Source organism: Mesorhizobium sp. IMUNJ 23033 (assembly GCF_044778005.1).
Lineage (GTDB): Bacteria > Pseudomonadota > Alphaproteobacteria > Rhizobiales > Rhizobiaceae > Mesorhizobium > Mesorhizobium amorphae_A.
The window spans coordinates 109,492-164,990 of the sequence record NZ_JBJACT010000005.1 but is presented as its reverse complement, the minus strand read 5'-3'; the positions used below and the strand labels follow the sequence as shown (position 1 = coordinate 164,990).

The following is a 55,499-nucleotide window of genomic DNA, read 5'->3' as shown; positions in this document are numbered from 1 at the left end:
ACATTATGCGTGCCATCGACGCTTCGCTGAAGCGGCTCGGAACCGACTATATCGACCTTTATCTGCTGCATATCTGGGACAGGCTGACGCCGGCCGAGGAGGTCATGCGCACGCTGGATGACCTCGTGCGCGCCGGCAAGGTGCGTCATATCGGCCTTTCCGACGTGCCGGCGTGGTATGCGGGCCGGGCACAGGCGATCGCCGAATTGCGCGGCTACGACCCGGTTTCGGCCCTGCAGCTCGAATACTCGCTCGCCGAGCGCACCATCGAGCACGAATTCGTACCCTTCGGCACGCGTCACGGCGCCGGCATCATGGTCTGGAGTCCGCTGGCCGGCGGCCTGCTAAGCGGCAAGTACCGACCGACCCGGGCCGGAAATGCCGGGCGGCTCGATGGTTTCCGCAACACCACCCATCCGGGGTTCCAGAAATTCACGGAGCGCAACTGGAAGATCGTGACCGAACTCGAAAAGGTCGCTGCCGAACTCGGCCGCAGCATGCCCCAGGTTGCACTCAACTGGGTGGCGACGCAGCCGGGCGTCGCCTCCGTCATTCTCGGGGCTACGAAGCTCGGCCAGTTGCAGGACAATCTCGGTGCGCTGGACTTCTCGATCCCCGCCGACCTTCGCCAGAGGCTGGATTCGGTCAGCAGATCGCCGGCACCATTTCCCTACTCGTATTTCGGTTCCGAGATACAGGCGCGGGTTACCGGCGGTGCCGCGACCGGCGACAAGCCTGCCGGCTATGCGTCACAGGTGCTTATCGAAGGTGAGGCCGTCAGCGTCACCAGCAGCTGACCGGCCGCGACCAAACAGCCGGGAAATTGCCAAAGGGCGCCGCGTGACATCGCGGCGCCCTTCGTGTATCGGAACTCGGCATTGCGCCGGTGTTAGGAGCGCGGCGCCTGCGCGGCCTGCCACCCCAGGCGCTTCACACGCAAAATGACGAGGACCAGATGACGGCGAAGCCCCTCTACCGACGTGTCTTGTTGAAAGCGTCGGGCGAAGCGCTGATGGGCGAACAGCATTTTGGCATCGACGTCTCGGTTGTCGACCGCATCGCCGCCGACATCGCGGAAGCCCGTGCGCTGGGCATCGAAGTGGGTGTGGTCATCGGCGGCGGCAACATCTTTCGCGGCGTCGCGGTTGCATCGAAAGGCGGCGACCGCGTCACCGGCGACCACATGGGCATGCTCGCCACCGTCATCAACTCGCTGGCGCTGCGCACCTCACTGATCAAGATTGGCGTCGACGCGGTGGTGCTGTCGGCCATCGCCATGCCCGAACTCTGTGAGAGCTTCTCGCAACGCCAGGCGACCGCCTACATGAACCAGGGCAAGGTGGTGATCTTTGCCGGCGGCACCGGCAACCCGTTCTTCACCACCGATTCGGCCGCTGCCCTTCGCGCCGCCGAAATCGGCGCAGATGCGCTGTTCAAGGGCACCCAGGTTGACGGCGTCTACTCGGCCGATCCCAAGAAAGACCCGAATGCGACGCGCTTCGAGCGCATCAGCCATGCCGAAGTCATCAACAAAGGCCTTTCCATCATGGATACGGCCGCGATTGCACTTGCGCGGGAAAACAACATTCCGATAATCGTCTATTCGATCCACGAGAAGGGTGGTTTTGGCGATATTCTGAGGGGCGGCGGCCGTTGTACAGTCGTTGCGGACGATTGATCCGGAGCGGTTTCGAAAACCTGGGCACCGGTTTTTTTCGAAACAAGGCTCGAACACAAGCAGTGAACCCGGCTAACGGGTCGAGGAGATGAAGATGAGTGGTGAGTTCGACGACCTCAAGCGGCGCATGGATGGGGCGATTGCCGCATTCCGGCATGATCTCGCTTCGTTGCGCACCGGCCGCGCCTCCAGCAACCTGCTAGATGCCATCCAGGTCCAGGCCTATGGCACCGCCATGCCGATCAACCAGGTGGCGAACGTGTCCGTGCCGGAGCCGCGCATGATTTCGGTTTCTGTCTGGGACAAGGCCATGGTCGGCGCTGTCGATCGCGCCATCCGCGAATCCAATCTCGGCTTCAACCCGATCGTCGACGGCACCAATCTGAGGATACCGCTGCCTGAGCTCAACGAGCAGCGCCGCAAGGAGTTGGTCAAGATCTCGCATGGCTATGCCGAGAACGCCCGTGTCGCCGTGCGCCATGTCCGCCGCGACGGGATGGATTTCTTGAAGAAGGCCGAAAAGGACGGCGACATCAGCGAGGACGATCATCGCAAGCGCTCCGATCAGGTCCAGAAGCTGACCGACGAGATGATCAGCACTATCGACCACCTGCTTTCCGATAAGGAAGCTGAAATCATGCAGGTTTAGGGTCGGTCTTTCACCGGCCCGAAAGCGAGACTATGGCAACGCCCGCGCATGTCGCGATCATCATGGACGGAAACGGACGCTGGGCCAAGGCGCGCGGCATGCCGCGGCTTGCCGGCCATCGCGCCGGTGTCGAGGCGCTGCGCAAGACGGTGCGCGCCGCTCCCGGCCTCGGCATCTCCTTCCTGACCGTCTACGCCTTCTCGTCGGAAAACTGGTCGCGGCCGAAATCCGAAGTCAGCGACCTGATGGGCCTTTTGAAGCTGTTCATCCGCCGCGACCTCGCCGAACTGCACCAGAACGGCGTGCGGGTGCGAATCGTCGGCGACAGGGCAGGGCTGCAGCCCGATATCAGGGGTCTGCTCCAGGAAGCCGAATCGCTGACCGCGGGCAATGAAGCGCTGACCCTGGTCATCGCCTTCAACTACGGCGGACGCGACGAGATCGTGCGCGCGGCACGCAAGCTCGCCGCAGCAGCCGCGCGCGGCGAAATCGACAGCGAGGCGATCACCGCCGACATGTTTGCCGGTTCTCTCGATACCGAAGGCATCCCCGATCCGGAGCTGGTCATCCGCACCAGCGGCGAACTCAGGCTGTCGAACTTCCTTCTTTGGCAGGCGGCCTATAGCGAACTGGTCTTCCTGCCCTGCTACTGGCCAGACTTCAGCCGCGAGCACCTGGCCGACGCGCTGCGCGATTTTGCCAGCCGCGAACGCCGTTTTGGCGGCCTTGCCGCCCAAGACGTGGCTTCGTGACCGGCGCTCATATGAGCAACCTCCAGCTGCGGGTCGTCTCGGCCTTGGTGCTGGCAGTCATCACCCTTGGCCTGACCTGGTTCGGCGGATTACCCTTCCGTTTGCTCTGTGCGGCGATCGCGGCCGCCATCTTCTATGAATGGTCGCGCATTGCGCGGCCATCCGCCGGCGCGGGCCTCGGCTTCCTGCCCGAAGCGCTGCTTCTGGTTTTCGTCGGCGCGCTGATTGCCGGCCTGCCGGCCTCCTGGCTGCTTGCCCTTGTCGCCGCACTGGTTGTGGCCGCGGCGCTCAGTGCACAAATGCGCGGAGCCGCGCAATGGGATGCGGCCGGCATTGCCTATGCGGCGCTTTCCGGCCTGTCGCTGGCACTGCTCCGCGATGGCGACCGTTCCGGCCTGGTCGCGATCCTGTTCCTGTTCGCGGTGGTCTGGGCAACCGACATCTTTGCCTACTTCGTTGGCCGCGCCGTCGGTGGGCCGAAACTGGCGCCGTCGATTTCGCCGGGCAAGACGCAGAGCGGAGCACTGGGAGGCGCCATCGGCGGCGTGGTCGCCGGCCTGCTTCTTGCGACCGTCGCAGGTGCCGGCAACCTCGGTATCTTGGGCGTTGTTGCGCTTGCTTTGTCGGTCATCTCCCAGGCCGGCGATCTTTTCGAATCCTGGGTCAAGCGCCGCCACGGTGCTAAGGATTCCGGTGCGCTGATCCCAGGCCATGGCGGTGTCATGGACAGGGTGGACGGGCTTGTCGCGGCGGCTTTCGCCCTGTACGTCATCGGCTGGATTTCGGCGAGCGCCGACCATCCGGCACAGTGGCTGTTTCCGGCCTAAATGACACGACTGCATGGCGAAGAACGGGCCTGCATGCCAAAGAACCGGCTGCGCCACGGATTCGCCTGGATTGATGTCACAGTCACGGTGCGACCTGCGCCGCGGGCGAATTTGAGGGCATGACTTGAACGAGATATTTCACGCGGTCTTCAGCACGGAAGGCTTTGTCCTCGGCACGCTGGTGCCTTTCCTGTTCGTACTGACCGTAGTCGTCTTCGTCCATGAAATGGGCCATTACCTGATCGGTCGTTGGTGCGGAATCGGCGTGAAAGCCTTTTCGATCGGCTTCGGACCCGAACTCTTCGGCTTCAACGACAGCCATGGCACGCGCTGGAAACTCAGCGCCATACCGCTGGGCGGCTATGTCAAATTCGTCGGCGACATGAATGCCACATCGAGCCAACCCAGCGCCGAGGACATGGAAACGCTGACCGATGCCGAACGCGAGGTTGCTTTCCATACCCAGCCGATCTGGAAACGCGCGGCGACGGTGGTGGCCGGGCCGCTGTTCAACTTCCTGCTGACGATTGCCGTCTTTGCGGTGCTGTTTTCGGTCTATGGCCGGCCCGTGCTCGAGCCGACAGCGGCCGAAGTCAGGGCCGACAGTCCGGCGGCCAAGGCCGGCATCCAGCCCGGCGACCGATTCGTCAGCGTCGACGGCAGCAAGATCGAGACCTTCGCCGACGTCCAGCGCCTGGTCTCCGGACGTGCCGGCGACGCCATCACCTTCACCATGCTGCGCGATGGCAAGGAGGTGACCGTCACCGCGACACCGGAGCTGATGGAGCAGGAGGACGCGCTGGGCAACAAGGTCAAGGTGGCCGTGATCGGCGTCGCCAACAACACCGAACTCGGCCAGCCGCGGCTGATCACGTACAGCCCTGTCGGCGCGGTGGGAGCGGCCGTCGAGGAGACCGGCCACGTCATTCAGCGCACCGGCCAGTTCCTGCAACGCTTCGTTGCTGGCCGCGAGGACAAATGCCAGCTGGGCGGCCCGATCAAGATCGCCAAAATGTCCGGCCAGGCGGCAAAACTTGGCTTCGAGTGGCTGGTGCAGCTTGTGGCATTCCTGTCAGTCGGGATAGGAATTCTGAACCTTCTGCCGATTCCCCCCCTCGACGGCGGCCATCTCTTGTTCTACGGCGTGGAGGCCGTCATCCGGCGGCCGGTCTCGGAACGGATGATGGAGATGGCCTACCGGGCCGGGCTGATTCTGGTCCTGGGCTTTATGGGTTTCGTATTCTGGAATGATCTGTTTGGGTGCTGAAATCATGAAGGAATTTGACTTCGGCACCGTCAATGTTGAGACGCCGTTTACCATGCACGGGGATATGCGTGACGCGAAAGCCACGCATCAGGGTTAAGTAAATACAAATTAACCAGAAGCCTTGCGTGTAGGGAAAATCCGGTTATTACGGTATGGGAAATTTACCGCACGTCCGGTTTTCTCGCCGTGGGGACTTCGAGAAAAGGTACAAAAGCCCGATGAAGGCAGCATCCAAGTTTCTGAGCGCCGCGTCCGCGGTGGCCTTGTCCGCCGCTCTGGTTGTGCCAGGCGCGCTCGCAGTGCAGTTCGTTGCCACATCGGCTGCCGAGGCGGCCGTTGTCTCGAGAATCGAGGTTTCGGGCAATCAGCGTGTCGACGCCGACACCATCCGCAATTACATCCAGATCAAGCCAGGCAAGGCCTTTTCCAGCTCCGATATCGACGATGCGGTGAAGGCGCTGTTCGGCACCGGACTGTTCTCGGACGTCCAGATCAATCAGGTCGGCTCCTCCCTGGTCGTCAAGGTTTCCGAATATCAGGTCGTGAACCAGGTTCTGTTCCAGGGCAACAAGAAGCTCAAGGACAACGCCCTTGCGATCGCGGTCCAGTTGAAGCCGCGCGGAACGTTCTCGCAGGCCACGCTTGATTCCGATGTCGAGGCGGTGAAGGCCGCCTATCGCCGGATCGGCCGCGACGATGCCGCCGTGACCACGCAGATCATGAATCTCGGCGACAACCGCGTGAACGTGGTCTTCAACATCAACGAAGGCGGCCGCACGCAGATCGCGTCGATCAATTTCGTCGGCAACAGCGCCTATTCGAGCCGCCGGCTTTCGGACGTCATCGCCACGAAGCGCTCGTCCTGGCTCTCGTTCGTGTTGCGTGACGACGTCTATGACGAGGACAAGCTGCGCGCCGATCAGGAGCTGCTGCGCCGCTTCTACTACAATCACGGCTATGCCGACTTCCAGGTCGTCTCCGCGGTCGGCGAGCTCGACGACACCACCAACAAGTACACGGTCACCATCACCGTGCAGGAAGGCGACCGCTACACGTTCGGCGACGTCAGCGTCGAGAGCACGATCCCCGAGGTCGACAGCAAGTCGCTGGAATCAGTGGTCCAGACCCACAAGGGCGACGTCTACAACGCCAAGGACGTGGAAGACACGATCATCGCGCTGACCGAGAAGGTCGCCGGTTCCGGCTATGCCTTCGCCCAGGTGACGCCGCGTGGCGACCGCAATTTCGAGAACCACACCATTTCGGTCGTCTACACGATCGACCAGGGCACCAAAGCCTATATCGAGCGCATCGAGATCCGCGGCAACGATCGCACGCGCGACTATGTTATTCGTCGCGAATTCGACGTCAGCGAAGGCGACGCCTTCAACCAGGTTCTGATCCAGCGCGCGAAGAAGCGCCTGGAAGCGTTGGATTATTTTGAGAAAGTCGACATCTCGACCGTGCCCGGCTCGCAGCCTGATCAGGTTGTGCTGGTGGTCGACGTGGTCGAGAAGTCGACCGGCGAGTTCTCGGTCGGCGCCGGCTACTCGACCGGCGGCGAGACGGCAGGCCCCTCTGTCGAAGGCTCGATCACCGAGCGCAACTTCCTCGGCCGCGGCCAGTTCATCAAGCTTTCGGCAGGTGGCGGCAAGAATTCGCGCGACTACAGCCTCTCCTTCACCGAGCCCTATTTCCTCGGGCGCCGTATCGCTGCCGGCTTCGATATCTACCAGCAGACGCGCAACTACGACAAATATGATAGCGAGACGCTGGGGGCGACCGTTCGTTTCGGCCTGCCGATCACCGACGACATCTCGACGCAGCTGGCGTACAATATCGCGCAGGAAAAATATAAGTTTGACGACGACTGCGATGACAATGGCGACGGCGTGCTGGGCGATTGCGACGTCTCGCAAGCCATTAAGGACGGCATTGCGGAAAGTCCCTGGATCAAGTCGTCGGTCAGTGTCGGACTAGTCTACAACACCATCGACGACATGAAGAACCCGCATGAGGGCATCTACGCCAACGTCACCACGGAAGTGGCTGGCCTCGGCGGTGACGCCAAATTCGTCAAAGTGACGGGCCGTGGCAGTGTCTACCAGACCCTGTCGGAGCAGCTCGATCTGGTCGGGCTTGTGTCCGCGGGCGCCGGCCATGTCGAAAGCTACGGCTCTGACGGCCTGCGCATCTTCGACCATTTCCAGAGCAGCGAACGCATGATCCGCGGCTTTGCCTATGGTGGCATCGGTCCGGTCGCCGAGGATAACAATACTGACCATCTCGGCGGCACCACCTACTTCAACGCCTCGGCCGAAGCCCAGTTCCCGCTGCCGGTCATTCCGGAAAGCTTCGGCCTGCGCGGCGCGGTCTTTGCCGATGCGGCGACGCTTTACGGCAACAAGATCGCCAACCAAGCTCTGGTCAATCAGGCGTCAGCTGACTTGCAATTGCGCGCTTCGGTCGGTGTCGGCCTGATGTGGGCATCGCCTTTCGGTCCGATCCGCATCGACTATGCGATCCCGGTCAAGAAGCAAGCCACCGACGACGTGCAGGAATTCAACTTCGGCATAGCGACCCGTTTCTGATCCGCGGGTGACGTTGCTTCCGGGCCGGTTGCGGTCCGGAAGAGAGTGATCCGACCTAGCTGGATATTGCTTCTGGAATGACCGATCCGGTGTTCTTCGCGCCCTCACGCCGGTATACGGCTGGCGAAGTCGCGAATCTGACCGGCGCGCAGCTTGTCGATTCCGGCCAATCCCTTATTTCGATCGAGGCATTGGCGCCGGCCAATGAAGGCGGCCAGGACGCGCTCGTCTTTGTCGACGGCAAGCGCAATTTCGCCCTGATGCAGTCGTTGAAGGCCGCGGCTGTTCTTTGTCCGGCCGAATTCGCTGGCAAGGCTCCCGCAGGCATCGCCGTTCTGGTTCACCCGCGCCCGCAGCAGGCTTTTGCGCTGGTCGGGCGTCTTCTATTTCCGCAGGCTGCGACCCCGGGACCGATGACCGGCGAAACCGGTATCTCGCCACATGCCCACATCGACCCATCGGCGCATGTCGAGACCGGCGCCATCATCGAGGCCGGCGCGGTCATTGGCCCCCGTGTATCCGTCGGCGGTGGTACCGTCATCGCCCCGCATGCGGTCATCGGCCACTCCTGCCAGATCGGCCGCGACGGCTATATCGGCCCGGGCACCAGCGTTCAGTATGCGCTGATCGGCAACCGTGTCATCATCCATGGCGGCGCCAGGATCGGTCAGGATGGCTTCGGTTTCGTAGGCGGCGCCAAGGGCCCCGAGCGCGTGCCGCAGATCGGTCGCGTCATCATCCAGGACGATGTCGAGATCGGCTCGAACACCACGGTCGATCGCGGCGCCATGTCCGACACCATCATCGGCCAGGGCACCAAGATCGACAATCTGGTTCAGATCGCCCATAACGTCCGCATCGGCCGCAATTGCATTATTGCCGGTCTTTCGGGTATTTCCGGTTCCGTCGTGGTGGGCGACAACGTCACCATGGGCGGCGGCGTTGGGCTTGCCGATCATTTGACCATAGGGACAGGGGCCAAGCTTGCGGCGAGAAGTGGATTCATGAGCAACGTCCCGGCAGGCGAGATCTGGGGAGGCTACCCGGCGCAGCCGATGGCGGAGGCCATGCGCGAGATCGCCATGCTGCGCAAGCTCGCCAGGACACGCAAACAGGGCGACGGGAATGGCTGACATGGTGGCGACGCTCGAGGCGGTCGACATATTGGGTCTGATGAAGCTCCTGCCGCATCGCTATCCGTTCCTTATGATCGACCGCATCGTCGATATCGACGGCGACGAGTCCGCCGTCGGCATCAAGAACGTGACCATAAACGAGCCGCATTTCCAGGGTCATTTCCCGGACCAACCGGTGATGCCGGGGGTGCTGATCGTCGAGGCCATGGCGCAAACCGCTGGCGCCATCTGCATCCGCAGCCTCGCCACCGAGAAACCGTCGCTGGTCTATTTCCTGACCATCGACAACGCCAAATTCCGCAAACCGGTCGTCCCGGGCGACCAGTTGCGGATCCACGTCAAGAAAATCAAGAAACGCGGCAACCTGCTCAAATTCGCCTGTGAGGCTCTGGTGGACGGCGCAAAGGCCGCTGAAGCCGAGATCTCGGCGATGATGGTCACCAGCGTCTGACAATCGAATGCTCATGAAAATCCAGACTTCAATCCATCCTTCCTCCGTCGTCGAAGAGGGCGCTCAAATCGGCGAAGGTGTCCGTGTCGGCCCCTTCTGCCATATCGGCGCCGACGCGGTGATCGGCGACCGCGTCGAGCTTGTCAGCCACGTTTCGGTAATGGGCGCGACCACCATCGGTGCCGCGACCAAGGTCTATCCGATGGCGATATTGGGCGCGCCGCCGCAGAACACCAAGCACAAGGGTGGCCGCACCACCCTTGTCATCGGTGAGAACTGCACGATCCGCGAAGGCGTCACCATGCATCTCGGCACCGATTCCAGCCGCGGCGAGACGACGGTCGGCGACAACGGCAATTTCCTTGCCTATGCCCACATCGCCCATGACTGCGTCGTCGGCAAGAACGCCACCTTCGCCAACGGGGCGACGCTGGGCGGCCACTGCGAGATCGGCGACAATGTCTATATCGGTGGTCTGACCGCCGTTCACCAATTTGTTCGCGTCGGCGACAACGCTTTTCTCGGCGGCTGCTCAGCCGTCGTCGGCGATGTCATTCCCTACGCCATTGCCGTCGGCAATCGCGCCAGCCTTCGCGGCCTCAACATCATCGGCCTGAAGCGCTCCGGCCTGCCGCGCGCCGAAATCCATGTGCTGCGCAAGGCTTACAGGACGATCTTCGACCGCTCCCGGACCGTTGGCGAGAACATCGAATTTGCCAAGGCGGAATTCGCCTCGTCGCCGACGGCCATGAAAATCATCGATTTCATCGCCAGTCGCGGCAAGCGGCACTATGCCGTCCCGTCGCTCAAAGGTGGCGACGGCGACGACGCCGATGACGAAGGCTGAGACCGCCGGGACGAGACTTGATCTTCCGCCGGGCGCCAGGGTCGGCATCGTTGCCGGCGGCGGCAGCCTGCCGGTCGAGGTAGCGGCCGGCCTGGCCGGGCGAGGCTATCCGCCCTTCATCATACTGATGGAAGGCGAAGTCGACCGTAAGCCGGATCTCGCCGGTTACGAGCAAGAGACACTTGCCCTGGAAGATATCGGTTCGCTCGTACCGTTGCTGAAACGGCGCCGGATTACCCATCTGGTGCTTGCGGGCGAGATCAGGCGTCGGCCAAGGCTGACCGGCCTGCGTCCGAGCCTCAGTCTGATCGCCGTGCTTCCCGTGGTCGTCATGGCGCTGGCCCGCGGCGACGACGGCTTGTTGAAGGTCGTGGCACGCGCTCTGGAAGCGCGGGGGATCAAGATCGTCGGCGCCCATGAGATCGTGCCTGAATTGGCCGCGGCCGAAGGATCGTTGACCAGGGCGGAGCCGCGAAAATCCGACTGGCGCGACATCAATGCTGCCCATGCAGCGGCAAAGGCCATCGGTGCGCTCGACATTGGCCAGGCCGCAGTCGCGATCGGCGGCCGGGTGATTGCGCTGGAAGGCATCGAGGGCACCAATGGGCTGCTCGAGCGGACAAGGCAACTGCGCGACCATGGCCGGATCGCCGGCAAGACGCGCGGCGTGCTGGTCAAATGCGCCAAGCCCGGTCAGGAGTTGCGCGCCGATCTGCCTTCCATCGGTCCGCTGACGGTCGAGGCAGCGCATGAAGCGGGACTTGCCGGCATCGCCATCGAAGCCGGCCGTTCGCTCATTCTGGAAGGCCCAGCCACCATCGCGCGCGCCAACGCGCTTGGTCTGTTTGTCGTCGGTCTGGCAGCGGCGGAGCCGGCTAATGGTCACTGAGAAGCCGCTCAAGATCGCCATCGTCGCCGGCGAGGAATCCGGCGATCTGCTTGGCGCCGACATTATTGCCGCACTCAAGCGGACGACCGGCCGCGAAATCAGGCTTGTCGGCATAGGCGGCCGCCATATGCAGGCGCTCGGGCTGAAATCCCTGTTCGACGGCAGCGAGATCGCGCTGATGGGGTTCAGTGCTATCCTGCGTGACCTGCCGCGCCTGATCAGGCGCATCGGCCAGACTGCAGGCGCGATCGCCGCCGAAAAACCCGACTGCCTCATCACCATCGACAGCCCGGATTTTTCGCTGCGTGTGGCCCGCAAGGTCCGCGCCGCCGATCCGGCCATTCCGATCGTCCACTATGTCTGCCCAAGCGTCTGGGCGTGGCGGCCGGGCAGGGCGGTGGCGATGAAGCCCTATGTCGACCACATCCTGTGCATCCTGCCGTTCGAGGTGAAGGCGTTGGCCCGTCTCGGCGGGCCACCCGGCACCTATGTCGGCCACCGCCTGACACAGGATCCGGGCGTGCTTGCTGCAGCCAGGGCGCAAGGCCAAGCGCGCGACCTCTCGGAAGATCGCGTGAAGACACTGCTCGTGCTGCCCGGCTCCCGCCGTGGCGAAGTACGGCGCCTGATCGACGCGTTCGGTAAGACGGTGTCGGTGCTGCACCAGCGCGGTCATCGCCTGCGCCTTCTGTTGCCCACCGTGCCGCATGTTGCCGACCTGGTCAGGACTTCGGTCGCAAGCTGGGACGAAAAGCCGGAAATCATCCTCGAGCCCGAGCGCAAATGGCAGGCCTTCGGCAAGGCCGACGCGGCGCTGATCGCCTCGGGAACGGTGTCGCTCGAACTTGCGCTGTCAGGTGTCCCGATGGTGTCCTGCTACAAGCTCGATCCCGTGGCGCGGCTCGTCATGCCGCATCTGATTTCCGTCTGGTCGGCGCTGCTGCCCAATCTGATTTCCGACCGCGCGCTCGTGCCGGAGTTCTACGACCAGTATGTCTTGCCGGAAAACCTCGCCCGGCAACTGCAAGCATTGTTCGCCGACACCGGCATGCGCGCCTGGCAGAAAGACGGTTTCGCCGAGATCGCCAAGCGTATGGCCACGAACCGGCCCTCCGGCGATATCGCGGCGGAAGTCGTCCTCCGGCACATCAAATAAAAAGCGCCCTTACGGGCGCTTTTTCGCGTTTTGGTTCGGCCCCGATCAGCGCTTCGCGATCGGCACGTAGTCGCGTTCCGGCGCACCGGTGTAGAGCTGGCGCGGGCGGCCGATCTTCTGGTGCGGATCCTCGATCATCTCTTTCCACTGCGCGATCCAGCCGACGGTGCGGGCGACCGCGAACAGCACGGTGAACATGGTGGTGGGGAAGCCCAGCGCCTTCAGCGTGATGCCGGAATAGAAGTCGACATTCGGGTAAAGCTTCTTCTCGATGAAATAGGCGTCCGTCAGGGCGATCTTTTCCAGTTCCATGGCGATGTCGAGCAGCGGATCGTCCTTGATGCCGAGCTCGCCTAGCACCTCATGCGCGGTCTTCTGCATGATCTTGGCGCGCGGATCGTAGTTCTTGTAGACGCGGTGGCCGAAACCCATCAGCCGGAACGGATCGTTCTTGTCCTTGGCGCGGGCAATGAATTCCGGGATGTGGTCGACATGGCCGATCTCGCCCAGCATGTTGAGTGCCGCCTCGTTGGCGCCGCCATGCGCCGGGCCCCACAGGCAGGCGATGCCGGCGGCGATGCAGGCAAACGGGTTGGCGCCCGACGAGCCGGCAAGCCGCACCGTCGAGGTCGAGGCGTTCTGCTCATGGTCGGCATGCAGGATGAAGATGCGCTCCATGGCGCGCGCCAGCACCGGATTGATCTTGTATTCCTCGCACGGCACCGCAAAGCACATATGCAGGAAGTTGGCGGCGAAGTTCAACTCGTTCTTCGGGTAAATGAAGGGCTGGCCGATATGGTATTTGTAGGCCATCGCCGCGATGGTCGGCATCTTGGCGATCAGCCGCATCGAGGCGACCATGCGCTGGTACGGGTCCGAGATATCGGTGGAGTCGTGGTAGAAGGCCGACAGCGCACCGACCACGCCGCACATCACCGCCATCGGGTGTGCGTCGCGGCGGAAGCCGGTGAAGAAGCGCGACATCTGCTCGTGCACCATCGTGTGGCGCGTCACCCGGTAGTCGAAGTCGTCCTTCTGCGCCTTGGTCGGCAGTTCACCGTAGAGCAGAAGATAGCAGACCTCCAGGAAGTCGCCATGCTCGGCCAACTGGTCGATCGGATAGCCGCGGTGCAGGAGGATGCCGGCATCGCCGTCGATGAAGGTGATCCCCGACTCGCAGCTTGCCGTCGAGGTGAAGCCGGGATCGTAGGTGAAAGCCCCGGTCGTGTTGTAGAGCGAACCGATATCGATGACATCCGGCCCGACGGAACCGCTTCGCACCTTGAGTTCATGCGTCTTGCCGGCGAGCTCGAGCTTTGCGGTCGACTCGTGCGGTTTGCCGCCAAATTCCAGTTTTGTCGCAGCTTCGGTCATTGCAAACTCCTTTCGTTCCATGCCGGCAAAGGCAAATCCTGCAAATCACCGGAATGCGCGTACTCGCCACCGCATTTTAGGAGGTGCGTGCCAGATTGGGCCAAGGCCTAATGTTGCACTGCGAAACGCGCCTTTCAATGCCAATCTTCTTGGGCCAGTTTTCCTAATCGATTTGATCCGCGATACGCGCCAGGCTTTCGTCCCGGCCGAGCACGGCAAGCACGTCGAACACGCCCGGCGAGGTGCTTTTGCCGGTGAGGGCGGCCCTGAGCGGTTGGGCCACGGCGCCGAGCTTGTGGCCTTCGGCCAGCGCGAACTCGCGGATCGCCGCCTCCGCCGCAGCGGCAGTCCACTCCCCGGAAACCGCCTTCAAAACAGTGTGAGCGCCAGCCAGGATCGCGCGCGCGTCACCGCCGAGCAATGAAGCCGCCTTGTCGTCGACCGGCAGCGGCCGCTCGGCGAACAGGAAACCTGCCCCATCGACGAGCTCGACCAAGGTCTTCGCCCGCTCCTTCAGGCCGGGCAGGGCGGCGAGCAGCTGTGCCTTCTTGTCGTCGTCGAGGCGCGCCGCGATTGCCGGCCCGCCTTCAAGATAGGGCAGCGTGGCGACGAAGATGTCGAACAGCTCGGCATTGTCCATGCGCCGCATATGCACGCCGTTCAGCGCCTCGAGCTTGGCGAAATCGAAGCGGGCAGCACCCTTGTTGACGTCGCCGATGTCGAACCAGGCGATCATGTCCTTGATCGACATCACCTCGTCGTCGCCATGGCTCCAGCCGAGCCGTGCCAGATAGTTGAGCAGCGCCTCGGGCAGATACCCCATCGCGCGATAGGCCTCGACGCCGAGCGCGCCATGCCGCTTCGATAGCTTGGCGCCGTCGGCGCCATGGATCAGCGGGATGTGCGACATCGACGGCACCTCCCAGCCCATGGCGTTGTAGATCACCGTCTGGCGCGCGGCGTTGGTCAGGTGGTCGTCGCCGCGGATGATGTGGGTGACGCCCATGTCATGGTCGTCGACGACGACGGCATGCATATAGGTCGGGTTGCCGTCCGAACGCAGGATGATGAAATCATCGAGATCCTTGTTGGGGAAGCGCACCTCGCCCTGCACGCGGTCGTGCACCACCGTCTCACCCTCGGTCGGCGCCTTGATGCGGATCGCGCCCTTGACGCCTGCAGGCGCCTCCGACGGATCGCGGTCGCGCCAGCGGCCGTCATAGCGGGGCGGCAGGCCCTTGGCACGTGCGGCCTCGCGCATCGCCTCCAGCTCGGCCGGCGTCGCGTAGCAGTAATAGGCCTTGCCGATGCGCACCAGCTCCTCAGCCACCTCGCGATGGCGCGGCGCGCGCTCGAACTGCGATACCGGCTCGCCATCCCAGCTGAGGCCAAGCCAGGACAGCCCGTCGAGGATGGCCGTGGTGGCGGCGGCGGTGGAGCGTTCGCGGTCCGTATCCTCGATGCGCAGCAGCATCGTGCCGGCGGTGTGTTTTGCATAGAGCCAGTTGAACAGCGCCGTGCGCGCGCCTCCAATGTGCAAATAGCCTGTCGGCGAGGGGGCAAAGCGGGTGACGACCTTGTCGGACATGGAACTCTCGGAAAGCGCAGAAAGCGGATGTGATTGCGCGGACTTTCGCGCGTTGCGCGTTCATGTAGCATAGGAGGTCTGGGGCGCAAGGGGCAGACCCGATGGCTGGACGAGGCCGGGGTGCGGAGGAGGGCGAGGGCGCGACGAGCAGCGTCAGCGAGCGGGCCCTGTTTGCCGATGTTCCGTACGCCGAGCCGGCGCTGGTTCTGTCGCCAGCGCCGCAATCCGGCATTGAGCTTTTGCAGCCCGGCAATCGCGTACCGGCGCCTATCCCCACGAAAGCACCGGTCAGGCGGATCCACGCATCACTCCGCCGCCTTTCTGGTCCCGCAATCCGCCGAAGCATCGCTGCGGCAGCCGGCACGGAGCTTGACCGCGGCATAGGCTTCCTGCTGGTGCCGGTGTTTCTGGCATGCGGGGTGATCCTTTATTTCTCGCTGGCGACGGAACCCGATTTCTACAGGCCCGTCGCCGTGGTCACCTTGATGGCGGCCTGCGCGGTGGTCTCGCGGTCATGGCAGAAGACGCATTTGTGCTTCATGGCGGCGCTGCTCTGCGCACTCGGCCTGCTCGCCGCCAAGGTCGAAACCTGGCGTGCCGGAACGCAAATGCTCGGCTCCGAGATCCAGACGCGGCTGACCGGGCGGCTCGCCAGTCTGGAGGAAATGGAAAACGGCCGCGTCAGGCTGACCATCGACGTGATTTCGACCGCCCACCCAAAGCTGCGCTACGCGCCGGAGCGGGTCAGGCTTTCGGCGCGGAAAGTTCCTCCGGATATGACGGCCGGTTCCCTGATCACCGGCTATGCCCGGCTGCTTCCGCCGACCGGACCGGTGCGGCCGGACAGCTACGACTTTTCCTTCGACAGCTATTTTTCTGGCATCGGAGCTAGCGGCTTTTTCCTCGGCAATCCGAAGACTGTTGCCTCCAAAACTGGCGCCGGCGAAGACGCGCCATCCACGACGCGCCTGGCGTCCGCGATCGAGAACGCCCGGGAGAACATCGCAGACCACATTCGCGGTCAGATTGGCGGCCCCAAAGGTGAGATTGCCGCGGCACTGATGGTCGGCGTACGCGCCGGCATCCCGGATGAGATCAACGAAGCGATGCGGCGCACCGGCATCTACCACATCATCTCGATTTCCGGCCTGCACATGGCGCTTGTCGCCGGCACCATCATGGGGCTGCTGCGCGGCGCCTTCGCCCTGTTTCCCGATTTCGCTTCGCGCCGGCCGGTGAAGAAATATGCGGCCGCCGCAGCGCTCTTTTCCATCGCCGCCTACCTCGTCTTTTCCGGCATCGTCGTCGCCGCCGAACGCAGCTTCATCATGCTGGCGGTGATGCTGGTCGCCGTGCTGTTCGACCGCGCGGCGCTGACCATGCGTAACCTGGCGATCTCGGCCATCGCCGTCATCCTGGTGTCGCCGCACGAAGTGGTCGGCCCGAGCTTCCAGATGTCGTTTGCGGCAACCGCGGCCCTTGTCGGCGCCTATGCCGGCTGGTCGGACTACCGCGCCGGCAGGGCGACATCGCCGCCGCCAAGGCGATCGCCGCTCGCCTTCGTCACGCGAAAATTCCTGCTCGGCATGGGCGGTCTCGCCATGACCTCCATCATCGCTGGCGGTGCGACAGCGCTCTTCGCCATCTGGCATTTTCAGCGCGTGTCGCCGCTCAGCCTGTTTGCCAACCTGGCCGTCATGCCGATTGTCTCGGTCGTCATGCTGTTGGCCGTAATCAGCGCGCTGCTGATGCCTTTCGGGCTCGATTGGCCCTCCCTCTATCTGATGGGCAAAGGGCTGACGGCGATGATCGCGATCTCGGAATGGATTTCCGAGCGCTCGCCGGTCGATGCCGTCGGGTTGATCTCCATTCAGTCGGTGCTGCTGGTGACCATCGCGCTGGTCATCGCCACCATGGCGACGACATGGCTCAGGCTGGCAGCCGTTCCATTCGCGCTCGCCGGCCTGCTGACGGTTTCCGACACCCGCACGCCGGATGTCCTGATCTCGGAGGATGCGCATCTGGTGGTCATGCCGATCGGCGGCGGGGAACTCGCCATCAACCGGGTGCGATCGAACGAGTTCACCACCGACAACTGGAAACGGGCACTGAAAGCCGAAACCATTGTCGTACCGGAGACCTTCGAGAAGGGAGACGCGCGGTTCGACATGGATCCGGCCGACCTGCCGCCGGGCTCGCCCTTCTACTGCAGCGCCGGTCTGTGCCTCGCACGGCATCCGTCCGGCGCCATCATCGCGTATGCAGAAGACCGCAAGGACGCGTGGAGAGCGTGTGCTTTCGCGACCCTGATCATCGTCAACGACGCCACCGCCTACGACCCTTGCCGCAATCCGCTTGTCCTTGTCGTCAAGAAACGGCAGCTTGCCCGCTTGGGCAGCGCCGCCGTCTTCTTCGACCAGCAATCGGCAATCGCGCCAGCGGAGATAGACTTCGCGATCGAGCAGCCGTACCGGCCCTGGCACGAGCAGCGCAGATTTTCGCGCGAGGCGAGGGGCCTGCCGTCTTACAAGAGACCCGAAAGGCAGGCCAGCAAACCGCCGCCAAAACAATCACCGCCGCCTCAGTAGCGCCGGATCAAGCCAACCAACTTGCCCTGCACCTTGACCCGGTCGGGCCCGAAGATGCGGGTTTCATAGGCCGGGTTTGCGGCTTCCAGCGCGATCGAAGCGCCCTTGCGGCGGAAGCGCTTCAGCGTCGCTTCCTCCTCGTCGACCAGTGCCACGACGATCTCGCCCGGGCTCGCCGTATCGGCATTGCGGATGATGACCGTATCGCCGTCGAAAATCCCGGCCTCGATCATCGAATCGCCCTTGACCTCCAGCGCGTAGTGCTCGCCGCCCATGATCATGTCCGGCGGCACCGAGATCGAGTGCGTCTGATGCTGGATGGCGTCGATCGGCACACCGGCCGCGATCCGGCCCATCACCGGGATGGACACTGCCGCGACCGCATCGTCGTCGTTGCCCGCCTGGGGCGTGCGCGACGATGCCATCGGCTTGATCTGCCGCCCGAGACCGCCCTGCCCAAGACTGCCCTGAATGACGCTCGGCGAGAACTTTTTCGCCGCATTGAGGCCGGGAGCGATCGAATCGGGTAGGCGCAGCACTTCGAGAGCGCGCGCCCGGTTGGGTAGCCGACGAATGAAACCGCGCTCCTCCAGCGCCGTGATCAGCCGGTGGATGCCCGACTTCGAGGCAAGGTCGAGCGCCTCCTTCATCTCGTCGAAGGATGGTGGAATACCACTTTCCTTCAGCCGCTCATGGATGAACATCAGCAGTTCATGTTGTTTGCGTGTCAGCATCGCGGCCCCCAACGGAATCAGAAAAACAAAACCAGAACAAACACTATCTGTTCCATTTGTGTTCCGCAACCGTTTAAAGTTTAATGAATGGCTTAAGGTGCCCGAAACGATGTTGTGGTCGACAGAGAATGTCAAACTCCCTCAGAGTCCGGCTTCATCGCATTGATTTTGTTTTCATTTATGGCCTCAGCCCGACTTGGAAGGCTCCAGTACCGGCAATCATTTGGCGCAGACATTCCCGGGTCGGGCCGTGTTCGACCATCCAGCCCGCTCGATGCACCGTGAACGAAACGAACTCAAAATGCCAACTTTGAGCAAAGGTCGAGGGTTGTCGTTGGGCCGACAAGTCATCAAGGCAGGTTCTTGCAGTGCGATGGCGAGTGATGAGAGAAAGTACCGATCGGCCTGTGTGTCGTCATTGCGTGCCGGTGTCCTGCGGAGGGGAGCAGACATATCATGACCGCAGTTCCTGATCTTGCGGCCGTCGAGGCGATGGACGCCGCGGATCCACTGCGCTCGCTGCGCGACCGCTTCATCCTGCCCAAAGGGGTGATCTATCTCGACGGCAATTCGCTGGGCGCTGCCTCGCATGCCGCTTTCGACGCGCTGCGCAAGGCGGCGACCGAAGAATGGGCGCAGGACCTCATCCGCGCATGGAACACGGCCGGCTGGTTCGACATGCCGCTCGAACTCGGCGACCAGCTGGGGCGCCTGATCGGCGCAGCGTCCGGCCAAACGGTGGTCTGCGACACCACCTCGATCAACATCTACAAGGTTCTGCACGCCGCAATGGCCATGCGGCCGGATCGGCCCGTCATCGTCGCCGAAGGCGACAGCTTTCCGACCGACCTCTACATGGCTGAAGGCGTGGCCTCGACCCGAAAGAACACCGTTCTCCGCCTCGCTGGCGTCGACGCGCCGACGATCGAGGAGCTGATCGACGAAAATGTCGCCGTGGTGCTGGTCAACCACGTCAACTACAAGTCAGGCGAACTGCGAGACATGACCGCGCTGACGCGCATCGCCCATGACGCGGGGGCGCTGATCGTCTGGGATCTCTGCCACACCGCGGGCGCCATGCCGGTCGAACTGGATAAGGCCAATGCCGACTTCGCGGTCGGCTGCACTTACAAATATCTGAACGGCGGTCCGGGTTCTCCGGCCTTCATCTACGCGGCCGAGCGCCATCATGCCGATGTGCAGCAGCCGCTCAGCGGATGGTGGAGCCACGCACGGCCCTTCGCTTTCGAGCAATCCTACGCAGCCGGCACCGGCATCCGCCGTTTTCTGTGCGGCACACAGCCGGTCCTGTCGATGCGCACGCTGAAGGGCGCACTCGCCATCTGGGACGATGTCGACATGGCGGCCGTGAGAAAGAAGAGCATCGCCCAGGCCGATCTGTTCATCGAACTCGTCGAGGCAAAATGCGGTGCCTACGGTCTCACGCTCGAAAGCACCCGTGACAGCGCCAGGCGCGGCAGCCAGATTTCATTCATGCACGAGCACGGCTACCAGATCATGCGGGCGCTTATCGAACGTGGCGTGATCGGCGATTTCCGGGCGCCGTCGACCATACGCTTTGGCTTCACCCCGCTCTATGTCGGCTACGCCGATGTGTGGCACGCTGTCGAAGTTCTGGCAGACATCCTGCGCAGCGGCGCCTGGAAGGACGCACGTTTCGCTGTCAAGACAGCGGTCACCTGAGCGGCAAGGAGAGCAGGGGGAGGGCATAGGTGCTCGAACATCGTATTTCCGACTGGAACAACGCCTATACGAACGGCGCCAACATCGCTGGCGGCGATCGCTGGCCGGCCGCTTGGGTCGAGCCCGCGCGGGCCTTTCGCGACGCTCTTTCGGCCGAGGGCAGGGCGCGGCTCGACATCGTCTACGGCGATAGACCGCGCAACCGGCTCGATCTTTTCCTGCCGGGCACCTCACCCAACGGGCTCGTTGTGTTCGTGCACGGCGGCTATTGGAAAGCGTTCGACAAGAGTTTCTGGTCGCATCTTGCCGCTGGGCCGATAGGCCACGGTTATGCGGTGGCGATGCCTTCCTACACGCCATGTCCCGAGATACGCATCGCCGGCATCGTCAGGGAGGTCGGCGCGGCGATCGGCAAGGCGGCGGCGCTGGTCGACGGGCCGCTGATGCTGATCGGACATTCCGCCGGCGGCCATCTCGCCAGCCGGATGGCGAGCGCAACCACGCCTCTGTCGCCCGGAGTGACGGGGCGCATACGCCATGTCGTGTCGATCTCGGGTGTGCACGACCTGCGCCCGCTCATGCGCACCGCCATGAACGAGACGCTGGCGATCGACGATGCCGAAGCGCTGACCGAAAGCCCGGCCCTTCTGCGCCCGATGGACAATGCACGCCTGACCTGCTGGGTCGGCGGTGGCGAGCGCGCCGAGTTCCTGCGTCAGAGCGCTCTGCTGGCCAACATCTGGACCGGCCTCGGCGCTGCGACCAGCTCGGTGGTCGAGCCGGACCGGCACCATTTCAGCATCATCGACGGTCTTGCAGACCCGGAGCATCCGCTGACCCGGACGCTGATCGCGGAATAGGAACGGGTTCAGCGCAGCATCAGCACGCTGCAGGTGGCACCCGCTGCAGCGGCAGGCGCAAACGGCTCGCGCACGATCAGCCCGTTGGCGTCGGCGAGCATTCTCAGCATCGAGGAATCCTGGATGCCGAAGGGCGTCGCCACCAGCGCGCCGGCCTCTTCCCGAACCACCGCGCGCACATAGTCTTGCCTGAGATCGTTGGCCGGCATCGCGGTCCCGAGGCGGGCCGCGCGTATGTCCTGCTGGAAGCGGCGGCCGCCGAGCCGCGCCAGAAGCGGCTTCAGGAACAGTTGCGAGCAGACGAGGCTGGCGACTGGATTGCCGGGCAAGCCGATGCAGCATATCTCCCCGAGCCGGCCGAACATCAGCGGCTTGCCCGGGCGCATGGCGATCTTCCAGAAGTCGAGCGTCATGCCTTCGCCGGTCAGCACGTCGTGGATCAGGTCGTGGTCGCCGACCGAGGCGCCGCCGAGCGTAACGATGACATCGGCGCCGTGCTCGACCGCCTGCCGCACCAGCGCGGCAATTGCCTCCTTGCGATCGGCGGCAATGCCGAGGTCGAGCGCGCGCGCCCCTACAGACTGCGCGGCGGCGGCGACACCATAGGCATTGGACGAGATGATCTGGTCTGGGCCGAGCGCGCTGCCCGGCGGCAGGAGTTCGTCGCCGGTGGCGATGATGGCGACAAGCGGCCTTTTGACCACGGTCACTTCTGGATGGTTGGCAGAGGCCGCCAGGGAGAGTGCCGCCGGATCGAGCAGGCGCCCCTTTTCGAGCAGCACGTCGCCCCTGGTGAAGTCGAGACCGACGCGGCGGATGTTGCGTCCTTCGGCTGTCGATTCCGTCACCTCGATGGCGCCACCACCGAGATCCCTGACATTCTCCTGGATGACGATGGTGTCGGCGCCTTCGGGCAGTGGCGCGCCGGTGAAAATACGCACCGCATGACCCTTGTGGACAGCACCGTCGAAGCCGCGCCCGGCCGGCGCCATGCCGATCACCGAAAGCCGCGCCGGGACTGAGGCGATATCGGCTGCCCGAACGGCGTAGCCGTCCATGGCGGAGGCGTTGAACGGCGGCTGGGTGCGCAGCGCCACGACGGGTTCGGCGAGCACCCGGCCGGCGGCATCGATGAGCGCGACGCTTTCGCTGCCTGTCGGGGCAGCGCCATCCAGCAGGCGTTCAAGCGCCTCGGCGACCGGAACCAGCGCCATCTAGGCGCCTGCCTTGTGGTCGGATCTGTAGTCGCCGGATTTGCCGCCGGTCTTTTCGACCAGCCTGATGCCGGAGATCACCATGGCGCGATCGACCGCCTTGGCCATGTCGTAGATGGTCAGGCACGCGACCGAGGCCGCTGTCAGCGCCTCCATCTCGACGCCGGTCTTGCCGGTGACGCGGGCCAGCGCAGTGACCTTCAGGCCCGGCAGCGAATGGTCCGGCTCGATGTCGACGGAAACTTTGGTCAGCAGCAGCGGATGGCAGAGCGGGATCAATTCATGCGTCTTCTTCGCCGCCATGATGCCGGCGATGCGTGCCGTGCCCAGCACGTCACCCTTCTTGGCATCCCCGGCCAGGATCATTGCTAGCGTTTCGGGAAGCATCGAGACAAAGCCTTCGGCAATTGCCGTGCGGGTCGTCTCGGCCTTGTCGCCGACATCGACCATGTTGGCCTCGCCCTTGGCGCCGAGATGGGTGAGGGCGGCTGCCATCGTCAGATGGCCTCGGCCGGCGCCTTGCCAGTCAGAAGCAGGGACGTGGCAGCCGCCACGTCCTGCTGGCGCATCAGACTCTCGCCGACGAGGAAGGTGCCGATGCCGCTTGTCTCCAGCCTGCGGCAGTCCTCATGCGTGAAGATACCGCTCTCGCTGACCAGCAGCCGGTCTGCCGGCACCATCGCCGCCAGCCGCTCCGAAACAGTCAGGCTGGTCTCGAACGTCCTGAGGTCGCGGTTGTTGATGCCGATCAGCCGCGACGACAATTTCAGCGCGCTCTCCATCTCGGCCTCGTCATGCACCTCGACCAGCGCGTCCATGCCGAGTGCGAATGCCGTGGCTTCGAGTTCGCTCGCCATGGCGTCATCGACACTGGCCATGATGATCAGGATGGCGTCGGCGCCCCAGGCGCGCGCTTCGAACACCTGATAGGGATCGAACAGGAAATCCTTGCGCAGCGCGGGCAAGGCGACGGCGCCACGTGCCGCGGTGAGGAATTCGGGTGCGCCCTGGAAAGAGGGAGCATCGGTCAGCACGGAAAGGCAGGCAGCGCCGCCCTTCGCATAGGCCTTTGCAAGCGCCGGTGGGTCGAAATCGGCGCGGATCAGGCCTTTGGACGGGCTCGCCTTCTTGATCTCGGCGATCAGCCCGAAGCCGCCGGCTTTGCGCTTCGCTTCGAGCGCAGCGAGAAAACCGCGCGGCGCGTCTGCATCCTTCGCCCGTGCCTCGATCACGGCAAGCGGGACTCGCAACTTCGCCGCGGCGATCTCGTCGCGTTTGTAGGTCTCGATCTTGCGCAGGATGTCGGACAAGGGCCTATCCGTTCGAAATTGCTACCAGCCTGTCGAGCACCTGGAGTGCCCGGCCGCTGTCGATGGCTTGCGCCGCGCTCGCCATGCCGTCGGCAAGCGTCGTCGCCTTGCCCGCCACCACCAGCCCAGCGCCGGCATTCATCAGCACCGTATCGCGATAGGCGCCGGCGGCACCGCCCAGCATGTCGCGCATGGCCTTGGCGTTGTAGGCCGCGTCGCCGCCGCGCAGCTCGTCCTTGCTGTGGCGCTTCAGCCCGACCGCTTCCGGGGTCAGCGTGAAGCTGCGGATCTCGCCACCGACGAGTTCCGCCACCTGCGTCTCCCCGGTGGTGGTGATCTCGTCATAGCCGTCGCCATGGACGACCCAGGCATGGTCGGTGCCCAGCGCCTTCAATGTCTCTGCGACCGGCATGATCCATTCCGGCAGGAACACGCCGACCATCTGCCTGAGGACGCCGGCCGGATTGGACAGCGGTCCGAGCAGGTTGAAGATGGTGCGGGTGCCGAGTTCGCCGCGGATCGGACCGACATGCTTCATCGCCGGATGATGCGCCGGCGCGAACATGAAGCCGACGCCGGTCTCGTGGATGCAGTGGCCGATGATTTCCGGCGGGATGTCGATCTTGACGCCGAGCGCGATCAGGACATCGGCGGCACCCGTCAGCGAGGACAGGCCGCGATTGCCGTGCTTGGCGACCGGCACGCCGCTGCCGGCGATGACGAAGGCCGATCCGGTCGAGATGTTGACCGAGTGTGAATTGTCGCCCCCGGTGCCGACGATGTCGATGGCGCCCTGCGGAGCATCGACGCGCAGCATCTTGGCGCGCATGGTGGCGACGGCGCCGGAGATCTCGCTCACCGCTTCGCCGCGCACGCGCAACGCCATCAGGAAGCCGCCGATCTGGCCGGGCGTCGCATCGCCCGACATGATGATGTCGAAGGCTTCGCGCGCCTCGTCGAAGGAAAGCGGCGTCCCGCCCGCGACCTTGGCGATATGGGTCTTCAGCGCGCTCATCTGGCCTGCGCCTGGGCAACGGCGGTCTGGTCGATGCGGACGTCGTACTGCGTCTGCAACTGCGCCACCAACTGGTCTAGCAGATCGTCCGACATGCCGGCGGTGAAGGATTTCTGCGCATCGTCCGGCACCGAGCTGGCATCGGCGCCGGCCGGTTCGAACACTTCGGCGACCTTGAACAGTATCTGTCCTTCGCCGGTGGGCGAGGGGATCAGCCCGGTTCCGCCTTCGCCGACACCGAACATCGCCGCCGCACCCTCCTTGCCGAAATCGACGTCGTCCGCCTCGCGCTTGACGCCGCGCTTGGTCTGCTTCTCGAGCTTGAGTTCGCCGGCGATGACATCGAGCGTGGTGCCCGCCTTGAGCCGCTTCTCCAGTTCGTTGGCCTTGGCGGTGAGCCGCTTCGTCGTCTCGTCAGCCGTCCAGTCGGCCACCACCTTCTGGCGGACCTCGTCCAGCGTGCGATCGCGCGCAGGCGTGACCGATCCGACCTCGTAGAAGACGAAGCCGTTGTCGGCGGTGGTCAGGCCCTCATTCTCGGCGCCGGGTTCGGCGGCGAACACCGACTTGATCAGCTCGGCCGATTCCGGCAGATCCTTGACGATCGTGTCGTCAGGCCGCTGGCCGGTGCGGTCGATCGCATCGATGGTGACGACCTTGAGCTTCAGCTTGGCGGCTGCATCGGCGAGCGAACTGCCCGAGGCGCGCGTGTCTTCGTAGTTGTCGTGCACATCCAGAAGGATGCGGCTTGCCTCGCCCAGCGCCAGGTCCTTGCGAATCTGCTCGGAGACTTCGGCGAGCGGCTTCACCACTTCCGGCTTGATATCGGTGACGCGCAAAAGCACCGGTCCGAAGGCGCCCTGGACGACCGGACTGACTTCATTGGCGGCAAGCTTGAAAGCCGCGTCGGCCACAGCCTTGTCGGCGATCTTGTCCTTGGCCAGCGTGCCGAGCAGCGTGTCGGCCTGCGTCTTGCCCTCGGCGGTGACGATCTTGTCGAAGGTTGCACCGGTCTTCAGCGAGTCTAGCGCTGCCTTGGCCGCATCGGGCGACTGGAACACAAGCTGTTCGATGGTGCGCATTTCAGGCGTGGTGTAGCGCGACTTGTTCTTGTTGTAATCGTCGCTGATCTGCTGCTCGGTCACGGCGCTGAGATCCATAATGTCTTGCGGCTCGAGCCTGACATAGGAGAATTTGCGGTATTCCGGCGCCGCATAGGCCTTCTTGTTGGCATCGAAATAGGTCGAGAGCACGCTGTCGGACGGCGCCTCGATCGGCTCGACCAACTTTTTAGGCAAGGTCAGGTAGTCGACCGTGCGGTCTTCGCCGCGATAGAGCGCCACCGCCTTGAGGAAAGTTTGCGGCGCCTTGAGGCCGTCCGAAACCGCCTCGACGATCTGCTGGCGCACCGCCACCTGGGCACGATTCTTCAGATAGTCCTCGGGCCGCATGCCGACCTCGCGCAGCAGATACTCGAACGTTCTGCGGTCGAACTGGCCGCCCGGGCCCTTGAAGGCCGGGTCTTCGCGCGTGAGTTCGGCGAGCCGGTCCTTGGAAAGGCCAAGCCCGAGCTTGCGGGCCTGCTCGTCGAGGACGGCGCCCGAAACGAGCTGGGCCAGCACCTGATTGTCAATGCCGAGCGCCTTTGCTTGCTCGTGCGTGATGCGCTGACCGAATTGCTGCGACATGACGCTGACCTGACGATCATAGGCGAGGCGATATTCGTTGATCGAAACGGTCGTGCCACCGGCGGTGATCACCGAATGATGGCCACCCAAGGTACCAGACAAGCGCCCGGAAATACCCCAGACTGCAAAGCTGAGCACCAGCAATGACAGCAGCGCCTTCGCGACCCAGGTGCCCGCCGCGTTTCTCAAGATACCAAGCATGCATACTTCCGATTTATGCGCATTTCGCGTGCGCCCGAGTCTGAAACAAGCGCAATAGCGCCCTTCCGGTCCACTGTCGATTGCTTTGTGGCCTGATTTTGGTAGTGAGGGCGGGAGCCCAATGTCGCCCGGAGAAACAAAGCCCATGACGCCTGGAATCCGCCCGCTCGTCGCCGGTAACTGGAAAATGAACGGCACCAGCGCCTCGCTGAACGAGCTGAGGACGATTGGCAACGGCTTCATGAGCGGGCTCGACACCGAGACGGAAGCGGTTGTCTGCGTGCCCGCGACCTTGCTTGCGCATGCCGCCGAAATCCTGTCGCGCACCCCGGTGCGGGTCGGCGGCGAGGATTGCCACCCCAAGGAGAGCGGCGCCTATACCGGGCGGATTTCGGCGGAGATGTTGAAGGACGCCGGCGCCAGCCATGTCATTGTCGGTCATTCCGAATGCCGCTCCGACCTCGCCGAAGACGATGCCCTGGTCCAAGCCAAGGCTTCCGCGGCCTGGCGCGCCGGCTTGGTGGCGATCATCTGCATCGGTGAGACAAGCGCCGAACGCGAGGCCGGCACGACGCTGGAAGTCCTGTCGCGCCAGGTCGCCGGCTCGGTGCCGCCGAGTGCCACCGCAGCCAACACCATCATCGCCTACGAGCCGGTCTGGGCGATCGGTACCGGCCTGACGCCGACCGCCGCCGATGTCGCCGAGGCCCACGCCCATATCCGCGCAAAGCTGGTGGAACTGCTCGGCGATGGCGCGGCACGGATGCGTATTCTCTATGGCGGCTCGGTCAAGCCCTCCAACGCTGCTGAGCTGCTCGGCATCGACAATGTCGACGGCGCGCTGGTCGGCGGCGCCAGCCTGAAGGCGGCGGACTTTCTCGGCATCGCCGAGGCTTATTTGAACATCGCGTAACCAGGCGGCTCATTGCCGGCCTGGGCGCGGTGGCGAAATCGTTGCAAAGACTGCAATGCTTCCCATATTCCGGCCACGGGCTTGGAAATGCCGTTAAAGCATTGTAAGGAGCCGCCTCCAAATCACCGGTCGTCTTCGCGGCCGCGCAAGGCCTTGCCAGGATAAATTATGGAAACCGTACTGATCGTCATCCACCTTATGGTCGTGCTCGCGCTTGTCGGCGTGGTGCTGCTGCAGCGCTCCGAAGGCGGCGGTCTCGGCATCGGCGGCGGTTCCGGTTTCATGACCGCGCGCGGCGCCGCCAATGCGCTGACGCGGGCGACGGCCATCCTGGCGGCCGCCTTCTTCGTCACCTCGCTGACATTGTCGATCCTTGCCCGCTATGGCGAAAAGCCGATCGACATCCTCGACCGCGCTCCGGCATCCTCCGACAATGCGGGCAAGGGCGTGCTCAACCAGTTGCCGGGCACCACGGCGCCTGCAGGCACCACGGCGCCGGCGGCTCCCGCCGGCAGCACGGCGCCGACGCCGCCCTCCGGCAACGATGCCGCCACGACGCCTCCCGCGGCCGCTCCGGCCACGCCGGCGCCCGCGACTCCGGCCACCCCACCCGCAGCCAATGGCGTCACCTTGCCGGTCACTCCGCAGGTTCCGAACCAGTAGTCGGCAGAGCATGATCCCGAAAAGTGGAATCATGCTCAAAACAAAAAGATAGAAGATAGAGCCCATCCCGATTCTATCGGCATGGAACAGGCCTCTTGATGCCGCGATCTGTTGTCGTTTGAACACAGTCGCGGCAAATGCCGCACGATCACGAAGATTCAACCGAGCGTAGCTCCATGGCGCGCTTGAGGCGTCCGTGGCTAATCGATTATAGATTGCGCGCGGCACTTTCGGCGTCCTTGGGGGGCGCCGGGCGACGCCGTGGCAACAAGCATTGAACGATCGGATCTTCGCCATGCAGCTTCGCAGCTTCATTTTCCTGGGGTTTTGCGCCGTACTCGGCATGGGTTCGGCCGCCTTCGCCGGCACTCCGGCAATGGTTTCACAGCAATCGGTTGGAAAGACCGATGTCATCAATGTCGCCGCCGCCAAAAGCGATGCGGCGCAGTTGAAGCTTCTCAAGAAGAAGAAAAATCCGAGCGCCGACGATCTGGCCCAGATCGGCAAGCTCGAAGCCAAGATCGCAGCCGACAAGGAAGCCGCTCGCGCCAAGGCGCTCGAAGCCAGGAAACTGGCGATGCGCGAGGCGGCCAAGGCCAAGGCCGACGCGGAACGCCAGGCATTCCTGGCCAAGAAGGACCAGGCGGCGGAAACCAAGGCGGCGGACGCCAAGCCGGGCAAGAAGACCGTCAAGATCATCGAGCCGGTTCAGCCGATCGCGCCGATCCAGTCCGCCGAAACGCTCCCCGCCGAGGCCATGAACGTGGCGCTGACCGGCAACAATGGCGAATTGCGCAGCGAAGCGCCCGGCCAGAAGCCGCGCAACGTCGGGCTCTTCGCCGGCCTGTTCGGCGGCACCTCGTCCTCGTCGATGTCGCTGCTGCCGGAGACGCGGGCGCTCGATCAGGTGCTCGCCAAGAAGGAAGCCAAGAAGCAGTTCAAGGTGAAGCCGGAATTCGTGCCGCAGGAAGTGGAATTCACCGGCTACGATGCGGGCACCATCGTCATCGACACCAGCGCCCGCCGCCTCTATCTCGTCGAATCGGCATTCACCGCGCGCCGCTATGCGATAGCGGTCGGCCGCGAAGGCCTGCAGTTCAAGGGCACGGTTGCGGTCGGCGACAAGCAGGAATGGCCGCGCTGGATCCCGACGCTCGACATGCAGAAGCGCGAGCCCAAGCACTATGGCCAGTACAAGGACGGCATGCCCGGCGGCGGCGAGAACCCGCTCGGCGCGCGCGCCATCTACCTCTATGACGGCAAGAAGGACACGCACCTGCGCATCCACGGCACCATCGCGCCGCAGTCGATCGGAACCAGCGCCTCCAATGGCTGCTTCCGCATGATCAACGAGCACGTCATGGACCTCTACAGCCGGGTCAGGGTCGGCACCAAGGTCGTTATTATCTAACGACCAAGGTCGTCATCATCTGACGGTTTGATCAAGAATGCCGAAGGGGCCGGCTCAGCCGGCCCTTTTGTTTTGATCGGAACACTATTTGGCCCCTCGGGGCTTCGCGCCTTCTTGGGAAAAAGCCTGCGCGGCGGTTTTTTCTCTGGCGGAATCAATCCGGCCGCGTTAAGCGATGACTCCCATGGCGCGATATGTATTCATCACTGGCGGCGTGGTTTCCTCACTCGGAAAAGGCATCGCTGCAGCGGCCCTTGGGGCTCTCTTGCAGGCGCGAGGCTATCGCGCGCGCATCAAAAAGCTCGATCCCTACCTCAACGTCGACCCCGGCACGATGTCGCCGTACCAGCATGGCGAGGTCTTCGTCACCGACGACGGCGCCGAGACCGATCTCGATCTCGGCCATTACGAGCGTTTCACCGGCCGCTCGGCCAACCAGCAGGACAACATCACCACCGGCCGCATCTACAAGAACATCATCGAGCGCGAGCGGCGCGGCGACTATCTCGGCGCCACCGTGCAGGTCATTCCGCACGTCACCGACGAGATCAAGCATTTTGTCCTCGACGGCAATGACGACTACGACTTCGTGCTGTGCGAGATCGGCGGCACCGTCGGCGACATCGAGGCGATGCCGTTCCTGGAGGCAATCCGCCAGCTCGGCAACGACCTGCCGCGCAACAATGCCGTCTACGTGCACCTGACCTTGATGCCCTACATCCCGACGGCCGGCGAGCTGAAGACCAAGCCGACGCAGCATTCGGTCAAGGAACTGCGCGGCATCGGCATCGCGCCCGACATCCTTCTGGTCCGCGCCGACCGGCCGATCCCCAAGGAAGAGCGCCGCAAACTGTCGCTGTTCTGCAATGTGCGCGAGAGCGCCGTCATCCAGGCGCTCGACGTGCCGCACATCTACGACGTGCCGATGGCCTACCACAAGGAAGGCCTGGATTCGGAAGTGCTCGCCGCCTTCGGCATCGATCCGGCGCCGAAGCCGCGCATGGAGCCCTGGCAGAAGGTGTCCGACCGCATCCACAATCCGGAAGGCGAGGTGACCATCGCCATCGTCGGTAAGTACACCGGCCTCAAGGACGCCTATAAATCGCTGATCGAGGCGCTCTCGCATGGCGGCCTCGCCAACCGCGTCAAGGTCAAGCTCGACTGGATCGAGAGCGAGATCTTCGAAAAGGAAGACCCGACGCCGTGGCTGGAAAAGGTGCATGGCATCCTTGTCCCCGGCGGCTTCGGCGAGCGCGGTTCGGAAGGCAAGATCCTGGCCGCGAAATTCGCGCGCGAGCGCAAGGTGCCGTATTTCGGCATCTGCTTCGGCATGCAGATGGCCTGCATCGAGGCGGCGCGCTCGCTGGCCGGCGTCGAGCATGCCTCATCAACCGAATTCGGCCCGACCCAGGAACCGGTTGTCGGCCTGATGACCGAGTGGCTGAAGGGCAACATGCTGGAGAAGCGCAAGGAGACTGGCGACCTCGGCGGCACCATGCGGCTCGGCGCCTATCAGGCCGAGCTCACCAAGGGCTCGAAGATCGCCGAGATCTACGGCGACACCCAGATTTCCGAACGCCACCGCCATCGCTACGAGGTCAATGTCGACTACAAGGAGCGGCTGGAGGATTGCGGCCTGGTGTTTGCCGGCATGTCGCCCGACGGCGTGCTGCCGGAGACGGTCGAATATCCCGATCATCCCTGGTTCATCGGCGTGCAGTACCATCCAGAACTGAAAAGCCGGCCGCTAGACCCGCACCCGCTGTTCGCCAGCTTCATCGAGGCGGCGATGGAGCAGTCGCGGCTGGTTTGAGCCGGCTGCGCGGCTTGTCATGCAGACCTACGTCGCGCTGCTCTACAGCATCATCCTGGGCGAGGGGCGGCGCGTGATCATGGCCGATCTCAAGGCGATGGCGGAAGGCCTGGGGCTGAAGAACCCGCGTACGCTGGTGGCGACCGGCAATCTGGTGTTCGAGACGAAAGCGACGGACATTGCCGGGCTGGAGCAGCGGCTGGAGACCGCGTTCGAAAAGACCTTCGGCCGCCATGTCGACATCATCGTGCGCCGCGCGGATGACTGGCTGGCGCTTGCCGCCGGCAATCCGTTTCCGATAGAATCGGCCGCCACCGCGGACCAGGTGGCGGTGCGCGTGATGCGCAAGCCTGTTCCTGCGGAGGCTGCAGAAACGCTGCAGGCGTATGTCGGCGACGACGAAAAAATGCAGGCGGTCGGCGGCGACATCTGGATCGTCTTTTCGCGCGCGACACCAAGTTCGCGGCTAATTGCGGCGACCAGCCACACGCGCTTGGGTATCGGCACCTCGCGCAACTGGAACACGGTGCGCAGACTGGCCGAGATGGTTGGTGGACAACCCTGACCTTCTCCCTTCCCGCTTCTTGCGCGAAGTTTTTTATGCGCAGCCCACTTTTTTCTGGAACCAAATGCCCATCCAGGAGTTTAATGGGGTTCGATCGAGCGGAGGCGATCGGCCGGGAGGTTAAATATGGATCGCTTGCATTTCTTCACGCCTGTGCGCATTGCGCCCGGGCAGGGATACCCAGTGCAGGAAGTCGATAGCGTTGCCGAAGCCATGGTGTTCTTGCGTAAGTGGCCGACAGGACGGCGTGGACCGGTTTATCAGTGTGCCCTGAATTGCTGCGCCGCGGCACTGTCTGGCAATATGTCGGCCGAGGAGGCGCGGAAGGCTTTCACCGGATTTGCCCGCATCACCCGTCTGCTAGACGACGACATGGCACTGCCGATCGGCGGCGAAAGCATGGAAAACGTCTACGCGTTGAGGCGCTAGGCCGGCTCCAGTCGTTAGGTAATCTGAAGTCTGCGCACGGATGGTGCGCAGACGGTCGTTTTTTGACGGCACTTCACAGCAATTAGCTTCCCGCCACCCGCCAATTGAAAAAATTCAGGAATAGACTAGATGGTGCGGCTCGCCGGGCCGAACTGATCGTTGCTGCACGGTGCGGCCGGCGCAGTCGGGTCGATGGTGACGCAACTCGCACGAGAGGCCGGCGCCTACGTCATTGACACCGGACGCTCTGCCGACCGTCAGAAGGCGCTCGACTTCGGCGCGAACGAGTTCGTCGACCTCGATAACGACGCCCTGGAAGACGTCGGCGGCGTCGATCTGGTGTTCGATGTCATCGGCGGCGACATACAGAAGCGATCCGCGGGCCTGATTCGAGCCGGAGGAACACTGGTGACCGTCGTCGGCCGCCCGACGCAATGCGAATCTCATGATGCGGAAACCGCTTGGATCGCGCTGGTAGCCCGCGGCACCCGCCCCCCGGCTTTGTCGGCGGTGGGGGTAGGGGTGGCTTTTTTGGGCCCTGCAAGACATGCGTTTTACGTGCTGGGCAGACTTCCGTCAGGGTTGGCGTCGCGATGGAAACAAGCTCGAAACAGACTTGGCGAGCCGGTGGCGATGGTCGGTTACGAGATTGAGCTATGCCTATACCATCGGGGCTTCGGCCTCACATCAAAGGCGGTTGAGGCGTAAGTCGCTGCCGTCCTAAGTTCATATGAGAGGATCAATTATGCGATCCGCAACGGTTCTGTCATCGTCACTCGCGCCGGCTCTATGGGCGGCTCTTCTTTTGCTCGTCGTCTCGGGGCTTCATACCGCAGCCCGATCCGATCCGGTGTTTTGTTCCAGCGATTCATCGATCCAAACGACATCGAAACAGACGAGGGGGACCGCCACAGCATGTCCGTTCGTGCTCGCGGGATCATCAAGCAATGGATCGGGGTGATGGACGAACTCACAGCGCCAGCCAGGAGGGTTCAGCCCGCGAAAGGACGAGATGCAAACGGCCGAAGTCGACTGTCAGCGTCGGAGCACATCGCGCCGAGCCCCAGAGAGAGGGCAGGGAGGCCGCCCCCACTTGACTACGCGGCGCGCCGTTGAGCGAGGTGGACACCCGAACGGGCTCGACGAGGGTCGACGGCGGTGACGATACTATGGTGGTGATCACAGTAGACGCGATCCGGCGAAGTTGGCCCAGCGCAAAAACGGTAGCCGCCGGGTACTGACCGGTCTTCGCTCACCGGGAAGCGGCACTGATAGAGGCCTAGCTGAATGAGGGGGACATCTCTCGAAGTTGGTCTGATATTTTCAGGCATGATGGTTTCCTAGTTCATAGCCATTGCTCGGCTGACAGCCGCAGTGCGACCCCGTCGGCGCGAGCTTCTCTCGTTTTGGAGGGCTATGGATAACCATATGGTGTTGGTTGCACCGTCAATGAAGCCCGAGGCTCTGCTTCTGAAGCCAATAGTTTGCGACCTAAGGCCACACCTGCGCGGGTAAGAACGCACAGGCAAGTGCCATAGTAGGCCGCCTCCGGCACCCGCCCCCGGGGTTCGTCGGTGGAGGGGTGGGGGGTGAATGGGGCCCTATCAGGAGCGCCCGACCGACACCCTCGCCGCGCGTTACGTTAGACCGGGAGCATGCTTTTCGGCCTCTCGCGGCCGGAACGCGCCCGTGTTGCAGTTGTTGCGCTCTCTAAGGAGAGCACACCCAGCCTAGGCGTTCGACTGCTCTTCAACATCAAGACAGTCTTCAGTGACAACGACGTGTTGGCTACCGAATCCATCTTGCCCCGACTCTGTAACCTTGATGACTCTCCATGGTCTGACATCAGAGGCAAACCTATCGATGACAGGCACTTGCCACAGAAGCTACGTCCCTACGCAACAAGCGCACAGCCGAGGCGGCCGAATGAATCCGCCCAGAAAGTTTTCGTTTCAGAAATTTCTACAGAAAGAGACAGCCCGGGGACGGCGGCCATACTGAGCCAGCCGGTCCGTGGGCGCGTTTGCTTCAGCCAACCTGGCCAGCGCTTCTTCGACTTTTTGAGCCGACGCGTCTGTGCGCTTGATGTGCCGGACAACTTGCCGCCTCAGCTTCGCGAGCATTTCAGCGCGATATACGTCCCCGTATCTCGCAGTTTCAAGGTGGAGGGTCGCAAGCCTCATGGCGACGATTCCAATTAGTGGCAGTAGAATTCGCGAATCCGACTTTCGTTCCGTTGTCCGACCTTTCGCTGTCTGGCTGATCCTACATATTGCTACACGGACGGACCGGCGGTTTCGGCTTGAACGGAAGAGGCTGGCGCCTGAGAGGAACGTCGGCAAGCGACGTTCGGATCGGCTTGACGGCACCAGTTGATTGAGTGGCGGCCACACGCCTGGTGAGCAGCGCCGCCGACATTTGGGCGAGCTTCGATTTTATACCCAAGGACTCCTCCCGAGAGACCTACTCCAGCAGTTCATTTCTACCACAGGTGGCGCTGCGCTCGCATTTAGATTTGCTAATTCAGGAACGATGGCAGTGGCGGGGGTCGATCCTCATGAGTTGCGCTCTGGCTTCGCCCTGGTCGGTCGACATGGGTGAGCGAAACAACCCCGCCGACACCATGCGCGCAATAGCCCCGCGCCTGGAGCGCTCGCGATTGGATGCAAGATGAGGTGATCGAGAACGCACCGGCGAGGGCTGCGACAAGGCCAGGGACTTGCTCCGCAGCAACGGCCGGCGTCTACGACCGGAAGGCTAGTTGACGATCGTCGGGCCGGCATTCCCGATGTTCTGGCGCTGCAGATTTGCAGCATTGGCCCGCTGCTCGGTGGCGGGCATTCTTTATCTTGTGGCAGAAAAGTCACGCAGCTTGAATATGCGGAGCTTCAACCGGCGCGAGCTTATTATCCAGATAAGCGAGGCGTACCGTTGTTCACGGGCAAAGGGACTCTCCTCCCGAACTAGCGCCCGCTGCCTATCCCTGGGTGGCGGGCTTTTTGTTGGGAACATGGCGGGAACAAACTGGCTCGTCCGTGTTGCAGTCATGTTGCACGGACAGCGAGGGACGGGACGGGACAGGCCCAGAAAGTAACGGTTTGAGCGTTACAGGACGTGAAAACCCATGCAACTCGCTTCCGTCACTACCGGGCCAACTAACTGCATGATTTCATTGCGTAAATAGCTGGCTGGGGTTTCTGGAAGCTTTTCGAACTTTCTGGGTCGCGCCTCAGCCGGAATTGCGTGTGATTATGGGACAAATTGGGACATTAGATGCGGTTTTAGAAAAAAAGTTGATGAGGCATCGACTTTCTGACGCGTGCCCTCTTTGGTCGTGAGTCAGCGCGCCGAGCCGGTTAGGAACGAGCGAAGTGCCCTGAACTACGAAGCTTCGCGAGCAAAGTTACGGCCGTGCCGTGGTAGTCAACGCGCGCTTGATGGCCTTTCCCAACGAGGCCAGCCTCTTCAGGGCGATACGCGCCAGATCAACCGGTTCGACCTTGACAGGCAGGTCGTGAACGGCGGCAGCATGAGACAGGATAAGTTTTACCAAGCCGATGTCGATGCCGAGAGTCATCGGTCCGGCACCTTGGGCGGCGCAGTCGCGACCAAAACGAATGAGCCGTTCGCGATCGAGCGCCGCTATGTTGCACTTCCCAGATGTCTTTGGAGCATATCGAGGGCCTGCAGCCTTGGAGCGGCGAGGGGACTTGCCTACATCGCACATGTCGTCGATATGAAGGTCGATGAGTTCGCCGAAAGTTTTCAGGCGCGCTATACGGGACTTGGTCGGAGTTTCACCGCGATCGACTTGGCGCTCGGTTTCGGTTGCCCAGCGCCGTGCGTCGTCTCGGCGCAGGAAGGTCTCGCTGATGTAGCGACCTTTGCGACGGACTTGGACACGCCAGGAACCGGATGAGAGCTTTGTATAGGTGGCCATTTTTTCGTGTGCGCTCCGTGTGCACTGAGAGATCGGAACGTGGCGAAAAGGGTCGTATTCTGGCGTAAATTCGTGTGCACTCGGCAGGTTCTAACGATTTGATGTCAAAGAAAAAATGCTGAAAAATCAAAAGCATAGAGTGGCCATTGCGCCCATGATGGACTGGACGGACCGGCATTGCCGGTTCTTCCACCGTCAGTTGACGCGTCGTGCGCTGCTCTACACCGAGATGGTGGTGGCCGATGCGATCATCCAGGGCGCGCGTGAGCGGCTGCTCGGCTTCGATGAGACGGAGCACCCGGTGGCGCTGCAACTCGGCGGCTCCGATCCCCAGAAGCTGGCCGAGGCGGCGCGCATTGGCGAGGCCTTCGGCTATGACGAGATAAACCTCAATGTCGGCTGCCCGTCGGATCGCGTCCAGTCGGGCACGTTCGGCGCGTGCCTGATGAAGACGCCGGCACTGGTCGCCGATTGCGTCGCCGTGATGAAAGCCGTCGTCAAGATTCCCGTTACCGTCAAATGCCGCATCGGCGTCGACGAGCAAGACCCCGAGCCGGCGCTCGATGCGCTGGCGGACGGCGTTTTGGCGGCCGGCGCCGACGCGCTGTGGGTGCATGCCCGCAAGGCGTGGCTGGAGGGGCTGAGCCCGAAGGAAAACCGCGACATCCCGCCGCTCGACTATGACAGGGTCTATCGGCTCAAGGCCAGAAAACCGAATGAATTCATCGGCATCAATGGTGGCATTCAATCATTGGACGCGGCACGTCTCCATCTCGACCATGTCGACGGCGTCATGCTAGGCCGCGCTGCCTACCACACGCCGGGTATCCTGACCGGAGCCGATGCCATGTTCTACGGCGGCGATGCGTCGGGCGCGTTCGACCATGCGGCGCTGATCGACGCGATGGCGACCTACGCTGCCCGCCATATCGAGAAGGGCGGACGGCTCGGCCATGTCACCCGCCACATGGTCGGCCTGTTTCACGGCCTGCCTGGCGCGCGCCGCTACCGGCAGATCCTGTCGACCGACGCGACGAGGCCGGGCGCTGGACCGGATGTGCTGAAGAAGGCCTTTGCCGCCGTCGATTTCAGCGGTGCTGCCGCGGAAGCAGCCTGACGGGTTTCAGTCCCTGAGGATCATCCGGTCGCCGCGCACGTCGAAGCCCGACAGCGAGCCAATGAAGTTCATGCCGAGCAGGCTCTGGCCGAGCATGCCGGGCGCCGCGATCATCACCGGCATGTCCTTGCGCACGATGCCGCCGATCGCCACTTCGTCGGTCTTCACGGCGGCGGCGCGTGCCATGCCGTTAGCGGTCGAGACCGGTATGGTGAAGTTGAGGGTGGCAGGGTTGAAGCCCGCGGCCTGAGCGTCTTCCGCCGTCAGCACGATGCTGGTCGCGCCGGTGTCGACGACGGCGCGGATCGGCGCGCCATTGATCATGATGCGGGCTTCGAAATGGCCATTGTCGGCCTTGTCCAGTGTCACCGTCGCGTGGCCGTCTTCCACGCCCAGCGCCAGGGGGCTGCCGGGAACGAGACCGGCGGTCACCCGGCTGGCGATATCCTGCAACTCGTAGCGGTACTGATGGCCGGCGACCAGCGCCAGCGCGATGGCGGCCCAGGTGCCGAGATTGCGGGCCATGTCACCCAGTGGCCGGCCTGAGCGAATGAGGCTGGCGCCGATCAGCGCAGCGATCGCGCCAAGCCAGATCAGCCGGCTGAAATCATAGTTTTCGACACCGAAAGTGCTGCCAGCCGAATCGTTGATCATCAGCAGGATCAGTCCCGCGCCGATCACGACCATCACTATCCAGAACAGTCGGCTCATTGGCTTTGCCGTTTCACGAAAGCACATCGCGCTCGCGCGCCATGCGCGTGCGGCGCGTTTCCCGGCGCGGCCGCCGCTCGACCGTTTCCAGCCTTGCCTGCAATTCGGCCATGACGCTGCGGCGCGTTTCCGGGGTCATGCCGATCCAGGCGCCAATCTCCTCGCGCGTGCGGCCACAGCCGAAACAGAATCCGGTTTTCATGTCTATCGAACAAACCAGGATGCACGGGGATTCGATGGCCGTCATGACATTCTCTTGCCTAGCTTCCACATGGTGCAACGCCGGGGCCAATGCAAGCCCTCCAGATTCCGCCGTCGGCAAACGCGTTCGCGTCAACGCTGGCGGTTGTGCCGGCCAGGGAAGGCGGCTATGCCGCTGACCAACTCCAGCAACGATCGCCACCGACATGACCAGCGCACTGCCTTTCGACGATTTTCGCAACCTGCTGGCAAACCTGCCGTCGGCCGATGCGCAGGCCGAGGCGCGTGTCCGCACACTGTTTGCCAAGGCCGACAAGCCCAGAGGATCGCTTGGCCGCGTCGAGGACATCGCCGCCTGGCTCGCAACCTGGAGTGGGCGCGCCCCGCCGGCAGTGAACCGGCCTTTGGTCGCGATCTTTGCCGGCAACCATGGCGTCACCCGTCACGGCATTTCGCCGCGGCCGGTGGCGGCCACAGCCAATGCCGTCGAGCTTTGCGCGGCCGGGGGTGCTGCGATCAACCAGGTCTGCATCGCCAATGATCTCGGCCTGAAGGTTTTCGACCTCGCGCTCCATATGCCGACCGAGGACATCACCGACGACGCCGCACTCGACGAGCGCGGCTGCGCCGCCACCATGGCCTTCGGCATGGAGGCGATTGCCGGCGGCAGCGACCTGCTTTGCCTCGGCGATCTCGGCGTCGGCAATTCCACCGTCGCCGCCGCCCTGTGCGCCGCGCTGTTCGGCGGCGGCGGCGCCGACTGGGTTGGAGCGGGATCGGGCGCCGATGCCGCGATGCTGGCGCGCAAGGCCGAGGTGGTCGACACGGCACTTGCTTTCCATGCCGACGCCTTGCGCGATCCTCTCGAGGCCTTGCGCCGGGTTGGCGGCCGCGAGTTCGCGGCAATAGCCGGCGCCATCCTGGCTGCCCGCATGCAGAACATCCCGGTGCTGCTCGACGGCTTTGCCGCGACCGCCGCGGCGGCGGTGCTGTATGCCGCGAACGAGGCTGCGCTCGACCATTGTCTTCTTGCTGGCCTGTCACCGGAGACAGGGCACGCAAAGGCCGCCGAACGGCTAGGCCTTCGGCCGCTGTTCGACCTTGGCGTCAGCCACGGCGAAGGGGTAGGGGCCGCACTTGCCGCCGGTCTGGTCAAGGCCGCCGCACTCACCAGCTCGGGCATGGCGGCGGCTGTTCGAAACTGATTCAGCGCCTGCGCGCGGCAACCGCCTTGGTGGGCAGGGCCGGCAGTTCCTCCATCACCCGACTGAGCGGGAAGATGGCGATCGCCTCGGTGCCTTCGCGCAGCTTGGAATGAAGCTCGAACTCGCCGCCATGCATGGCCAGCAGGCCCTGCACGATCGGCAGACCGAGCCCGGTTCCCTGTTCGGCGCTCTTGATGGCGATCGAACCCTGGCCGAAGGCGGAAAGCACCACCGGAATCTCCTCTTCCGGTATGCCCGGGCCGTTGTCCTTGACCGAGATGTATTGCCCGCCGCCGGCCGTCCAGCCGACCCGCACGCGGACCTCGCCGCCAGATGCGGTGAACTTGATGGCGTTGGACAAAAGGTTGAGCGTGATCTGCCTCACCGCGCGCTCGTCGGCAAATAGCCGCGGCAAGGTGGTTTCGAAATCCTGGACGACGCGGATGTCTTTGTTGCGCGCCTTCAGCTCCATCATGTGGCAGCAATCCTCGACGACGCTGAGCAGCATCACCGGCTCCTCGTTGATCTGGTAGCGACCCGCCTCGATGCGAGAGAGGTCGAGGATCTCGTTGATCAGATCGAGCAGATGCTGGCCGGACTCGTGCACGTCATGAGCGTAGTCGCGGTAGGTCGGGTTGCTCATCGGTCCGAGCACCTCGTTGGCCATCACCTCGGAAAAGCCGAGAATAGCGTTGAGCGGGGTCCGGAGCTCATGGCTCATCGAGGCAAGAAAGCGCGACTTGGCCAGATTGGCATCCTCGGCCCGCCGCCGCGCTTCGTCGGACATCGATTTCGCCGTCTCGACCTCGGCGATCAAAGCGTCCTTTTCGGACCGAAACGACAAAAGCATCACTGACGAACGGTTGAGATTACGCGCGACGTAGATGAAGAAGGGCAAGGCTGCGACCAGCAGCGCGGCCATGATCACCTCGATCGGCATCCAGAACCGCGCGCCGGCATAGGCATAGACCGCCACCGGAACGGCAAAGGTCGCCAGCAGGGCGCCACCCAGCGACGAGGCCATGACGGAAGTCGCCGCCATCGCAACCAGCAGCACCATCGCCTTGACCACCTGGAGCTGGTCGATCTGGCAGGTTGCGCAACCGAGCCAGGCGAACCAGGCCCAGCCGAGGCCGCACAGCGAGTGGCCGATAAGGAAATCCCTTTGCGTTCGCGACGGGTCGAGTTCGGAAGCTTCGGTGCGATCGACGCGCCGCGCCATGAATGAAACGACGGTGTAGCAGATGAGCATGAACAGCGCCCAGACGGCGATCTGCTTGTCCATTCCGGCAAGCAGGCCTGCTGCCGCGATCGCCAGCACAAGCAGCGGAATGGCGATCACTCCACCCATCATCGAGCGAGCGTGCAGCTTCAGGAGTTCGCGGTCGAAGTCGAGATTGCCGGCCTGCTGCGAGAGACGGTCACGCGTCCTGCGCACCGCGCGCGCCACATCGCTGTTGCGATGCGGTTTCCTGCGGTCCACAATGAATTTGTCCGCTGTGTTCGAGCGTAGCAAAGGCATGATAACTTCGATTTATGCGCGCAGCGATTTCAATTCGTTAAGCTACGTTCGAATGATTAAGAGACTGTTTGCCATATGAGCCGTTCGTGGTCGCCGAGGCCGCGTCGGCGCTATGCTCCGCCGCCGCCGCGAAGCCTGTGGCGCAGGCTGCTGGACTACGGACTGACGGTCATCCTCCTTGGCTTGCTGATCCTGCTTGCGGCGCGCCTCGACCGGTTCGAGACCCGCAAGGCCGAAGGTGCCGCCATCGTCAACGATGGCGATTCGATCACGCTCGGCAGCGAGCGCATCCGCATGCGCGGCATCGACGCCCCGGAATACCAGCAGGTCTGCCGCAAGGATGGCGCCGACTACCCTTGCGGCAAGCTCGCGCGCCAGTCGCTGGTGCGGCTGATCGGCGGCCGGCCCGTCTCCTGCAGTGGCTGGCAGCGCGATCGCTACGGCCGGCTGCTTGGCGACTGCAAGGCCGGCAGCACGGATCTCAACCGCGCCCAGGTCGAGGCCGGTTGGGCGGTCGCCTTTGGCGATTTCGAGACCGAGGAGGCCGGCGCCCGCGCCGGCAAGTCCGGCATCTGGGCCGGCAGCTTCGACGAACCGCAGGACTGGCGCCACACCCACGGCCACGATCTGGTCGAAAGCAAGCACGGCACCCTCGCCTCGATCGGCGACGCCATGCGTGAGTTTTTCCGCTTCCGGTGATGGCGAACAGCTGCATGAACCCTATAGTCTGTCAGAACAAATCGGGAGGGATGGGATGAAACTGTTCGACGGCGGCCGCGCGCCCAATCCGCGGCGGGTCCGCGTTTTCCTCGCCGAGAAAGAGATCGAGGTTCCCTTGGTGCCCGTCGATATGGGCGCGCTTGGGCACAAACAAGAGCCGGTCAGCTCACGCAACCCGCTGCGGCGCCTGCCTGTGCTCGAACTCGACGACGGCACCATCATCACCGAATCCGTCGCCATCTGCCGCTATTTCGAGGAGCTGCATCCCGAGCCCGCTCTGTTCGGGCGCGGCGCGCTCGGCAAGGCCAGGGTCGAGATGTGGCAACGGCGCATGGAGTTCAATCTGCTCAGTTGCGTAGCGCAGGCCTTTCGCCACATCCACCCGGCGATGAAGGAATGGGAGATCCCGCAAATCCCGGAATGGGGCGAGGCCAACAAACCGAAAGCGCTCGAATTCCTGAAGCTGCTCGACGGCGAACTGGCACAACGGGAATTCGCCGCCGGCGACGCTTACTCGATCGCCGACATCACCGGCCTGATCGCCATCGACTTCATGAAGCCGGCACGCATCAAGGTGCCGGAAGAGTGCTCCAACGTGCTGCGCTGGCATCAGGCGATCTCCAGCCGGCCAAGTGCTGCTGCGTAGGTTCTGTCATGGATCTGGTGAGCGAAGACCTGGAACGCTTCACGGCCAAGGTCCGCGCCTGCCGCATCTGCGTCGAGCACCCGCTCGGCCGGCCGCTGCCGCACGAGCCGCGCCCGGTGCTGCGGCCGTCGTCGAGCGCCCGCATCCTGCTTGCCAGCCAGGCACCGGGCACCAAGGTTCACATCACAGGCATGCCCTTCACCGACGCCTCCGGCGACCGGCTGCGCAGTTGGCTCGGCGTCACCAGCGAGGAGTTCTACGACACGGAAAAATTCGCCATCGTGCCGATGGGCTTCTGCTTTCCCGGCCAGGACGCCAAGGGCGCGGACCTGCCGCCGCGCCGCGAATGCGCGCCGGCATGGCGCGCGCCGCTGATGGCGCTGATGCCGCGCATCGATCTCGTGCTGACGATCGGCATCTACGCGCAATCCTGGCACATGGGCGCCACGCGCCGTTCCTCGCTGACCGAAACGGTGAAGGACTGGCGCGCCATATGGGAGGCGCCGGCCGGCCCAAAAGTGCTGCCGCTGCCGCATCCGTCCTGGCGCAACTCTGGCTGGCTGAAGCAGAATCCATGGTTCGAAATGGATTTGCTGCCGTTCCTGAGGTCGGAAATCCGCTATCGCCTTGTTTAGCCATCCTGCAAGAAATCACTCGCTTTTGCGGCGGTTGGGAGAATTTTGTTCTTGTGAAAGCCTCGGATAAAAGGGAATATAGCCAAACTATTCCTCTGGGAGCATCCAATGGACCGCCTTGACAGAAAAATCCTTCGCCTCCTGCAGGAGGACGCGACGCTCGCGGTCGCCGATGTCGCCAAGAAAGTCGGGCTGTCGACGACGCCGTGCTGGCGGCGCATCCAGAAGCTCGAGGAAGAGGGCGTCATCAAGCGGCGCGTCGCCATCCTCGACCACGAGAAGGTCAATGTGCGCGTCACCGTCTTCGTGTCGATCCGCACCAATTCGCACAGCCACGAGTGGCTGCGGCGCTTCTCCGAGGTCATCCAGGAATTTCCGGAAGTGGTCGAGTTCTACCGCATGAGCGGCGACGTCGACTATCTGCTGCGCGTCGTCGTGCCCGACATCGCCGCCTACGACGCCTTCTACAAGCGGCTGATCGCCAAGATCGAGATCCGCGACGTGTCGTCTTCTTTCGCCATGGAGCAGATCAAGTACACAACCGAAATCCCGCTCGACTATATGGTGCTGGACAAGGAATCGGGCGCCAACGCCGCCTGAGGCTCAATGAGTTAGTTCTTCTTTTTGTTGAGGAAACTCCAGGGCGAATTCACAGGCAGCGTGATCGTGTCCGGCACGCTGTCGACACTTGCCACCTCGGCCTTGTGCACGGTGTAATCCGACTGGATGACACTGACGCCGTCGAGGATGAACAGTTGGCTCTTCTCCAACCCCGGTTGCAGCGTGCCGGTGACGGAAACCGGCTGGTAGGCCTCGGCCATCTTGTAGGGATGTGCCGGCGTCACCAGCACGATCTGGTTGGGCGGTGGCGTCGGCATGTGGCTGCAGGCGCCGGTCCACGGCACCAGCAGGAACTGGTAGACGAGGTCACCCTCGCGATCGACCGGAAGTGCATAGCCGGCTAACTGAATAGTCTTGTCCTGCAGATTGATGGACAACGTCTCGCCGTGGTCGGGCAATTTTGCCGCGATCATCGGCAGGCCGGCGTCTTCGGCGATCGCTTGCGTCGCCGGACGCAGGTCCTTCCAGAATATGTGCGCGGTTTCAGGGGACGCGTTTGCCGACGCAATGGGCAGGAGCAGCACGATTGCCAGAGCCACGGTCGATCTTAGGCAAATGCGCATTGGTTGCTTCCCTTTGACATCAAGTAAAGCCGCCGTCGTCGGTAGCGTCAACGCTCCAGCCGCATCACATGTCTGCGAGAGCCGGCCATGCCGGTCTCGTGGAAGCCGCGGGCGACGAACATGTCGCGAAAGCCCATGAATCGGTAGGTCGGCGATGCCTCGTCGACCGGGTAGGCCTCGATCGTGTCCGCACCTTTGGTCAAGGCGTGATCGATGGCCGCGTCGAGCAATGCCGAGGCAAAACCGTCGCCGCGCAGCGCCCTCGGCACGTAGAAGCAGACGATCGACCAGACACCGGCCTCGCTGTCGTCCTGCTGTTGCGAGAGCTTGCGATAGGTCTGGCGCGGCGCGACCGAGCACCAGCCGACGGACTTGCCTTCGAGTTCGGCGAGAATGCCGACCGGCGTGCCGCCTCGATGAGCGCCATCATCGCCCGCTTCATCTCATCGTTCTGGACATGCTCGCGGCTGCGCACATGGCGCCAGGCCGTGCACCAGCAATATTTCGGTCCGCCCGGCGCTTCGAACAGGTTCTCGAAATCCGCGCGCGTTTCCTTCGTCACCTCGATGAACCGCAGTTTGGCGAGATCAGGCTTGACTTCAGCCTTTCCTGGCAGCGATCCGCTCGAGCGTCTTGGCATTACTCAGTTCCCTCACTGCGTCCTTGCCGATCCAGCGCGCCGTTTTGTCGGTTGACTGCGCCAGCCGTTCAGCGACGGCAAAGGCAGCGCCGTGCATCTCCATCGATCGCTTGCCGATCGAACGAAGCGCCCAGTTCACAGCCTTCTTCACGAAGTTGCGGCCGTCGGTGGCATGCGCTTCGATGACCGGCAGGAAGCCGAGGAACGTCGCTGCTGGCTCTTGCTTCCGGTGGACGACCGACCAGGCCATCATGGCAAAGGCCGTTCGTCGAACGAACTCCCGTTCGTCGGCCGCGAACTCGTCGATCAGATCCCTCCAGGACTCCGTGTCGACAAAGAGATCGGAGACGCCGTCGACGATATCCCACGAATCGAAAGACGCCGCCCATTGCCTCGCATCCGCAGCTGAAAACCGCTTCGGGTCGGCCGTGACGGAAGCGATGAACTGCGCCTCCATGATACCGGTCTGCCATAGTTCGAAGGCGCGTTCATGGTTGCGCTTGATTTTCCTGGCAATCTGCCGCTGCACGCCGTGCGGAATGCCGAGCGCACGTTCGATCTTGATGCCGTAGCGCAGCATGCCACGGCGATTTTCCTCCGACCCGATCGAGCGCAGATACGCGACGATTTCGTCGGCACTGGATTGGGGCGAAAGCTCGGCCACCGCGCTATCCTACTTCTCCAGGCGCGCCAGCAGCGAGGACGTATCCCAGCGCCGGCCGCCCATCGCCTGCACATCCTTGTAGAACTGGTCGACAAGCGCCGTCACCGGCAGCTTGGCGCCATTTCGATCGGCCTCGGTGAGGCAGATGCCGAGATCCTTGCGCATCCAGTCCACGGCGAAGCCGAAATCATATTTGCCGGCATTCATGGTCTTGTGCCGGTTCTCCATCTGCCACGAGCCGGCGGCGCCCTTGGAGATCACCTCGATGACCTTCTCGATGTCGAGCCCGGCCTTCTTGCCGAAATGGATACCCTCGGCCAAGCCCTGCACCAGCCCGGCAATGGTGATCTGGTTGATCATCTTGGTGAGCTGGCCGGCACCTGCCGGCCCCATCAGCCCGACCATGCGGGCGAAGGCATCGATGACGGGCTTGGCCTTGTCGAAGGCTGCCTGCTCGCCGCCGACCATGACGGTCAGCACGCCGTTCTCGGCGCCGGCTTGGCCGCCGGAGACCGGCGCGTCGAGGAAAGAGAAGCCAAGTGCGCTCGCCTTCTCGGCCAGTTCGCGCGCGACCTCGGCCGATGCGGTGGTGTTGTCGATATAGACCGCGCCTTTCTTCATCGCCTTGAAGGCGCCATTGGCACCAATCGTCACCGAACGCAAATCGTCGTCATTGCCGACGCAGGAGAAGACGAAATCCTTGCCCTCGGCCGCTTCGGTCGGCGTCGCGGCAAAACGACCGCCATGCTGGCCGACCCATTGCTCGGCCTTCGCCGTGGTGCGGTTGTAGACGGTGACGTCGTGGCCGCCCTTGTTCCTGAGGTGCCCGGCCATCGGATAACCCATGACGCCAAGACCGAGAAATGCCACCGATGCCATAGGCCTACCTTCCAGCGGAAACGAGAATTTGCCGTGGAACGTCTAGGCCTTGCGGCGGATTCGTCAAGATGCCGACGCAGGTGGTGCCTTGGGCCTAAATCCGGAAACGCGTCAGCGCTTGAGGTGGATGGTGATCCGGCGTTCGATCCATTCGATGCCATGACGCAATATCTCGACAATCACCAGATACACGACGGCGACCCAGATATAGGCCTGGATATCGAAGGTGCGGGAGTAGGTAAGCTTTGCCATGCCCATGAGATCGTACACGGTGATGATGGCGACGATCGCGGACGCCTTGATCATCAGGATAAGCTCGTTGCCATAGGGCCGCAGCGCGACGACCAGCGCTTGCGGCAGGATGATCTTCCACAACGTCTGCAATTTATGCAGGCCGAGCGAAGCAGCACCCTCCCACTGGCCTTTCGGCACGCTTTCGATGGCGCCGCGCAGGATTTCGGCCTGATAGGCAGCCGTATTCAGGGCAAAGGCAAAGACACCACAGTTGAACGCCTCACGGAAAAAGCCCCACAGCCCAACCATCTCGAGTTGCGGCCTGAACGAGCCGACACCGTAATAGACCAGGAAAGTCTGGACGAGCAGCGGCGTTCCGCGGAAGAAATAGACATAGCAATAGGCAAGACCGGACAGGATCCGGTTCTTCGACATGCGCGCATAGGCGACCGGAAGCGACAGGATGGCGCCCAGCACAATCGAAATGCCGACGAGCGAAAGCGTGACGCCGAGGCCTTCTACGTAGCTCGGACCATATTTGGCAAAGAGTTCGCCGTTCCAGGCCCAAGCCAGATAGGCGACGATGCCGCCGCCGGCGGCAATCCAGATGCCTATCAGCACATAGCCGATGATGCGTGAACGCGGCCAACCACGTGCACGCGGGGGAGGCCGTTCTACAGCGGTCTTGGCGTCGGCCGCAACGCTCATCGCCGTGCCTCCCGCCGGCTAAGCGAGCGCTGTATGGCGCCGGTTGCCAAGGATGAAACGACCGCCAGGATAAGAAACACCACCGCGGCCACGCTGAAGAACAGGAAAGTGTGTTTGGTGACGCGTGCTGCCACGCCGGCTTGACGCAGTGTCTCAGCCAGGCCGACCACCGACACCAGCGAGGTGTCCTTGAGCAGGCTCAGCCAGCAATTCTCCAGGCCTGGAAACGCGATGCGGACCAACTGCGGCAAGATCACCTTGCGCATCGTTTGCGCATAGGAAAGGCCGACAGCGTAGCCGCCTTCATATTGGCCCTTGGGGATGGCCCGGAAAGCCGAAAGGAATACCTCGCTGGCATAGGCCGAAAAGATAATGGCTAGCACGATCATGCCGGCAACGAAGGCGTTGACGTCGATGGTCGCTTCGGGCCTTACCAATCTGATGAGATATTGCAGGATCAGCGGGCCGCCGAAAAAAAACAGAAACAGCGTCACCAGTTCGGGCAATCCACGGAAGATCGTCGTGTAGATGTTGGCCGCGATGCGCAGCGAAGGCTCCTCGGACTGTTTGCCCAGCGCTATGAAAAAGCCGATCGTCAGACCGATTGGAAGGGTTGCCAGCGCCAGAAGAACCGTGACTGCGGCACCAGAGACGATGTCGTCGAGCCAGCCATCGGGTCCCCAACTGAGAAGCGTCCAAACGCTCAGCATCCGCTCGCCTGTTCTCCCAAATGCCTTTGGAGAGTCACGCCGCTGCGCCCTGGTGCGCGGCATCCTTATGAGAACGGCGGGACTATCCCGCCGTTCTCTCGATCAGAAGGCCGCGATCAGGAATCGCCGCCGTAGACGTCGAATTTGAAATACTTGTCGTTGATTTCCTTGTATTTTCCATTTGCGCGAATGGCGTCGATCGCTGCGTTGAACTGGTTGACCAGGTCGGTCTCGCCCTTGCGTACCGCAATGCCGGCGCCCGGACCGTGGATTTCAACAACCGGCTTGATCGCACCGATCAGCTTGCAGCAGGCGCCGTCAGGCGAGTCCAGCCACTGCTGCAGCACGACAATGTCGTCATTGGCGGCATCGAGGCGGCCATTGGCGAGATCGAGCTGGTATTCCTGCGCGGTCGGATAGGGCTTGACCGTGCTGTCGGTGTAGATCTTGGTCGAATAGTTGAAATGCGTGGTCGAAGCCTGCACGCCGATCGTCTTGCCGGCCAGGTCTTCCTTGGTCACGCCCTTGATGTCGCTGTCCTTGGGCGCGACGATCGCCGGTGGCGTGTTGTAGTATTTGTGGGTGAAGTCGACCTTTTCGGCGCGCTCCGGCGTGATCGACATCGACGCGACGATGGCGTCGAACTTGCCCGCCTGCAGCGCCGGAATGATGCCGTCCCAATCCTGGGCGACGAAGGTGCACTTCACCTTCATCTCATCGCAGAGAGCCTTGGCGATGTCGATGTCGAAGCCGACGAGCTGCCCGTCGGAAGTCAGGTTGTTGAATGGCGGATAGGCGCCCTCCGTGCCGATCTTCAGGGTTTTTTCCTGAGCCTGGGCGACGCCCAAAGTCAGCAGCGCAGCCGATGCGGCGAGCGCGATACGCAATGCAATACGCATGATGATCCTCTCATATTGTCCCGGCCGCTGTTCCATGCGGCTCTGAGGGCGGCGCGTTTTTGACCGCCCGCTGGCGGCGATACTCCCACTCTTTCTCCGAAAAAAGCAACTGCAAAACAGTGGCCTCGGGGATTTGCATTCCCGGCCAAAGATGACGCAAGGTTAGAACCTGGAAACACGTTTGGCCGCGGTGAAAGATGTTTCGCCGGCTCGCTCAGCGCTTCAGGCCTGAGACGCCTTCAACGAAGTCGGCTATCGACTTCACGTCGTCGAGATCGAACGCCGGCAGACCTTCTCCATCGGCCGCGAAGTCGGCGGCGATGGCGACGATGTTGGGATCGCTGGCTGCGAGCGGCGTGCGGTCCTTCGCCTCAAGCCGCCGCGTTTCGATCTTCTTGTGCGCCTCGCGCTTGTACCCTTCGACCAGCACGATATCGGACGGCGCCAGCCGCGACAGGATGGCGTCCAGCGTCGGCTCGTCCTCGCCGCGCAATTCGTGCATCAGCGCCCAGCGTCGGCCGGACACGATCGCAACCTCCATCGCTCCAGCCTGGCGGTGGCGAAAGGAGTCGGCACCCTCCTTGTCGATGTCGAAATCATGATGGGCGTGCTTCACCGTCGACACGCTCCAGCCTCGCCGCACCAGCTCGGCGACCAGCTTTTCGGTCAGGGTGGTCTTGCCGGAATTCTTCCAGCCGGTGATGCCGAAGACGCGTCTCATGGTTTGATGCTCCGCAACAGACGCTCGGCCGCCGCAAGGTCATCGGGCGTGTTGATGTTGAAGAACGGATCGATCTCGTGCTCGCCGGAACTCCACATCGGAAACTCGACCTCGACAAAGCCATGCCGTTCGATGAAGGCGGAAACCCGTCGATTGTCCTCATCGACCAGGAACCGGCGTAAGGCGTCATGCAGGCCAAGCGGCCAGAGCGCGAATGTCGGATGCCGCTTGCCGTCCGAACTGGCAACGGCGATGGCCCCGGGCTGTTCGGCTGCTGTCGCAGCAAGCCGTTCGACCAGGTCCTCGGGAAGGAACGGCGTATCGCCGGCGGCGGTGACCACCCCGCTGCAAGCCATGGACGCCCATTCCAGACCGGTCAGGATCCCGGCAAGCGGTCCCGCGTAACCTTCCACCGTATCGGCAAGCACCGGCAGCCCGAACCTGGCAAAGCGCATCGGATCACCATTGGCGCTCAGCGCCATCGGTCCGACCTGCGGAGCAAGGCGGGCGACGACATGGTCGAGCAGCCTGCGACCACCCAGCACAAGCAGCGTCTTGTCGCCGCCGCCCATGCGCCGCGATTGGCCGCCGGCCAGAATGATCCCTGCAATGTCCCGGTCCATGGTCCGCCGTCTTCTCTTCAGCCCGTAAAATCGCGGGGTCTCGGGACGATCTATATGCCGTCCGGCGCCATGTCAGGTCCAGCGCTTTCGGCGGCGGTTTGCCGCTTGCCGACGACCCGTTCGCGGTAGAGCGCATAGAGCCCGGAGCCGACGATAATCGACGCGCCGGCGATCATCGGCAGGTCTGGGATGTCGCCGAAGACGACCAGGCCGAGCAGGATCGCCCAGAGCAGGGCGGTGTAGCGAAACGGCGCGATGAAGGCGATGTCGCCCGAGCGCATCGCCATGATGATGAACTGGTAGCCGATGAGCACCAGCACCGCCGCCAACGCCAGCAGCGCCGTGGCTTCGCCGCTCATCGGCGTCCAGCCGCCCATCGGCGAAAGCAGTGCCGCGCCCAGCACCGTCATGGCCAACGCCGTGGCGGTCGAGACAAGCAAGGTCGGGATTGCCTGCGGGACGCGCTTGGTAGCAAGGTCGCGCACCGCGCAGCAGGCAACGCTCGCCAGCGCCAGCAGCGAATAGACGCTGAACCCTTCGAAGCCCGGCCGCACGATGATCAGCACGCCGGCAAAACCGACGGTAATCGCCAGCCAGCGCCGCCAGCCGACGCCCTCGTTGAACACAAGTGCTGCCCCCATCGTCACCGCCAGCGGCAGTGCCTGCAGCACGGCCGAGACATTGGCGATCGGCAGGTGGGCAAGCGCAAGGAGGAACGACACCGTGGCGCCGGCCTCGCCGGTGACGCGCAGAGCCACCATCGGCTGCAGCATCGAGGCAGGCCGGGCCAGCGCGCCACGCTGCCAGGCAAGCAGGCCGACGAACAGAGAAGCGAAGGCGCCCCGGATCAGCATGACCTGCGCCATGTTCATCGATTCCGAGGAGAATTTCGTGATCGCATCATTGAGGGTGAAGCCGACCATGGCCACGACCATGAACAGCGCGCCGCGAAGATTTGGCGAAAGAGGCAAGGGCGGTCACCGGTGTGCTTTGCGTCAGCCTGTATCAGCCCGCCGCAAAACAGCAACGTCAAAGGAATGGGCCACGGCTTTCCATTGTGGCCCATTCCGCAGAGGATCGGTGGAGCCTTACTTCTTGGGCGTCAGCACTTCGGTGCCGTTGCCGTCCTTGCCGGCGATCGTCCACAGGCCGTGCAGAGAGCCATCCTTCTCAACCTTGTAGACGACAAGGCCGATTTCCTTGCCCATCGCGTAGCCGGCGGAAAAGGCATTGTCGTTGCGCATGCAGATGCCGTCCGAGGATGAGCCGCCGGTTTCCCAATGGATGGTGCAGGTCGTCTCGCTGGTCAAAGTGATGGTTGCCTCGCCACCATAGGCCGAGCCGTCGAAATTGGTGCCGGCCACCGTGTACTTGCCGCCGATCGACTGCGCCGTTGCCGGCGCCGCCGCGAGGCCGAGCAATGCAAGAGAAAGAATAAGTTTGCGCATGTTGTATTCCCCCTGTGAGTGAAGAACCACTCCGGGCGAAGGCTTAGGCCGGAACATCGAGTCGGTAAATCCGATGCAACTTGGCGGATAAGGATTATTTCGTGGTGTGGCGCAAAATGCTCACGGCCCCTTGAGGCTGCCCGCAATAGCGCCCACCAGCGGATCGTATTTAGACTTCAGGGCTGGCGGATAATCGATCCAGACGGTGCGGATGACGCCGTCTTTTCCAAACAGACGGCGCTCGTAGAAAATGGCCTCGCCCTTGATGCCCGACAGCACCGCCCAGTCCTTGCCACTCTTGCTGTAGGTAATCTTGTAGCTCGGCTCCTTGCTCGCTTTCTCAGCGGCGACAAAGCTCTTCGGCGTGTCGTCATCGATATTGAGGATGCCCGAACAGATCAGGCTGGCGCCGTCGGCGCTGAGCCATTGCTGCCCGTCGCCATTCTCCGGCTCGGGCTGGGGCAAGGTGAAAATCTCGTCGGGAAAGGTGCAGACGGTGCCGAAGCGCGCATTGGTATAGGTGAATGGAGCCGCGATCGCTGCGGTTGTCACAAACGACGCCAAGGCGATCGAGATGAGCTGAAAGTGCCTCACGGTGCCTCCCGCGGCCTGTTGCCGGAGGCGATCTTGCACCAATCCCGAGAAAAAATCAGCCGCCGGTGACGCTCATATGACGCGAGACCGAGGGGCGGCTGGTGCGGCGGTCGATGATGAAATCATGGCCCTTCGGCTTGCGGCCGATCGCCTCGTCGATTGCCGCGCTGACCAGTTCGTTGCCTTCGGATGCGCGCAGCGGCGCGCGCAGGTCGGCGGCATCCTCCTGCCCGAGGCACATATAGAGCGTACCGGTGCAGGTCAGCCGGACGCGATTGCAGCTCTCGCAGAAATTATGCGTCATCGGCGTGATGAAGCCGAGCCTGCCGCCGGTCTCGGCGACATTGACATAGCGCGCCGGGCCGCCGGTTTTGTAGGGGATGTCGCTCAGCGTGAACTGCCGCTCGAGCGAGGCGCGCAGCAGCGACAACGGCAGGTACTGGTCGGTGCGATCGGCGTCGATTTCGCCCATCGGCATGGTTTCGATGACCGTCAGGTCCATGCCGCGGCCATGCGCCCAGCGCATCATGTCGGGCAGCTCGGCGTCGTTGAAATCCTTCAGCGCCACCGCGTTGAGTTTGACCTTCAAGCCGGCGGCCTGCGCGGCGTCGATGCCTTCCATGACCTTGCCGAGATGGCCCCAGCGAGTAATCTGGTGGAACTTGTCGGCATCGAGCGTGTCCAGCGAGACGTTGATGCGCCTGACCCCGCAATCGGCGAGCTCCTGGGCGAAGCGCGACAGCTGCGAACCGTTGGTGGTCAGCGTCAGTTCTTCCAGCGCGCCGCTGTCGAGGTGGCGCGAAAGCTGGCGCACCAGATGCATGATGTTCTTGCGCACCAGCGGCTCGCCGCCGGTCAGCCGCAGCTTCCGTACACCCTTTTCGATGAAGACGGTGCAGAGCCGATCGAGTTCTTCCAGCGACAACAAATCCTTCTTGGGCAGGAAGGTCATGTCCTCGGCCATGCAATAGGTGCAGCGGAAATCGCAGCGGTCGGTGACCGACACGCGCAAATAGCTGATCGTGCGACCGAATGGGTCGATCATGTCCATGTTCAAGCGCTTCCGTGGCCGTGAGCGGCGTCGTTATATACGGCTATGTGATACGATCCGCTCCAGCATTCAAGATAGCCGGTCTTGATCTTTGGTAACATTCCCTCACCGACATTGCGTGTCGGCTGGCCTGCAACGGCCTTTTCGCGTGTGGCGAAGCAGCGTAGGGAAGGGGGGACGCAACGCAGGAATGATCAGCATGACGGCGCCGAAGGAACTCCGGGTCTCGAAGGACCGCAAGCTGCTCACCGTCACCTTTCCGGATCACCGGCCGTTCGAACTGCCGGCGGAATTGCTGCGCGTAGCCTCGCCCTCGGCCGAAGTGCAGGGCCATTCGCCGGACCAGCGGGTGACCGTTCCCGGCAAGCGCAACGTCGCCATCCTCAAGATCGAGCCGGTCGGCAATTATGCCGTGCGCATCACCTTCGACGATTTCCACGACACCGGCATCTTCACCTGGAACTATCTGCATACGCTCGGTCATGAGAAGGACGAGCGCTGGAACGCCTATCTCGCCGAGCTGGCGGAAAAGGGGCTCAGCCGCGACCGCTAGTTTCATGCCGCTGTCGTCATGGCGTCATCGATCTGGAGTAGCGCCGGCAAAGGTTCGGAGACGAAAAACATGTCCGTCATCACCACGGTCGAACAGCTCGAAGCCCTCTATGGCCTGCCCGGCGAGGCGTCGGTGGTCAAGGAACTCGACCACGTCATCCCCGAATACGCGGCTTTTATCGAGGCCTCGCCTTTCGTCTCCCTGGCGACCAGCGGGCCGGAGGGGCTGGACTGCTCGCCGCGCGGCGATCTCGCCGGCTTCGTGCGCATCCATGATCCGAAGACGCTGATGATGCCGGACCGGCGTGGCAACAACCGTGCCGACTCGCTGAAGAACATCATCCGCGATCCGCGCGTCGGCCTGCTGTTCCTGGTGCCGGGCTCCGGCACGACGCTGCGTGTCAACGGCCGCGCCCACATCACCACCGATGCCGCGCTCTGCGCTTCGTTCAGCGTCGACGGAAAGCCGGCTCGCTCGGTCACCGTAATCGATATCGATTCGGTCTATTTCCAATGCGCCCGCGCCACCGTCCGCTCCGAACTGTGGAACCCGGCAAGGCATGTCGACCCGAAATCGCTGCCGACGCCTGGCCAGATCCTCGAAATCACCAGCCGCAAGAACATCGACGGCGAAGCCTATGACAAGGAATGGCCGGAGCGGGCGAAGAAGACGATGTGGTGAACTCCCCTGACGTGTGTTGGGATTCAGGTTCAGGCCGAGGCGAAAGCGGTGGGTTACGAGAACCGAAGCGGAGCGTACTTGAAGTACGTGAGCACCGGAAGCGCAGGAAACCGCCGTTTGCAGGCCGGCCTCACCTGAATACCGACACGCGTCACGCGTCCTTCAGCACTTCGTAAATCTTGCGCATCTGCTCGCCGATCAGGTCGCACTGCTCCGGCGTCGACTGGCTCATCGCCTTCTCGATCAGCGCCATATGGATCTTCAGCGCCTGCATCAGCAGGGCCTCGCCGTCATTGGTCAGCGTCAGCCGCAGCACCCGCTTGTCCTTCTCGTCGCCTTCGCGGCGCAGCAGGCCGCGCGTTTCGAGCTGCGGCAACAGCATGGTGATGTTGGAACGGCCGACCAGGAGCTTGCGGGCAAGATCGTGCTGCGACATGCCTGGATGGCGATAGAGGTTCATCAGCACGTCGAGCTGCGCAGGCTTGAGATCCAGCGGCGCCAGCTTCACCGCCAGCGTGCGCTCCAGCACATGGCAGGCGCGCGCCACCGCGACCCAGTTGCGAAAGCGCGGGTTGTCCCAGGGCAGGTCTTGCTTAATGTTCATGTTTGAACTATTATGTTCACGCTTGAACGAATGGATGGATCGCCACTATGGCATCATTTGGATTGAAGGTCATCCGAGGTGTGTTCGGCGCCGCCGAGCATGTGGCGCCGCGTCTGAGCGGCCGCGCCGCGTTCGAATTGTTCTGCCGCACGCCCAACGTCAAAGCCCTCAGCGACGGCGAGCGCCGCGCCGTCGACCGTGCGGCAGCCTTCATGACCGAGGCGCGCCATCACCGGCTGAAGACCAGGACGGGGTGCGTCATGGCGCATGAATTCCGGCCCGAGCCGGGCAGGGCG

General features: G+C 63.2%; 56 protein-coding genes and 3 pseudogenes (2 of these 59 only partly in view). 32 read left to right on the top strand and 27 right to left on the bottom strand.

The features are described from left to right. The 12 genes and pseudogenes from ACFX5Q_RS07970 to lpxB all read left to right on the top strand — a co-directional run. Positions 1 to 797 (top strand): annotated as a pseudogene (locus tag ACFX5Q_RS07970) (aldo/keto reductase); it begins 312 nt to the left of the window's first position. Between the two features lie 158 nt (positions 798 to 955). Continuing rightward, entirely contained in the window at positions 956 to 1,678 is a 723-nt protein-coding gene (gene pyrH / locus ACFX5Q_RS07965; RefSeq protein WP_192178764.1) for a UMP kinase, read from the top strand. Between the two features lie 94 nt (positions 1,679 to 1,772). After that, positions 1,773 to 2,327 carry a ribosome recycling factor gene (gene frr / locus ACFX5Q_RS07960; RefSeq protein ID WP_006205169.1) on the top strand — a complete coding sequence of 185 codons (555 nt, stop codon included), beginning with the start codon at positions 1,773 to 1,775 and terminating at the stop codon, positions 2,325 to 2,327. 20 nt (positions 2,328 to 2,347) lie between these two features. Continuing rightward, positions 2,348 to 3,079 (top strand): annotated as a pseudogene (locus ACFX5Q_RS07955) (isoprenyl transferase); the annotation flags it as partial. A gap of 11 nt (positions 3,080 to 3,090) precedes the next feature. Next, positions 3,091 to 3,906 (top strand): phosphatidate cytidylyltransferase, encoded by an 816-nt coding sequence (locus ACFX5Q_RS07950; protein ID WP_404276786.1) that lies wholly within the window; start codon positions 3,091 to 3,093, stop codon positions 3,904 to 3,906. Positions 3,907 to 4,030: 124 nt separating this feature from the next. Then, positions 4,031 to 5,173 carry an RIP metalloprotease RseP gene (gene rseP, locus ACFX5Q_RS07945; RefSeq protein WP_404276784.1) on the top strand — a complete coding sequence of 381 codons (1,143 nt, stop codon included), beginning with the start codon at positions 4,031 to 4,033 and terminating at the stop codon, positions 5,171 to 5,173. Between the two features lie 218 nt (positions 5,174 to 5,391). Continuing rightward, entirely contained in the window at positions 5,392 to 7,764 is a 2,373-nt protein-coding gene (gene bamA, locus ACFX5Q_RS07940) for an outer membrane protein assembly factor BamA (protein WP_404276783.1), read from the top strand. A 77-nt stretch (positions 7,765 to 7,841) separates the two neighbouring features. Next, complete coding sequence (gene lpxD / locus ACFX5Q_RS07935; protein ID WP_404276781.1) at positions 7,842 to 8,897, top strand: UDP-3-O-(3-hydroxymyristoyl)glucosamine N-acyltransferase; 1,056 nt, start codon at positions 7,842 to 7,844, stop codon at positions 8,895 to 8,897. Next, on the top strand, positions 8,890 to 9,351 hold the full coding sequence (gene fabZ / locus ACFX5Q_RS07930; protein ID WP_120016200.1) for a 3-hydroxyacyl-ACP dehydratase FabZ: 462 nt from the start codon (positions 8,890 to 8,892) through the stop codon (positions 9,349 to 9,351). Before lpxD ends, fabZ begins: the two co-directional genes overlap by 8 nt. Positions 9,352 to 9,364: 13 nt before the next feature. Further along, a complete protein-coding gene (gene lpxA, locus ACFX5Q_RS07925; RefSeq protein ID WP_404277127.1) occupies positions 9,365 to 10,198 on the top strand; it encodes an acyl-ACP--UDP-N-acetylglucosamine O-acyltransferase in 834 nt (277 codons plus the stop codon). After that, positions 10,185 to 11,087, top strand: a complete 903-nt coding sequence (locus tag ACFX5Q_RS07920; RefSeq protein WP_404276779.1) for an LpxI family protein — start codon at positions 10,185 to 10,187, stop codon at positions 11,085 to 11,087. The genes lpxA and ACFX5Q_RS07920 overlap by 14 nt, the downstream gene beginning before the upstream one ends. Continuing rightward, complete coding sequence (lpxB, locus tag ACFX5Q_RS07915) at positions 11,077 to 12,243, top strand: lipid-A-disaccharide synthase (RefSeq protein ID WP_404276777.1); 1,167 nt, start codon at positions 11,077 to 11,079, stop codon at positions 12,241 to 12,243. Before ACFX5Q_RS07920 ends, lpxB begins: the two co-directional genes overlap by 11 nt. Before the next feature lie 45 nt (positions 12,244 to 12,288). Here lpxB and gltA read toward each other — a convergent pair whose 3' ends face one another. Continuing rightward, positions 12,289 to 13,617 carry a citrate synthase gene (gltA, locus tag ACFX5Q_RS07910; protein WP_404276775.1) on the bottom strand — a complete coding sequence of 443 codons (1,329 nt, stop codon included), beginning with the start codon at positions 13,615 to 13,617 and terminating at the stop codon, positions 12,289 to 12,291. 163 nt (positions 13,618 to 13,780) lie between these two features. Further along, positions 13,781 to 15,205, bottom strand: coding sequence for a glutamate--tRNA ligase (gltX, locus tag ACFX5Q_RS07905; RefSeq protein ID WP_404276773.1), 1,425 nt, complete (start codon positions 15,203 to 15,205; stop codon positions 13,781 to 13,783). A 101-nt stretch (positions 15,206 to 15,306) separates the two neighbouring features. Here gltX and ACFX5Q_RS07900 point away from each other — a divergent pair, with 101 nt between their 5' ends. After that, a complete protein-coding gene (locus ACFX5Q_RS07900) occupies positions 15,307 to 17,793 on the top strand; it encodes a ComEC/Rec2 family competence protein (RefSeq protein WP_404276771.1) in 2,487 nt (828 codons plus the stop codon). Here the strand turns inward: ACFX5Q_RS07900 and lexA are convergent. After that, complete coding sequence (gene lexA / locus ACFX5Q_RS07895; RefSeq protein WP_006205184.1) at positions 17,787 to 18,527, bottom strand: transcriptional repressor LexA; 741 nt, start codon at positions 18,525 to 18,527, stop codon at positions 17,787 to 17,789. The two genes, ACFX5Q_RS07900 and lexA, sit on opposite strands and share 7 nt — an antisense overlap. Positions 18,528 to 18,983: 456 nt before the next feature. Here lexA and kynU point away from each other — a divergent pair, with 456 nt between their 5' ends. Beyond that, complete coding sequence (gene kynU / locus ACFX5Q_RS07890) at positions 18,984 to 20,231, top strand: kynureninase (RefSeq protein WP_404276769.1); 1,248 nt, start codon at positions 18,984 to 18,986, stop codon at positions 20,229 to 20,231. A 29-nt stretch (positions 20,232 to 20,260) separates the two neighbouring features. After that, positions 20,261 to 21,091 carry an alpha/beta hydrolase gene (locus tag ACFX5Q_RS07885; RefSeq protein WP_404276767.1) on the top strand — a complete coding sequence of 277 codons (831 nt, stop codon included), beginning with the start codon at positions 20,261 to 20,263 and terminating at the stop codon, positions 21,089 to 21,091. 8 nt (positions 21,092 to 21,099) lie between these two features. Here the strand turns inward: ACFX5Q_RS07885 and glp are convergent, their stop codons facing one another. From glp to ACFX5Q_RS07860, 5 genes are read right to left on the bottom strand one after another with little or no spacing between them, the layout of a single operon-like run. Further along, a complete protein-coding gene (gene glp / locus ACFX5Q_RS07880) occupies positions 21,100 to 22,305 on the bottom strand; it encodes a gephyrin-like molybdotransferase Glp (protein WP_404276765.1) in 1,206 nt (401 codons plus the stop codon). After that, positions 22,306 to 22,800 carry a cyclic pyranopterin monophosphate synthase MoaC gene (moaC, locus tag ACFX5Q_RS07875; protein ID WP_404276763.1) on the bottom strand — a complete coding sequence of 165 codons (495 nt, stop codon included), beginning with the start codon at positions 22,798 to 22,800 and terminating at the stop codon, positions 22,306 to 22,308. Between the two features lie 2 nt (positions 22,801 to 22,802). Continuing rightward, a complete protein-coding gene (gene trpC, locus ACFX5Q_RS07870; protein WP_404276761.1) occupies positions 22,803 to 23,615 on the bottom strand; it encodes an indole-3-glycerol phosphate synthase TrpC in 813 nt (270 codons plus the stop codon). 4 nt (positions 23,616 to 23,619) lie between these two features. Beyond that, positions 23,620 to 24,630 carry an anthranilate phosphoribosyltransferase gene (gene trpD / locus ACFX5Q_RS07865; protein ID WP_404276759.1) on the bottom strand — a complete coding sequence of 337 codons (1,011 nt, stop codon included), beginning with the start codon at positions 24,628 to 24,630 and terminating at the stop codon, positions 23,620 to 23,622. Next, positions 24,627 to 26,519, bottom strand: coding sequence for a SurA N-terminal domain-containing protein (locus ACFX5Q_RS07860; RefSeq protein WP_404276757.1), 1,893 nt, complete (start codon positions 26,517 to 26,519; stop codon positions 24,627 to 24,629). Before ACFX5Q_RS07860 ends, trpD begins: the two co-directional genes overlap by 4 nt. A gap of 145 nt (positions 26,520 to 26,664) precedes the next feature. On the opposite strand from ACFX5Q_RS07860, the gene tpiA reads away from it, so the two are divergent. The 7 genes and pseudogenes from tpiA to ACFX5Q_RS07825 form a co-directional block, all read left to right on the top strand. After that, positions 26,665 to 27,432 carry a triose-phosphate isomerase gene (gene tpiA / locus ACFX5Q_RS07855; RefSeq protein ID WP_404276756.1) on the top strand — a complete coding sequence of 256 codons (768 nt, stop codon included), beginning with the start codon at positions 26,665 to 26,667 and terminating at the stop codon, positions 27,430 to 27,432. Positions 27,433 to 27,600: 168 nt separating this feature from the next. Further along, positions 27,601 to 28,095: a preprotein translocase subunit SecG gene (gene secG, locus ACFX5Q_RS07850; protein WP_404276754.1), complete on the top strand. Its 495-nt coding sequence runs from the start codon at positions 27,601 to 27,603 to the stop codon at positions 28,093 to 28,095. 295 nt (positions 28,096 to 28,390) lie between these two features. Further along, the gene (locus ACFX5Q_RS07845) at positions 28,391 to 29,506 is read left to right on the top strand and encodes a L,D-transpeptidase (protein WP_404277125.1); all 1,116 of its coding nucleotides are present in this window, start codon (positions 28,391 to 28,393) and stop codon (positions 29,504 to 29,506) included. 175 nt (positions 29,507 to 29,681) lie between these two features. After that, entirely contained in the window at positions 29,682 to 31,319 is a 1,638-nt protein-coding gene (locus ACFX5Q_RS07840; protein WP_081482256.1) for a CTP synthase, read from the top strand. Between the two features lie 19 nt (positions 31,320 to 31,338). Further along, positions 31,339 to 31,884 carry a DUF1697 domain-containing protein gene (locus ACFX5Q_RS07835; protein WP_404276752.1) on the top strand — a complete coding sequence of 182 codons (546 nt, stop codon included), beginning with the start codon at positions 31,339 to 31,341 and terminating at the stop codon, positions 31,882 to 31,884. 126 nt (positions 31,885 to 32,010) lie between these two features. Further along, positions 32,011 to 32,313, top strand: coding sequence for a DUF982 domain-containing protein (locus ACFX5Q_RS07830; protein ID WP_192178741.1), 303 nt, complete (start codon positions 32,011 to 32,013; stop codon positions 32,311 to 32,313). Between the two features lie 159 nt (positions 32,314 to 32,472). Continuing rightward, positions 32,473 to 32,772 (top strand): annotated as a pseudogene (locus ACFX5Q_RS07825) (zinc-binding dehydrogenase); the annotation flags it as partial. A gap of 638 nt (positions 32,773 to 33,410) precedes the next feature. On the opposite strand, the gene ACFX5Q_RS07820 reads toward ACFX5Q_RS07825, so the two are convergent. Next, a complete protein-coding gene (locus tag ACFX5Q_RS07820) occupies positions 33,411 to 33,644 on the bottom strand; it encodes a GcrA family cell cycle regulator (RefSeq protein WP_404276750.1) in 234 nt (77 codons plus the stop codon). Positions 33,645 to 33,968: 324 nt separating this feature from the next. Between ACFX5Q_RS07820 and ACFX5Q_RS07815 the strand changes: the two genes are divergently transcribed. Then, entirely contained in the window at positions 33,969 to 34,514 is a 546-nt protein-coding gene (locus ACFX5Q_RS07815; RefSeq protein ID WP_404276748.1) for a DUF3631 domain-containing protein, read from the top strand. 1,202 nt (positions 34,515 to 35,716) lie between these two features. On the opposite strand, the gene ACFX5Q_RS07810 is transcribed toward ACFX5Q_RS07815, so the two are convergent. Next, positions 35,717 to 36,253 carry a hypothetical protein gene (locus tag ACFX5Q_RS07810; protein ID WP_404276746.1) on the bottom strand — a complete coding sequence of 179 codons (537 nt, stop codon included), beginning with the start codon at positions 36,251 to 36,253 and terminating at the stop codon, positions 35,717 to 35,719. Positions 36,254 to 36,368: 115 nt separating this feature from the next. Here ACFX5Q_RS07810 and dusA point away from each other — a divergent pair, with 115 nt between their 5' ends. Further along, positions 36,369 to 37,370, top strand: coding sequence for a tRNA dihydrouridine(20/20a) synthase DusA (gene dusA, locus ACFX5Q_RS07805; protein ID WP_404276744.1), 1,002 nt, complete (start codon positions 36,369 to 36,371; stop codon positions 37,368 to 37,370). 6 nt (positions 37,371 to 37,376) lie between these two features. On the opposite strand, the gene ACFX5Q_RS07800 is transcribed toward dusA, so the two are convergent. Further along, positions 37,377 to 38,081 (bottom strand): TIGR02281 family clan AA aspartic protease, encoded by a 705-nt coding sequence (locus ACFX5Q_RS07800; protein ID WP_404276742.1) that lies wholly within the window; start codon positions 38,079 to 38,081, stop codon positions 37,377 to 37,379. A 13-nt stretch (positions 38,082 to 38,094) separates the two neighbouring features. Further along, positions 38,095 to 38,328, bottom strand: coding sequence for a DUF1289 domain-containing protein (locus ACFX5Q_RS07795; protein WP_404276740.1), 234 nt, complete (start codon positions 38,326 to 38,328; stop codon positions 38,095 to 38,097). A 160-nt stretch (positions 38,329 to 38,488) separates the two neighbouring features. Between ACFX5Q_RS07795 and ACFX5Q_RS07790 the strand changes: the two genes are divergently transcribed. Next, entirely contained in the window at positions 38,489 to 39,487 is a 999-nt protein-coding gene (locus tag ACFX5Q_RS07790; RefSeq protein WP_404276738.1) for a nicotinate-nucleotide--dimethylbenzimidazole phosphoribosyltransferase, read from the top strand. A gap of 1 nt (position 39,488) precedes the next feature. On the opposite strand, the gene ACFX5Q_RS07785 is transcribed toward ACFX5Q_RS07790, so the two are convergent. Then, the gene (locus ACFX5Q_RS07785; protein ID WP_404276736.1) at positions 39,489 to 41,009 is read right to left on the bottom strand and encodes a sensor histidine kinase; all 1,521 of its coding nucleotides are present in this window, start codon (positions 41,007 to 41,009) and stop codon (positions 39,489 to 39,491) included. 75 nt (positions 41,010 to 41,084) lie between these two features. On the opposite strand from ACFX5Q_RS07785, the gene ACFX5Q_RS07780 reads away from it, so the two are divergent. The 4 genes from ACFX5Q_RS07780 (at position 41,085) to ACFX5Q_RS07765 (ending at position 43,610) form a co-directional block, all read left to right on the top strand. After that, positions 41,085 to 41,708, top strand: coding sequence for a thermonuclease family protein (locus ACFX5Q_RS07780; protein WP_404276734.1), 624 nt, complete (start codon positions 41,085 to 41,087; stop codon positions 41,706 to 41,708). Positions 41,709 to 41,763: 55 nt separating this feature from the next. Then, on the top strand, positions 41,764 to 42,375 hold the full coding sequence (locus tag ACFX5Q_RS07775) for a glutathione S-transferase (protein WP_404276732.1): 612 nt from the start codon (positions 41,764 to 41,766) through the stop codon (positions 42,373 to 42,375). A gap of 8 nt (positions 42,376 to 42,383) precedes the next feature. Next, positions 42,384 to 43,010, top strand: a complete 627-nt coding sequence (locus ACFX5Q_RS07770) for a uracil-DNA glycosylase family protein (protein WP_404276730.1) — start codon at positions 42,384 to 42,386, stop codon at positions 43,008 to 43,010. 108 nt (positions 43,011 to 43,118) lie between these two features. Continuing rightward, positions 43,119 to 43,610: an Lrp/AsnC family transcriptional regulator gene (locus ACFX5Q_RS07765; protein ID WP_006205209.1), complete on the top strand. Its 492-nt coding sequence runs from the start codon at positions 43,119 to 43,121 to the stop codon at positions 43,608 to 43,610. Between the two features lie 11 nt (positions 43,611 to 43,621). Here ACFX5Q_RS07765 and ACFX5Q_RS07760 read toward each other — a convergent pair whose 3' ends face one another. The 13 genes from ACFX5Q_RS07760 to moaA form a co-directional block, all read right to left on the bottom strand. After that, entirely contained in the window at positions 43,622 to 44,194 is a 573-nt protein-coding gene (locus ACFX5Q_RS07760; RefSeq protein WP_404276721.1) for a DUF3299 domain-containing protein, read from the bottom strand. A 47-nt stretch (positions 44,195 to 44,241) separates the two neighbouring features. Beyond that, positions 44,242 to 44,589, bottom strand: a complete 348-nt coding sequence (locus tag ACFX5Q_RS07755; protein WP_404277124.1) for a GNAT family N-acetyltransferase — start codon at positions 44,587 to 44,589, stop codon at positions 44,242 to 44,244. A 204-nt stretch (positions 44,590 to 44,793) separates the two neighbouring features. Next, entirely contained in the window at positions 44,794 to 45,498 is a 705-nt protein-coding gene (locus ACFX5Q_RS07750) for a DNA alkylation repair protein (protein WP_404276719.1), read from the bottom strand. A gap of 9 nt (positions 45,499 to 45,507) precedes the next feature. Continuing rightward, positions 45,508 to 46,377, bottom strand: coding sequence for an NAD(P)-dependent oxidoreductase (locus tag ACFX5Q_RS07745; RefSeq protein ID WP_404276717.1), 870 nt, complete (start codon positions 46,375 to 46,377; stop codon positions 45,508 to 45,510). A gap of 111 nt (positions 46,378 to 46,488) precedes the next feature. Continuing rightward, positions 46,489 to 47,319, bottom strand: coding sequence for an ABC transporter permease (locus tag ACFX5Q_RS07740; RefSeq protein ID WP_404276715.1), 831 nt, complete (start codon positions 47,317 to 47,319; stop codon positions 46,489 to 46,491). Then, on the bottom strand, positions 47,316 to 48,029 hold the full coding sequence (locus ACFX5Q_RS07735; protein WP_120016227.1) for an ABC transporter permease: 714 nt from the start codon (positions 48,027 to 48,029) through the stop codon (positions 47,316 to 47,318). Before ACFX5Q_RS07735 ends, ACFX5Q_RS07740 begins: the two co-directional genes overlap by 4 nt. 116 nt (positions 48,030 to 48,145) lie before the next feature. Then, complete coding sequence (locus tag ACFX5Q_RS07730) at positions 48,146 to 48,928, bottom strand: ABC transporter substrate-binding protein (RefSeq protein ID WP_404276712.1); 783 nt, start codon at positions 48,926 to 48,928, stop codon at positions 48,146 to 48,148. Between the two features lie 214 nt (positions 48,929 to 49,142). Then, a complete protein-coding gene (gene mobB, locus ACFX5Q_RS07725; RefSeq protein ID WP_404276710.1) occupies positions 49,143 to 49,649 on the bottom strand; it encodes a molybdopterin-guanine dinucleotide biosynthesis protein B in 507 nt (168 codons plus the stop codon). Then, positions 49,646 to 50,272 carry a molybdenum cofactor guanylyltransferase MobA gene (gene mobA, locus ACFX5Q_RS07720; protein ID WP_404276708.1) on the bottom strand — a complete coding sequence of 209 codons (627 nt, stop codon included), beginning with the start codon at positions 50,270 to 50,272 and terminating at the stop codon, positions 49,646 to 49,648. The genes mobB and mobA overlap by 4 nt, the downstream gene beginning before the upstream one ends. A gap of 50 nt (positions 50,273 to 50,322) precedes the next feature. Beyond that, positions 50,323 to 51,243 carry a DMT family transporter gene (locus tag ACFX5Q_RS07715; RefSeq protein WP_404276706.1) on the bottom strand — a complete coding sequence of 307 codons (921 nt, stop codon included), beginning with the start codon at positions 51,241 to 51,243 and terminating at the stop codon, positions 50,323 to 50,325. 117 nt (positions 51,244 to 51,360) lie between these two features. Continuing rightward, positions 51,361 to 51,720 (bottom strand): hypothetical protein, encoded by a 360-nt coding sequence (locus ACFX5Q_RS07710; RefSeq protein WP_404276704.1) that lies wholly within the window; start codon positions 51,718 to 51,720, stop codon positions 51,361 to 51,363. A 120-nt stretch (positions 51,721 to 51,840) separates the two neighbouring features. Beyond that, positions 51,841 to 52,314: a hypothetical protein gene (locus ACFX5Q_RS07705; RefSeq protein ID WP_404276702.1), complete on the bottom strand. Its 474-nt coding sequence runs from the start codon at positions 52,312 to 52,314 to the stop codon at positions 51,841 to 51,843. 55 nt (positions 52,315 to 52,369) lie between these two features. Further along, a complete protein-coding gene (moaA, locus tag ACFX5Q_RS07700; protein WP_404276700.1) occupies positions 52,370 to 53,365 on the bottom strand; it encodes a GTP 3',8-cyclase MoaA in 996 nt (331 codons plus the stop codon). Between the two features lie 199 nt (positions 53,366 to 53,564). Between moaA and ACFX5Q_RS07695 the strand changes: the two genes are divergently transcribed. Next, positions 53,565 to 53,918, top strand: a complete 354-nt coding sequence (locus tag ACFX5Q_RS07695; RefSeq protein WP_404276698.1) for a gamma-butyrobetaine hydroxylase-like domain-containing protein — start codon at positions 53,565 to 53,567, stop codon at positions 53,916 to 53,918. A 69-nt stretch (positions 53,919 to 53,987) separates the two neighbouring features. After that, positions 53,988 to 54,599 carry a pyridoxamine 5'-phosphate oxidase family protein gene (locus tag ACFX5Q_RS07690; protein ID WP_404276696.1) on the top strand — a complete coding sequence of 204 codons (612 nt, stop codon included), beginning with the start codon at positions 53,988 to 53,990 and terminating at the stop codon, positions 54,597 to 54,599. A 151-nt stretch (positions 54,600 to 54,750) separates the two neighbouring features. On the opposite strand, the gene ACFX5Q_RS07685 is transcribed toward ACFX5Q_RS07690, so the two are convergent. Next, entirely contained in the window at positions 54,751 to 55,203 is a 453-nt protein-coding gene (locus tag ACFX5Q_RS07685; protein WP_404276694.1) for a MarR family winged helix-turn-helix transcriptional regulator, read from the bottom strand. Between the two features lie 47 nt (positions 55,204 to 55,250). On the opposite strand from ACFX5Q_RS07685, the gene ACFX5Q_RS07680 reads away from it, so the two are divergent. Beyond that, on the top strand, positions 55,251 to 55,499 hold the 5' end (the start) of the coding sequence (locus ACFX5Q_RS07680; RefSeq protein ID WP_404276692.1) for an alpha/beta hydrolase. It continues 663 nt past the right edge of the window; 249 of the gene's 912 nt are visible here — the first part of the coding sequence; it begins with the start codon at positions 55,251 to 55,253; its stop codon lies off the right edge, out of view.

Coding starts and splice junctions, on each gene's coding strand:
- ACFX5Q_RS07760 (WP_404276721.1), bottom strand. CDS start 44,194: ATGCGCATTTGCCTAAGATCGACCGTGGCTCTGGCAATCGTGCTGCTC.
- ACFX5Q_RS07780 (WP_404276734.1), top strand. CDS start 41,085: ATGAGCCGTTCGTGGTCGCCGAGGCCGCGTCGGCGCTATGCTCCGCCG.
- ACFX5Q_RS07950 (WP_404276786.1), top strand. CDS start 3,091: ATGAGCAACCTCCAGCTGCGGGTCGTCTCGGCCTTGGTGCTGGCAGTC.
- ACFX5Q_RS07830 (WP_192178741.1), top strand. CDS start 32,011: ATGGATCGCTTGCATTTCTTCACGCCTGTGCGCATTGCGCCCGGGCAG.
- ACFX5Q_RS07800 (WP_404276742.1), bottom strand. CDS start 38,081: ATGAGCCGACTGTTCTGGATAGTGATGGTCGTGATCGGCGCGGGACTG.
- moaC (WP_404276763.1), bottom strand. CDS start 22,800: ATGGCAGCCGCCCTCACCCATCTCGGCGCCAAGGGCGAGGCCAACATG.
- mobB (WP_404276710.1), bottom strand. CDS start 49,649: ATGAGACGCGTCTTCGGCATCACCGGCTGGAAGAATTCCGGCAAGACC.
- ACFX5Q_RS07810 (WP_404276746.1), bottom strand. CDS start 36,253: ATGGCCACCTATACAAAGCTCTCATCCGGTTCCTGGCGTGTCCAAGTC.
- gltX (WP_404276773.1), bottom strand. CDS start 15,205: ATGTCCGACAAGGTCGTCACCCGCTTTGCCCCCTCGCCGACAGGCTAT.
- kynU (WP_404276769.1), top strand. CDS start 18,984: ATGACCGCAGTTCCTGATCTTGCGGCCGTCGAGGCGATGGACGCCGCG.
- ACFX5Q_RS07735 (WP_120016227.1), bottom strand. CDS start 48,029: ATGCTGAGCGTTTGGACGCTTCTCAGTTGGGGACCCGATGGCTGGCTC.
- pyrH (WP_192178764.1), top strand. CDS start 956: ATGACGGCGAAGCCCCTCTACCGACGTGTCTTGTTGAAAGCGTCGGGC.
- ACFX5Q_RS07815 (WP_404276748.1), top strand. CDS start 33,969: ATGCTTTTCGGCCTCTCGCGGCCGGAACGCGCCCGTGTTGCAGTTGTT.
- lpxA (WP_404277127.1), top strand. CDS start 9,365: ATGAAAATCCAGACTTCAATCCATCCTTCCTCCGTCGTCGAAGAGGGC.
- lpxB (WP_404276777.1), top strand. CDS start 11,077: ATGGTCACTGAGAAGCCGCTCAAGATCGCCATCGTCGCCGGCGAGGAA.
- ACFX5Q_RS07860 (WP_404276757.1), bottom strand. CDS start 26,519: ATGCTTGGTATCTTGAGAAACGCGGCGGGCACCTGGGTCGCGAAGGCG.
- moaA (WP_404276700.1), bottom strand. CDS start 53,365: ATGGACATGATCGACCCATTCGGTCGCACGATCAGCTATTTGCGCGTG.
- glp (WP_404276765.1), bottom strand. CDS start 22,305: ATGGCGCTGGTTCCGGTCGCCGAGGCGCTTGAACGCCTGCTGGATGGC.
- trpD (WP_404276759.1), bottom strand. CDS start 24,630: ATGAGCGCGCTGAAGACCCATATCGCCAAGGTCGCGGGCGGGACGCCG.
- fabZ (WP_120016200.1), top strand. CDS start 8,890: ATGGCTGACATGGTGGCGACGCTCGAGGCGGTCGACATATTGGGTCTG.
- lexA (WP_006205184.1), bottom strand. CDS start 18,527: ATGCTGACACGCAAACAACATGAACTGCTGATGTTCATCCATGAGCGG.
- ACFX5Q_RS07795 (WP_404276740.1), bottom strand. CDS start 38,328: ATGACGGCCATCGAATCCCCGTGCATCCTGGTTTGTTCGATAGACATG.
- ACFX5Q_RS07845 (WP_404277125.1), top strand. CDS start 28,391: ATGCAGCTTCGCAGCTTCATTTTCCTGGGGTTTTGCGCCGTACTCGGC.
- ACFX5Q_RS07690 (WP_404276696.1), top strand. CDS start 53,988: ATGTCCGTCATCACCACGGTCGAACAGCTCGAAGCCCTCTATGGCCTG.
- ACFX5Q_RS07785 (WP_404276736.1), bottom strand. CDS start 41,009: ATGCCTTTGCTACGCTCGAACACAGCGGACAAATTCATTGTGGACCGC.
- ACFX5Q_RS07920 (WP_404276779.1), top strand. CDS start 10,185: ATGACGAAGGCTGAGACCGCCGGGACGAGACTTGATCTTCCGCCGGGC.
- secG (WP_404276754.1), top strand. CDS start 27,601: ATGGAAACCGTACTGATCGTCATCCACCTTATGGTCGTGCTCGCGCTT.
- ACFX5Q_RS07790 (WP_404276738.1), top strand. CDS start 38,489: ATGACCAGCGCACTGCCTTTCGACGATTTTCGCAACCTGCTGGCAAAC.
- tpiA (WP_404276756.1), top strand. CDS start 26,665: ATGACGCCTGGAATCCGCCCGCTCGTCGCCGGTAACTGGAAAATGAAC.
- ACFX5Q_RS07765 (WP_006205209.1), top strand. CDS start 43,119: ATGGACCGCCTTGACAGAAAAATCCTTCGCCTCCTGCAGGAGGACGCG.
- frr (WP_006205169.1), top strand. CDS start 1,773: ATGAGTGGTGAGTTCGACGACCTCAAGCGGCGCATGGATGGGGCGATT.
- ACFX5Q_RS07775 (WP_404276732.1), top strand. CDS start 41,764: ATGAAACTGTTCGACGGCGGCCGCGCGCCCAATCCGCGGCGGGTCCGC.
- ACFX5Q_RS07710 (WP_404276704.1), bottom strand. CDS start 51,720: ATGCGCAAACTTATTCTTTCTCTTGCATTGCTCGGCCTCGCGGCGGCG.
- ACFX5Q_RS07745 (WP_404276717.1), bottom strand. CDS start 46,377: ATGGCATCGGTGGCATTTCTCGGTCTTGGCGTCATGGGTTATCCGATG.
- mobA (WP_404276708.1), bottom strand. CDS start 50,272: ATGGACCGGGACATTGCAGGGATCATTCTGGCCGGCGGCCAATCGCGG.
- dusA (WP_404276744.1), top strand. CDS start 36,369: ATGCTGAAAAATCAAAAGCATAGAGTGGCCATTGCGCCCATGATGGAC.
- ACFX5Q_RS07770 (WP_404276730.1), top strand. CDS start 42,384: ATGGATCTGGTGAGCGAAGACCTGGAACGCTTCACGGCCAAGGTCCGC.
- ACFX5Q_RS07730 (WP_404276712.1), bottom strand. CDS start 48,928: ATGCGTATTGCATTGCGTATCGCGCTCGCCGCATCGGCTGCGCTGCTG.
- bamA (WP_404276783.1), top strand. CDS start 5,392: ATGAAGGCAGCATCCAAGTTTCTGAGCGCCGCGTCCGCGGTGGCCTTG.
- gltA (WP_404276775.1), bottom strand. CDS start 13,617: ATGACCGAAGCTGCGACAAAACTGGAATTTGGCGGCAAACCGCACGAG.
- ACFX5Q_RS07695 (WP_404276698.1), top strand. CDS start 53,565: ATGACGGCGCCGAAGGAACTCCGGGTCTCGAAGGACCGCAAGCTGCTC.
- ACFX5Q_RS07820 (WP_404276750.1), bottom strand. CDS start 33,644: ATGCCTGAAAATATCAGACCAACTTCGAGAGATGTCCCCCTCATTCAG.
- ACFX5Q_RS07840 (WP_081482256.1), top strand. CDS start 29,682: ATGACTCCCATGGCGCGATATGTATTCATCACTGGCGGCGTGGTTTCC.
- ACFX5Q_RS07685 (WP_404276694.1), bottom strand. CDS start 55,203: ATGAACATTAAGCAAGACCTGCCCTGGGACAACCCGCGCTTTCGCAAC.
- ACFX5Q_RS07835 (WP_404276752.1), top strand. CDS start 31,339: ATGCAGACCTACGTCGCGCTGCTCTACAGCATCATCCTGGGCGAGGGG.
- ACFX5Q_RS07900 (WP_404276771.1), top strand. CDS start 15,307: ATGGCTGGACGAGGCCGGGGTGCGGAGGAGGGCGAGGGCGCGACGAGC.
- lpxD (WP_404276781.1), top strand. CDS start 7,842: ATGACCGATCCGGTGTTCTTCGCGCCCTCACGCCGGTATACGGCTGGC.
- ACFX5Q_RS07740 (WP_404276715.1), bottom strand. CDS start 47,319: ATGAGCGTTGCGGCCGACGCCAAGACCGCTGTAGAACGGCCTCCCCCG.